This is a genomic window from Pseudoalteromonas sp. J010 (genome assembly GCF_003934235.1).
GTDB classification, from domain to species: Bacteria; Pseudomonadota; Gammaproteobacteria; order Enterobacterales; family Alteromonadaceae; genus Pseudoalteromonas; species Pseudoalteromonas peptidolytica.
Genome location: NZ_RDBW01000005.1, coordinates 57,672 through 115,342 on the forward strand (window position 1 = coordinate 57,672; position 57,671 = coordinate 115,342).

Annotated in this window: 61 protein-coding genes (2 of these 61 cut by a window edge); 23 read left to right on the forward strand and 38 right to left on the reverse strand. The window is 42.9% G+C overall.

What is annotated here, in order from left to right:
• The 11 genes from EAG18_RS04170 to EAG18_RS22310 form a co-directional block, all read right to left on the reverse strand.
• A protein-coding gene (locus EAG18_RS04170; RefSeq protein WP_125251144.1) for an ABC transporter permease crosses the window boundary here: on the reverse strand, positions 1-226 show its start. It extends 1,064 nt beyond the left edge of the window; only the first 226 of its 1,290 coding nucleotides appear in the window; its start codon is at positions 224-226; its stop codon lies off the left edge, out of view.
• A complete protein-coding gene (locus tag EAG18_RS04175) occupies positions 217-921 on the reverse strand; it encodes an ABC transporter ATP-binding protein (protein ID WP_125251145.1) in 705 nt (234 codons plus the stop codon). Before EAG18_RS04175 ends, EAG18_RS04170 begins: the two co-directional genes overlap by 10 nt.
• A gap of 17 nt (positions 922-938) precedes the next feature.
• The gene (locus EAG18_RS04180; protein WP_125251146.1) at positions 939-1,721 is read right to left on the reverse strand and encodes an ABC-2 family transporter protein; all 783 of its coding nucleotides are present in this window, start codon (positions 1,719-1,721) and stop codon (positions 939-941) included.
• A gap of 1 nt (position 1,722) precedes the next feature.
• Positions 1,723-2,511, reverse strand: coding sequence for an ABC-2 family transporter protein (locus tag EAG18_RS04185; protein ID WP_125251147.1), 789 nt, complete (start codon positions 2,509-2,511; stop codon positions 1,723-1,725).
• Entirely contained in the window at positions 2,508-3,494 is a 987-nt protein-coding gene (locus EAG18_RS04190; protein WP_125251148.1) for an ATP-binding cassette domain-containing protein, read from the reverse strand. The genes EAG18_RS04185 and EAG18_RS04190 overlap by 4 nt, the downstream gene beginning before the upstream one ends.
• Before the next feature lie 10 nt (positions 3,495-3,504).
• Entirely contained in the window at positions 3,505-4,896 is a 1,392-nt protein-coding gene (locus EAG18_RS04195; RefSeq protein WP_125251149.1) for a radical SAM protein, read from the reverse strand.
• Positions 4,886-6,298 (reverse strand): radical SAM protein, encoded by a 1,413-nt coding sequence (locus tag EAG18_RS04200; protein WP_185745551.1) that lies wholly within the window; start codon positions 6,296-6,298, stop codon positions 4,886-4,888. Before EAG18_RS04200 ends, EAG18_RS04195 begins: the two co-directional genes overlap by 11 nt.
• Positions 6,299-6,309: 11 nt before the next feature.
• On the reverse strand, positions 6,310-7,710 hold the full coding sequence (locus EAG18_RS04205; protein WP_125251151.1) for a radical SAM protein: 1,401 nt from the start codon (positions 7,708-7,710) through the stop codon (positions 6,310-6,312).
• A gap of 200 nt (positions 7,711-7,910) precedes the next feature.
• A complete protein-coding gene (locus EAG18_RS22120; RefSeq protein WP_167508218.1) occupies positions 7,911-8,051 on the reverse strand; it encodes a hypothetical protein in 141 nt (46 codons plus the stop codon).
• 133 nt (positions 8,052-8,184) lie between these two features.
• A complete protein-coding gene (locus EAG18_RS22125) occupies positions 8,185-8,334 on the reverse strand; it encodes a hypothetical protein (protein WP_167508219.1) in 150 nt (49 codons plus the stop codon).
• An 86-nt stretch (positions 8,335-8,420) separates the two neighbouring features.
• Positions 8,421-8,585 (reverse strand): hypothetical protein, encoded by a 165-nt coding sequence (locus EAG18_RS22310; RefSeq protein ID WP_275557227.1) that lies wholly within the window; start codon positions 8,583-8,585, stop codon positions 8,421-8,423.
• Between the two features lie 171 nt (positions 8,586-8,756).
• Between EAG18_RS22310 and EAG18_RS04210 the strand changes: the two genes are divergently transcribed.
• Complete coding sequence (locus EAG18_RS04210) at positions 8,757-10,817, forward strand: winged helix-turn-helix domain-containing protein (protein ID WP_185745552.1); 2,061 nt, start codon at positions 8,757-8,759, stop codon at positions 10,815-10,817.
• A 34-nt stretch (positions 10,818-10,851) separates the two neighbouring features.
• Complete coding sequence (locus EAG18_RS22130; RefSeq protein ID WP_167508221.1) at positions 10,852-11,025, forward strand: hypothetical protein; 174 nt, start codon at positions 10,852-10,854, stop codon at positions 11,023-11,025.
• 121 nt (positions 11,026-11,146) lie between these two features.
• On the opposite strand, the gene rsmI is transcribed toward EAG18_RS22130, so the two are convergent.
• A complete protein-coding gene (rsmI, locus tag EAG18_RS04215; protein ID WP_125251153.1) occupies positions 11,147-12,004 on the reverse strand; it encodes a 16S rRNA (cytidine(1402)-2'-O)-methyltransferase in 858 nt (285 codons plus the stop codon).
• 60 nt (positions 12,005-12,064) lie between these two features.
• Here rsmI and EAG18_RS04220 point away from each other — a divergent pair, with 60 nt between their 5' ends.
• Genes EAG18_RS04220 through dolP form a run of 4 tightly spaced genes read left to right on the forward strand, consistent with a single transcriptional unit; the run spans position 12,065 to position 15,477 of the window.
• Positions 12,065-13,951 carry a penicillin-binding protein activator gene (locus EAG18_RS04220; RefSeq protein ID WP_125251154.1) on the forward strand — a complete coding sequence of 629 codons (1,887 nt, stop codon included), beginning with the start codon at positions 12,065-12,067 and terminating at the stop codon, positions 13,949-13,951.
• A gap of 8 nt (positions 13,952-13,959) precedes the next feature.
• The gene (locus EAG18_RS04225) at positions 13,960-14,325 is read left to right on the forward strand and encodes a YraN family protein (protein WP_125251155.1); all 366 of its coding nucleotides are present in this window, start codon (positions 13,960-13,962) and stop codon (positions 14,323-14,325) included.
• A gap of 1 nt (position 14,326) precedes the next feature.
• On the forward strand, positions 14,327-14,914 hold the full coding sequence (locus EAG18_RS04230; protein ID WP_125251156.1) for an SIS domain-containing protein: 588 nt from the start codon (positions 14,327-14,329) through the stop codon (positions 14,912-14,914).
• The gene (dolP, locus tag EAG18_RS04235; RefSeq protein WP_125251157.1) at positions 14,911-15,477 is read left to right on the forward strand and encodes a division/outer membrane stress-associated lipid-binding lipoprotein; all 567 of its coding nucleotides are present in this window, start codon (positions 14,911-14,913) and stop codon (positions 15,475-15,477) included. The genes EAG18_RS04230 and dolP overlap by 4 nt, the downstream gene beginning before the upstream one ends.
• A 313-nt stretch (positions 15,478-15,790) precedes the next feature.
• Here dolP and EAG18_RS04240 read toward each other — a convergent pair whose 3' ends face one another.
• The 8 genes from EAG18_RS04240 to zapE form a co-directional block, all read right to left on the reverse strand.
• Positions 15,791-16,216: a ClpXP protease specificity-enhancing factor gene (locus tag EAG18_RS04240; protein ID WP_125251158.1), complete on the reverse strand. Its 426-nt coding sequence runs from the start codon at positions 16,214-16,216 to the stop codon at positions 15,791-15,793.
• On the reverse strand, positions 16,216-16,842 hold the full coding sequence (gene sspA / locus EAG18_RS04245; protein ID WP_125251159.1) for a stringent starvation protein SspA: 627 nt from the start codon (positions 16,840-16,842) through the stop codon (positions 16,216-16,218). Before sspA ends, EAG18_RS04240 begins: the two co-directional genes overlap by 1 nt.
• Positions 16,843-16,938: 96 nt before the next feature.
• Positions 16,939-17,676, reverse strand: a complete 738-nt coding sequence (locus tag EAG18_RS04250; RefSeq protein WP_125251160.1) for a cytochrome c1 — start codon at positions 17,674-17,676, stop codon at positions 16,939-16,941.
• Positions 17,673-18,974, reverse strand: a complete 1,302-nt coding sequence (locus tag EAG18_RS04255) for a cytochrome bc complex cytochrome b subunit (RefSeq protein WP_125251161.1) — start codon at positions 18,972-18,974, stop codon at positions 17,673-17,675. The genes EAG18_RS04250 and EAG18_RS04255 overlap by 4 nt, the downstream gene beginning before the upstream one ends.
• Positions 18,974-19,564 carry a ubiquinol-cytochrome c reductase iron-sulfur subunit gene (petA, locus tag EAG18_RS04260; RefSeq protein ID WP_125251162.1) on the reverse strand — a complete coding sequence of 197 codons (591 nt, stop codon included), beginning with the start codon at positions 19,562-19,564 and terminating at the stop codon, positions 18,974-18,976. Before petA ends, EAG18_RS04255 begins: the two co-directional genes overlap by 1 nt.
• A 502-nt stretch (positions 19,565-20,066) precedes the next feature.
• Positions 20,067-20,459 carry a 30S ribosomal protein S9 gene (gene rpsI, locus EAG18_RS04265; protein ID WP_161568695.1) on the reverse strand — a complete coding sequence of 131 codons (393 nt, stop codon included), beginning with the start codon at positions 20,457-20,459 and terminating at the stop codon, positions 20,067-20,069.
• An 8-nt stretch (positions 20,460-20,467) separates the two neighbouring features.
• On the reverse strand, positions 20,468-20,896 hold the full coding sequence (gene rplM / locus EAG18_RS04270) for a 50S ribosomal protein L13 (protein WP_010376694.1): 429 nt from the start codon (positions 20,894-20,896) through the stop codon (positions 20,468-20,470).
• A 350-nt stretch (positions 20,897-21,246) separates the two neighbouring features.
• Entirely contained in the window at positions 21,247-22,335 is a 1,089-nt protein-coding gene (gene zapE, locus EAG18_RS04275) for a cell division protein ZapE (RefSeq protein ID WP_125251163.1), read from the reverse strand.
• Between the two features lie 122 nt (positions 22,336-22,457).
• On the opposite strand from zapE, the gene EAG18_RS04280 reads away from it, so the two are divergent.
• From EAG18_RS04280 to EAG18_RS04290, 3 genes are all read left to right on the forward strand, one after another.
• On the forward strand, positions 22,458-22,913 hold the full coding sequence (locus EAG18_RS04280; protein WP_125251164.1) for a YhcB family protein: 456 nt from the start codon (positions 22,458-22,460) through the stop codon (positions 22,911-22,913).
• A gap of 110 nt (positions 22,914-23,023) precedes the next feature.
• Positions 23,024-24,376: a DegQ family serine endoprotease gene (locus tag EAG18_RS04285; RefSeq protein ID WP_125251165.1), complete on the forward strand. Its 1,353-nt coding sequence runs from the start codon at positions 23,024-23,026 to the stop codon at positions 24,374-24,376.
• 103 nt (positions 24,377-24,479) lie between these two features.
• Entirely contained in the window at positions 24,480-25,559 is a 1,080-nt protein-coding gene (locus tag EAG18_RS04290) for a trypsin-like peptidase domain-containing protein (RefSeq protein ID WP_125251166.1), read from the forward strand.
• 64 nt (positions 25,560-25,623) lie between these two features.
• On the opposite strand, the gene murA is transcribed toward EAG18_RS04290, so the two are convergent.
• The 7 genes from murA to EAG18_RS04325 are packed head-to-tail and all read right to left on the reverse strand — an operon-like array spanning position 25,624 to position 30,281.
• On the reverse strand, positions 25,624-26,883 hold the full coding sequence (gene murA / locus EAG18_RS04295; protein ID WP_125251167.1) for a UDP-N-acetylglucosamine 1-carboxyvinyltransferase: 1,260 nt from the start codon (positions 26,881-26,883) through the stop codon (positions 25,624-25,626).
• Positions 26,884-26,895: 12 nt separating this feature from the next.
• A complete protein-coding gene (locus EAG18_RS04300; protein ID WP_099643171.1) occupies positions 26,896-27,153 on the reverse strand; it encodes a BolA family protein in 258 nt (85 codons plus the stop codon).
• Positions 27,154-27,158: 5 nt separating this feature from the next.
• Complete coding sequence (locus EAG18_RS04305; RefSeq protein WP_125251212.1) at positions 27,159-27,464, reverse strand: STAS domain-containing protein; 306 nt, start codon at positions 27,462-27,464, stop codon at positions 27,159-27,161.
• Positions 27,451-28,137: an ABC transporter substrate-binding protein gene (locus EAG18_RS04310; protein ID WP_125251168.1), complete on the reverse strand. Its 687-nt coding sequence runs from the start codon at positions 28,135-28,137 to the stop codon at positions 27,451-27,453. The genes EAG18_RS04305 and EAG18_RS04310 overlap by 14 nt, the downstream gene beginning before the upstream one ends.
• 2 nt (positions 28,138-28,139) lie before the next feature.
• Positions 28,140-28,685 carry an outer membrane lipid asymmetry maintenance protein MlaD gene (gene mlaD, locus EAG18_RS04315; RefSeq protein WP_125251169.1) on the reverse strand — a complete coding sequence of 182 codons (546 nt, stop codon included), beginning with the start codon at positions 28,683-28,685 and terminating at the stop codon, positions 28,140-28,142.
• A 13-nt stretch (positions 28,686-28,698) separates the two neighbouring features.
• Positions 28,699-29,478 carry a lipid asymmetry maintenance ABC transporter permease subunit MlaE gene (gene mlaE / locus EAG18_RS04320; RefSeq protein WP_125251170.1) on the reverse strand — a complete coding sequence of 260 codons (780 nt, stop codon included), beginning with the start codon at positions 29,476-29,478 and terminating at the stop codon, positions 28,699-28,701.
• A gap of 2 nt (positions 29,479-29,480) precedes the next feature.
• Complete coding sequence (locus EAG18_RS04325; RefSeq protein ID WP_176033140.1) at positions 29,481-30,281, reverse strand: ATP-binding cassette domain-containing protein; 801 nt, start codon at positions 30,279-30,281, stop codon at positions 29,481-29,483.
• A gap of 174 nt (positions 30,282-30,455) precedes the next feature.
• Here EAG18_RS04325 and EAG18_RS04330 point away from each other — a divergent pair, with 174 nt between their 5' ends.
• From EAG18_RS04330 to mgtE, 12 genes are all read left to right on the forward strand, one after another.
• Entirely contained in the window at positions 30,456-31,415 is a 960-nt protein-coding gene (locus tag EAG18_RS04330) for a calcium/sodium antiporter (RefSeq protein ID WP_125251172.1), read from the forward strand.
• 9 nt (positions 31,416-31,424) lie between these two features.
• Entirely contained in the window at positions 31,425-32,396 is a 972-nt protein-coding gene (locus tag EAG18_RS04335) for a KpsF/GutQ family sugar-phosphate isomerase (RefSeq protein WP_125251173.1), read from the forward strand.
• On the forward strand, positions 32,396-32,947 hold the full coding sequence (gene kdsC, locus EAG18_RS04340; protein ID WP_125251213.1) for a 3-deoxy-manno-octulosonate-8-phosphatase KdsC: 552 nt from the start codon (positions 32,396-32,398) through the stop codon (positions 32,945-32,947). The genes EAG18_RS04335 and kdsC overlap by 1 nt, the downstream gene beginning before the upstream one ends.
• Positions 32,944-33,498 (forward strand): LPS export ABC transporter periplasmic protein LptC, encoded by a 555-nt coding sequence (lptC, locus tag EAG18_RS04345; protein ID WP_125251174.1) that lies wholly within the window; start codon positions 32,944-32,946, stop codon positions 33,496-33,498. The genes kdsC and lptC overlap by 4 nt, the downstream gene beginning before the upstream one ends.
• Positions 33,488-34,042: a lipopolysaccharide transport periplasmic protein LptA gene (lptA, locus tag EAG18_RS04350; RefSeq protein ID WP_125251175.1), complete on the forward strand. Its 555-nt coding sequence runs from the start codon at positions 33,488-33,490 to the stop codon at positions 34,040-34,042. Before lptC ends, lptA begins: the two co-directional genes overlap by 11 nt.
• A complete protein-coding gene (gene lptB, locus EAG18_RS04355) occupies positions 34,039-34,764 on the forward strand; it encodes an LPS export ABC transporter ATP-binding protein (protein ID WP_125251176.1) in 726 nt (241 codons plus the stop codon). The genes lptA and lptB overlap by 4 nt, the downstream gene beginning before the upstream one ends.
• Positions 34,765-34,810: 46 nt before the next feature.
• A complete protein-coding gene (locus EAG18_RS04360; RefSeq protein WP_125251177.1) occupies positions 34,811-36,310 on the forward strand; it encodes an RNA polymerase factor sigma-54 in 1,500 nt (499 codons plus the stop codon).
• 29 nt (positions 36,311-36,339) lie between these two features.
• A complete protein-coding gene (gene hpf, locus EAG18_RS04365; RefSeq protein WP_010376661.1) occupies positions 36,340-36,627 on the forward strand; it encodes a ribosome hibernation promoting factor in 288 nt (95 codons plus the stop codon).
• Between the two features lies 1 nt (position 36,628).
• Entirely contained in the window at positions 36,629-37,087 is a 459-nt protein-coding gene (locus EAG18_RS04370; protein WP_125251178.1) for a PTS sugar transporter subunit IIA, read from the forward strand.
• Positions 37,080-37,952 (forward strand): RNase adapter RapZ, encoded by an 873-nt coding sequence (rapZ, locus tag EAG18_RS04375; RefSeq protein ID WP_125251179.1) that lies wholly within the window; start codon positions 37,080-37,082, stop codon positions 37,950-37,952. Before EAG18_RS04370 ends, rapZ begins: the two co-directional genes overlap by 8 nt.
• Positions 37,942-38,214 (forward strand): HPr family phosphocarrier protein, encoded by a 273-nt coding sequence (locus EAG18_RS04380; protein WP_167508234.1) that lies wholly within the window; start codon positions 37,942-37,944, stop codon positions 38,212-38,214. The genes rapZ and EAG18_RS04380 overlap by 11 nt, the downstream gene beginning before the upstream one ends.
• A 515-nt stretch (positions 38,215-38,729) precedes the next feature.
• Positions 38,730-40,088 (forward strand): magnesium transporter, encoded by a 1,359-nt coding sequence (gene mgtE / locus EAG18_RS04385; protein ID WP_125251181.1) that lies wholly within the window; start codon positions 38,730-38,732, stop codon positions 40,086-40,088.
• Between the two features lie 53 nt (positions 40,089-40,141).
• On the opposite strand, the gene pmbA is transcribed toward mgtE, so the two are convergent.
• Positions 40,142-41,491 carry a metalloprotease PmbA gene (gene pmbA, locus EAG18_RS04390; RefSeq protein ID WP_125251182.1) on the reverse strand — a complete coding sequence of 450 codons (1,350 nt, stop codon included), beginning with the start codon at positions 41,489-41,491 and terminating at the stop codon, positions 40,142-40,144.
• A gap of 137 nt (positions 41,492-41,628) precedes the next feature.
• Between pmbA and yjgA the strand changes: the two genes are divergently transcribed.
• A complete protein-coding gene (gene yjgA / locus EAG18_RS04395) occupies positions 41,629-42,147 on the forward strand; it encodes a ribosome biogenesis factor YjgA (protein WP_125251183.1) in 519 nt (172 codons plus the stop codon).
• Between the two features lie 67 nt (positions 42,148-42,214).
• On the opposite strand, the gene tldD is transcribed toward yjgA, so the two are convergent.
• From tldD to EAG18_RS04440, 9 genes are all read right to left on the reverse strand, one after another.
• Positions 42,215-43,654, reverse strand: a complete 1,440-nt coding sequence (tldD, locus tag EAG18_RS04400) for a metalloprotease TldD (RefSeq protein ID WP_125251184.1) — start codon at positions 43,652-43,654, stop codon at positions 42,215-42,217.
• Positions 43,651-44,466 (reverse strand): carbon-nitrogen hydrolase family protein, encoded by an 816-nt coding sequence (locus EAG18_RS04405; RefSeq protein WP_125251185.1) that lies wholly within the window; start codon positions 44,464-44,466, stop codon positions 43,651-43,653. Before EAG18_RS04405 ends, tldD begins: the two co-directional genes overlap by 4 nt.
• Positions 44,459-48,385, reverse strand: coding sequence for a YhdP family protein (locus EAG18_RS04410; protein ID WP_125251186.1), 3,927 nt, complete (start codon positions 48,383-48,385; stop codon positions 44,459-44,461). The genes EAG18_RS04405 and EAG18_RS04410 overlap by 8 nt, the downstream gene beginning before the upstream one ends.
• Positions 48,386-48,398: 13 nt before the next feature.
• Positions 48,399-49,871, reverse strand: coding sequence for a ribonuclease G (gene rng, locus EAG18_RS04415; protein WP_125251187.1), 1,473 nt, complete (start codon positions 49,869-49,871; stop codon positions 48,399-48,401).
• The gene (locus EAG18_RS04420; protein WP_125251188.1) at positions 49,864-50,439 is read right to left on the reverse strand and encodes a nucleoside triphosphate pyrophosphatase; all 576 of its coding nucleotides are present in this window, start codon (positions 50,437-50,439) and stop codon (positions 49,864-49,866) included. Before EAG18_RS04420 ends, rng begins: the two co-directional genes overlap by 8 nt.
• Positions 50,439-50,918 (reverse strand): rod shape-determining protein MreD, encoded by a 480-nt coding sequence (mreD, locus tag EAG18_RS04425; protein WP_125251189.1) that lies wholly within the window; start codon positions 50,916-50,918, stop codon positions 50,439-50,441. Before mreD ends, EAG18_RS04420 begins: the two co-directional genes overlap by 1 nt.
• Positions 50,911-51,753: a rod shape-determining protein MreC gene (gene mreC, locus EAG18_RS04430; RefSeq protein WP_125251190.1), complete on the reverse strand. Its 843-nt coding sequence runs from the start codon at positions 51,751-51,753 to the stop codon at positions 50,911-50,913. Before mreC ends, mreD begins: the two co-directional genes overlap by 8 nt.
• On the reverse strand, positions 51,753-52,796 hold the full coding sequence (locus tag EAG18_RS04435) for a rod shape-determining protein (protein ID WP_010376642.1): 1,044 nt from the start codon (positions 52,794-52,796) through the stop codon (positions 51,753-51,755). The genes mreC and EAG18_RS04435 overlap by 1 nt, the downstream gene beginning before the upstream one ends.
• Positions 52,797-52,863: 67 nt before the next feature.
• Complete coding sequence (locus EAG18_RS04440; protein WP_125251191.1) at positions 52,864-54,876, reverse strand: formylglycine-generating enzyme family protein; 2,013 nt, start codon at positions 54,874-54,876, stop codon at positions 52,864-52,866.
• 299 nt (positions 54,877-55,175) lie between these two features.
• On the opposite strand from EAG18_RS04440, the gene EAG18_RS04445 reads away from it, so the two are divergent.
• On the forward strand, positions 55,176-56,081 hold the full coding sequence (locus EAG18_RS04445; RefSeq protein WP_125251192.1) for a pyridoxal-phosphate dependent enzyme: 906 nt from the start codon (positions 55,176-55,178) through the stop codon (positions 56,079-56,081).
• A gap of 282 nt (positions 56,082-56,363) precedes the next feature.
• Here the strand turns inward: EAG18_RS04445 and EAG18_RS04450 are convergent, their stop codons facing one another.
• On the reverse strand, positions 56,364-57,671 hold the 3' portion of the coding sequence (locus tag EAG18_RS04450; RefSeq protein ID WP_275557228.1) for an EAL domain-containing protein. 165 nt of this gene lie beyond the right edge of the window; only the last 1,308 of its 1,473 coding nucleotides appear in the window; the start codon falls outside the window, past its right edge — the gene reads right to left on this strand; it ends in the stop codon at positions 56,364-56,366.

The window sequence follows — 57,671 nt, forward strand, 5'->3', positions numbered from 1 at the left end:
AGCTCAGAAGCGGCGGAGAAAAGTCAAACTCTTTGTCTGGACTCCAATCATCTAACAACACATATCTTGTAGTGTGCTCAGCATATGACATTGGATTACTAGACATGACGTGATACACAGAATAGGTAGTGCCAAATGCCCCAAGGCCGGTGGCGATAAGTAATATAACTAATGCACTAATCAAACTCTGTGACTTAAGGTTATTAACTAACGAGCCTAACCGCATGAAGCTAACTCCTGCTGCTGAGACTCTATGATATTACCGTCCGACAACATAATTTGCCTCGTTGCCAACTGTGATAAATGCTCATCATGCGTCACCATCAAAATGGTGGTGCCCTCTGCATTAATTTCTTTCAACAGTTTCATAATTTCCATTGCCATTTGCGAATTCAAATTCCCTGTTGGTTCATCGGCGAGGATAACTTTAGGCTCTGAAATCAATGCACGCGCAATCGCAACCCGTTGTTGCTGACCTCCAGAGAGCAAGAAATGCTTATGATCCATTCGCCCTTTTAGTCCCATCCTTTCCAGCTGATATACCGCTTTTTCTTTTGCTATGGCAGAGGAGACACCCGCTATTTCTAGCGGCAACATCACGTTATCTAGCACCGTCATCTCAGGTAATAAATTAAAATTTTGGAAAATAAACCCAATATATTGATTTCTCAGCTGCGAAAGCTGTTGGTCTTTCATTGTTGCAACGTCTGCTCCCGCTACTTGTAAGCGCCCTGACTGAAACTTCTCCAACAACCCGATTGTATTTAGTAACGTTGTTTTTCCTGCACCGGATGGCCCAACGATAGAAACAAACTCTCCTTCCTCAACTGCAAATGACAGCGAGTTAAAAACCTGCGTCTTAATATTACCGACTTGATAATACTTTCCGAGTTCACTGGCTTTGATAATGGCTTTTGACATCTTACTTCCTCTTATTATTAACCACCCAAAGACTGATATTTAGGTCTTCCTACCGTCCATAGCAGTTTACTGAATAAAATAAATACCAAGAGCCATAGTAGTTGTAACTCAATTGCACTGAGCCCTGTGACACTTTGGCTTGGTAAAACTTGTGAAATTGGTGCGTGAAAAAGTGCAGCAAATGGAGAATAAAGGGCTATTTCTCCTAGCCATTGAGGCAAAATACTCAAAGGTAATAACTGACCTGAGAGCAGCATCATAAAGCTAAATAAAATATCTCTTAGCCCAAATACCTTTTCCAACCACAATGATAGTAGACCAATAACCTTTTGAATTTCAATTAATAGTAATAAAGACAACCATGCTGAAAACGTGAACATCACCCAACTAAAGACGCTACTTTGCTGAGGGGCGAGCCACACTGCAATGACCAGTACAGGCAAGGCGAACAGGGCATCAATCCCAGGTCTGGACAGGTTTTTTATTGAGATTAGCGTTAAATAATTGAAAGGCCGACAAAGGAATTTATCCAGTCCTCCTTCATTAATATCACTCCATACTTGATAGTTCACAGTATATGCTGATGATAAAAATGAATTGATAAAATGCACTAAAAAATAATACATGACGATATGTTGCAAGCTGTAACCCGCAACTGAGTCAGTAAAGTGAAATATCCCTTGCCATAACATGTAAATAATCAACAACTGCAATGGATGCGATAACACCCAAGCGTACAAGTTTGTTCGAAAGTGGGTTGCTTCTTTTAACTCTAACCGGAGTAATTGTAATACGCTCATCTTACCCCCCTAACGAGTCGTAACGGCGCAAAGCGCAGCGCCAAAGCCAGACAAAGCCACATAGCCAGAAGAGTAAAATAACTCCCTGAATAATCAGCATCGAGGCTGGCTCGTCATACATTCCAACAAGAAACATGACCGGTATAGATGACACTAAACCAATGGGCAAAACATAAATAAGAAAGTGCTGTAATAATTTAGGAAATAAAGTGATGGGATAGCGCTGAAAATCGCCAAAACTATTGATTAAATAAAATAACCTGTCCACATTACCAAACCAAAATGCACTCAGTGCAATACAACCCTCCATCAGTACCAGCGTTAAACTGCCCACCAAAATAGAGATTGAAAAGTACACAAAAGATAGCGTAGTAAACTGGTAGTCATACACTTGGTCCATAAAGAAGAACAAAATGCTACAAGTTAATAATGAATGGCCCGCAGCCCAAATCTTGGTATCTTCAGCTAGTAACGCTAACAAAGGGGAAACTGGACGACAAAGGTATTTATCAAGTTCACCGTTGATCACCTTGCTACTCATGGTAGTGAATCCGAAAAATAGCATTCTGATTGAAGAAAATATTAAGCCAACCAAAATAAGTAGTGCCAAGCTCCCTTTGTCCCACTCACCCAGTGGTGAGTCCAGTTGTCGTAGTAACGCATCCCAAAATAAAATAAAGATCCCCTGATAGATAAGGATGTGTATGATACTAATAATAAAATCACTACGAAATACCGATAAATCTTTGAGTGACAACTGCAAGAAGCGAATAAAAACCATGCTATTCATAACGTATTTCTCGCTGCAGTCATAAAGTGATGAATGGCATGATCTAAGCTCGGTGGAGAGAGGTTGACGTCTTTCACGCTAGGGTGAAAAGCCAGCCGTGACAGCGCTTCTTTCGCAAGTTCAGTTGAGGTCTTTATACGATAGTGATTATCTTCTATTAATTCGTATTCGAACTCAGACAACAACTGGCTATCAAGCGCTGAGCAGGTTTTAATTTCTAATACCTTAACGTGCTCCAATGACAAGATATCCGAGGTTTTACCATCAAATAGCACTGCGCCTTGCTCCATTATCACACTGCGCTGACAATAGTGATGAACATCTGCCATATTATGAGATGTCAGCACGATACTCGTGCCTTCATCTCGATTAAGTTGCAACAAGAAGTTCATCAAATTGAGCCGCGAAACCGGATCCATGGCAATGGTTGGCTCATCCAGAAAAATAAGCTGTGGCTGATGTAACAACGAAGCGACAACTTCAGCTTTCATGCGCTGACCCAAAGAAAGTTTTTTCGGTGGCGACGACAACAAATCTCTGAGTCCAAGCAACTCGCTGAGTTGCTCAATGCGACGCTCACTATCTTGGCGGCTGAGTTTGTAGATAGAGGCATAAAGCCGAAACGACTCAATGATAGCCACATTCCACCACAGTAAGCTCTTTTGCCCAAACACGGCACCAATTTTCTTGGTGTACGCTTTGCGCTCTTTAGATGGGTGATGCCCAAGTACCGTAAGCGAACCAGCATCAGGCTGCAAAATCCCTGTGAGTAATTTCAACAATGTTGACTTGCCTGAACCATTCGCCCCCAACAGCCCCACAAACTCACCTTGCTGAACGGATAGGGAGACGTTATCAATAACATTGATATTCTCTTTTGGTGGTGCAACAAATTGTTTTATCGCCGCAATAACCCCAGTTTGGGTCGACGCCAAAGGTCTTGAAAACGTCTTACTCACGGCATTTGCTTTTATCACTTCCATATTTTACACCTCAAAACATTTCCACTGGAGGTTCAGGTAACTTTGCACATAAATAGTCAGGCGCATAAAGTCGGCCATTAATCAATTGAGCGCGGTAATAGCAACGTTGACGCACATTGCATTGCTGAAAATGATCACAGTCAAAACATGGCGTCCCCTCATACTCTTCTCGTGGCGGATCTAGCAAGTATTCCAATGCTTCACCATTCCAGATATCGCGAATAGAAGATTCTTTCACGTTGCCAATTCGAGCCTGTTGATAAGGCATAGTGCGATCGCATGTCGCACACTCTCCATCAGAGCCGATTACCAGTGCCGTCTTACCACCCGCGCAAGAACCAAAGCCAGGGATCGATACAGACACTTCTCTTTCACTCTTCACGGAGATGTTGCCTATTTCAATATCAGGGTATTGTGCTGATATTTCGTTAACAGCATTAACTAGCCACTCTCGTTGCTGCTGATTAATTAGCAGATCATCATCATGTTTATGTTCAGAACGTAAATAGCTCGACATGCCAACATCTGTAATACCCTTTTCTTCAATGAGGTATCTCAGTAAGTCTGGGATCCCATCAATATTCATGGCCGTCACAACAATATTAGCGCGAACATTCAAATCATATTTCTGACATAGCTCAATAGTTTGGTTAATTTTTGGCAGCCAGTTTTTTACTTTCACAATGGCATCAGCAATTTTTGGGATTTTGCTATCTATACTGACCTGAAGCGTATCTAACCCCGCCTTTGCTAGGCGCTCGATTAAACTCTCCCGTAGTGGCATTTTGGTTGACACATCTACGAATACATCATGCTCAAGCAGGTACTCAATGATCTCTATCATGTCTTTACGTAAGAAAGGATCGCCACCATGCAAATTGACATACTTCACCCCAAGTGCAACACACTCAGACAAAAACTTAAATGCCTGCTCTGTTGTGAGTTCATTTGGCGCAATTTCATTGGCTTTTAATGTCGGGATAACACAATAAACACAATCAGCAGGACAACGATTTGTTGTCATCCACACCACAGTATTGGGCACCTCTAGTTTATTTTGCCAGGGTGTTGGCTCGGCTTGATATATAAAGTCCTCGGCATCATAACGTGCATTAAGCTCAGTAAAAGCATGGTCTTGCACGTCGATAAAGTCAGCCGTTTGAACAAGCAAATCGCTGATGAGCTGCTGCGCTTCACCTTGCTCAAAGTCAAAAATTTCCATCAATCCATCTCGGATATCCGTGGTACTGTTTTCACCAGTACTCAGTGCAAGCACCAACGCGTGCACCACAGATAAAGAGGCAAACTTCTCTCCCTTATCGACAGTAAATAAGATGACGCGATTGGACTCTTTGACTAGTCGTGATTTATCTTTTAGCTTTAAGAATTGATTAACAAACACTTTTCACCCCCACCATATATTTGCATGCCCCTTCCTGTGGGCCATATAATGTTCCCGTTGACATGTAAGCACCGTAGTAGCAACGTCCGCGAATATTACAGGTGTCAAAACTGTCACAGGTATAGCAGGGAGTGCCTTTATACTTATCTCTTGGTGGGTCTAACGATTCTAATAAGGCCGTGCTATTCCATGCTTCAAAAACACTTTGATTCAACACGCTGCCAACTATCATGTCTCCGCCAGGTAGCTTCTTATCGCACTTGGAAATGTCCCCATTGGGGTAAAACAATAATTGTGTACGGCCGTTATGGCAGACAAAGCCGTCAATATCATAATCGATGTCTTTTTCTATCTGTTCAGAGCGATAATACACTTTCAACTTTGGCTGGGTGGCTAAAAAAGTGTCAACCGCATCGCGGACTTCGTGCATTTGTGCCACTGAGGCGTGTAAATCATCATCATGACGCTGGAGGTTATCAGAGTAGGTATCAATCGTGATGGAGTGAGCGCCAAGTCGCTCTAGAGTTTCTAACGTTTCAGTATAGGCATGAGCATTAAGCGAAGTTAACAGTGACTTCGCGTGCACACGTATTCCTTCTGCGACCATATTCTCAACGGTTTGGCCGATTTTCTTGGCAAACCCACCAATTCCAGTGAGTGACTTCGCGGCCTCTTTTTCTAGGCTATCAATGCTGAAAAACGCATCTTTCAACCCAGCAGCTGCAAGCTTTTTAGCATTCTCTACACTCACAAATTGTTTACTGATGAAGTCAGGAGTTAAACCGTGTTGTAACGCATATACCATGACTTCATAAATATCTTCACGTAGTAACGGCTCACCGCCTGTCAGTAGTACTTCTTTGCCACCAAGCTGCGCGGTTTCTCTAATCAATCTTTTTATGACATCAATATCAACAGAGGAATCTTCCGTTTTACTACTTAGCGGTGCACCTTGATAACAATACACGCATTTACGGTTACAAAAGTCAGTAACAAGCCACTGTAAAGTCATCGGAAATGGCGAGCGATTACCTTTAAATACGGTTGTTCTAGTCGTCAGTGGTGTATGTTGACTTAGCGCTCGTACTTGTGTTCGGACAGCCTCTTCATCAATAGTAATACCTGAAGGCTCATGCTGCTGTGAAGTAAAGTGACGTTCAAAAACCACATCAACATCATCTGTAATTTCTTGTGCATGTTCTGGCGCAATATCAAAATGACGCGGTAAATCTTCCACTATTTTTTCAACTGTCCACTGCTTATCTAACAAAGACAGGATATAGACAACCAAAGGGTGTAACTCAATACTAGGCGCTTCTTGCTGTCCCGCGATGGGAAAGTAATCAAGCGAGTAGCTATCTGCGTGTTGGTGAATGACACCAAGTTTTCCAAATCTTCTCATCGCCATCACTCCTACGCATTAATTACGTGTACATCGATCTCATTACTTTTATGAAATTCACCGATGGGACAATAAAGATCTGGCGCATGAATAGTGCCGAACTTCCCTTTAGCTGTAACGGTGCAACGACCACGGACGTAGTTGCAGTTTCGAAACAGATCGCATTTATAACACGATGTGCCTTTGAAAAATTTACGACTTGGAATGACTATCTCTTTCATTTTTTCAGAGATCCAAATATCCAGCAAACCACTTTCGTTTAAATCACCAAAGGTATTATGAGGTCCAGGTGGTATATGTTCACACTTAACACACAGTCCATTTGGCTGAACGGTGATCCCTTTTAAGCCTTCCATGCACCCTTTGGTTTCGGTCGCTTCTCGTAAATCGAAGTTAAATCCGAATTTTGCCTGCGTATACCTCTCTTTTAGGCTTTTTACTGTGACTTTTAGTTGTGCTTCTTGTTCGTCACTCAGCATAAAACTAGGCTCATGGCGACCACAGGTTTTCCCATATACATCAATCACAAACTCTCTCACTCCCATGGCATAGGTCTGAGAAATCAGCTGCTCAAGATTGTCTACATTAATCGCCGTCATGACTGGCCTTAGTACGACTTTAATACCATTTTCACAGCAAGCGTTGATGGTCACTAGCATGTCATCTAAAGCACCTTCAACACCAACTAGCTTCTCGACCTCCGCTTCGACTACTGAATCTAGACTGACATGAAGCTCTTCTAGGCCGGCTTTTACTAACCGTGCCATCATGTCACCTTCTACTCGCATTTTTGTAATGACTATTGGAATAATATTTTGATCTATCGTATGCCCTATGACTTCTGGCAAGTCTTGGCGCAGTAAGGGCTCTCCTCCGGTGAAGATCAAGCGATTGACACCTATCATTGCGGCTTCGTCAATTACTTGAGTAACGCGCTCGAAAGGAAAAGCAATATCACGAGCAAATCCATCCGCTACAAACTTGGCATCTTTATAGCAGTACTTACACTTACGGTTACAATCTTCCGTGACAACCCATACGATAGCTCCCGGTGCATCCTCGCGACGGTTAACGATGAGTGTATCGTCTCCTTCGAACAAAAAATCCTCAGGGTTATGAGAAAGTAATGAAGTGTCGGATAAAGGCGTGTCGGTAAAAAACAACGAAAATCGATTAAGAAGTGTTTCGACAATATCAACCGCTGCTTGCGGTTCAATACTCATGACCTCTGCTATTACTTGTGCAACTTTGCTTTTGTCGTTCTGTCCATCAAATAACACCATAATGAACGCTTGAATTGGATGTATTCTAATTTCGGCTTTTGACCCATTTGGTAACTCACGACAAAGAACAACTAACCCCTCTTCTTCGCGTGGCACAAATTGAATATCCTTTTTGAGCAATGGAACCATTGCAAACCCCTTATTATTGTTTTACACGGCGCGGTATTTTCCCTAACAATCACCAAGTGACGGTTGATAATCATTAAGATAACGGTGAACAACAGCACCAATCTATTGATAAAACTGATGCTGTATTGGGAGCGGATTGATGACATCAGTCGTCTAAGCACTCTCCCTGAAATAACTCAGTGCGGTCTTAACCCACTTTGTTACTTCATTTCTTGCGAGTTACCACCGCCACTGAAACTACAGCAGCTTGAGCAACCTTGTGTACGCATAATGCTTAAAGCATCTTTGCTTACTTGAACTTGTTTTAGTTTTGATAATTTCTTTAGTTTTTGAATACTCATTATTCTTCTCCGAATAGTATTTATCTCAATGCTAAGTACAGTCCCTATCCACCATTGAATTAACATGCCGACCAACATAGTGTGTGACGGCTTGTCGACACAAAGAGAGTAGCGGCGACTGGCTTAAGGATGCTTACTGAATATTTCTCGCTTCTTGTGAGTTACCACCTTCACTAAAGCTACAGCAGCTTGAACAGCCTTGAGTACGCATGATCTGCAGTACTTCTTTAGAAGCATTGATTTTTTGTTTTTGTGCAATTTCTTTAAGTTTGTTGATAGACATTTTTGTATTCCTTTAAATCTCACCCATCTTGTTTAAAACAATGCACGCTGGGTGATAAAACATGCACTGCTATTTGGAAAATCGATTTAGCTGTTAGGCGCCTCGGGCGAAGGCTCTGATGATTTACACTGACCAGACTCGGGACATTCACTACAGCCATTTTTAAACCACTTAATCTCATTCATTTTTTGCTGTTGAAGTATTTTGGGTTGAGATAGCGCTATTGATTTTAGTTTCTCGAATCGCTTCATATTCACACCCCAATAACAAGCGTTAATCTTTGTGATAATTTATGTTTCACAAACAAACTTATATCCCTTAGAATCATTAATGGAATAACTAAATCCTAATTTTTCAAAAACCGAAACGTACGACATTGTTTTATATGGTTTTATTTTTTAACTCTTACAAGAATGACAATTATGAAAAGAATAATCTTGTTAAAGGACGAGCATAAATTATGTATAGAGGAAGAATTAATAGAGCTAGAGCCGAAGGTTTTTGAAGTTTTAGAGTACTTATATAACAATCAAGATCGATACATTAGTATCAATGAGCTACATGATGAAGTATGGGCCGGGGTGCTTGTCAGTGACGCTGCTGTAAGGCGTTGCATTAGTAAACTTCGTCAAGCATTTAAGGACGACCCTAAACAACCACACTTTATCCAGCATGTATCAAAAAGAGGATATAAGCTGGTGTGTAATGCCAACACCTGTAAAACAACACAGTGCCCTTCACAAGGGCATGGCAATCACCAATGTTCACAGTGGCAAGCAAAAAAGTCGTCTCATCTGTCCCCCTATTTACTGTTGCTTGCATTACCCCTATTGGCGTTATTTATTCCACTTTCGCAACAAACCTCTATTTCAACTCAACCACTAGTACAAACAACCGTAGGCGCAGATCAGCTGTCATTTGCTGAGTCAACTTCGGGGCTTTCTGCCTATGCAGCAAAGCTTAATGGAGAACAGGATTATTCCATCATACTGAGCAATCAAGGCACAGGTACAGAAAGTGTCATCATGGAGAACGTTAATTGGCCTGATGCAATGGCATTTTCTCACTCTGGTGAGCGTTTATTTATCTCTGATGTTGTGAAAGGCAACTCGACTATCATCGAGTATAATATTCAAACTGGTCAAACGCGGCATATTATTGACCCTCAATTTCTTATTGCTGATATTTTCCTTGGACCAACTGAAGACACCTTATACTTTCTCGGCGCTTCACACGCACAAAGTGCGTTTCATCTTTATCAGTACAGCCATAAAACAGGCACGATTGAGGCGGTAATTAAAAATGCTGAATCCTATATTAACTTTTTCGCAGGCGCAGTTTCGACACAGCAAGATAAAATCGCGCTGCTTGTTTTCGATAGCTTAGCTGAGCACTCTTATATAGAAATATATGACCTTCGCAGTTTACAACGTATCGGGTTAGTGCCACATTCAAGTAAACTGATAGACCTTGACTGGCGAGACAACAACACCCTCTTAATCGCAACAGAGCAAGGCCTCATAGAGCACAACTTAGAGCAACAAATGCAAACCCATCTTGCCGATGATTTTGTGTACATGTTGAGTTATCAGCCTCAGAGCCAGCAGCTTCATATGCTGTCAGAGCTAAAAAAAGGGGCGTTCTTTTTGGAGCTAACACTACCTCTTAATAGTACTCCAAAACGTAAGCTGTATCACTTTGATAGCGACATTCAATCACTTATCAACATAAGTGATGACGGTAGCTTTATTGCCAAAATTCAACATCAAGATAATACACAAATAGTCAAGTTTCAAAGCTCAATGCCAAATAAGAAAGGTGTTTTATTGCAAAGCACAGATAAATTAACCGACCTGAGCCACGCTCGTAAAGCTCAAGCATTTGCAGTCAAACAAGATAAAACCATTATAAAAGTTGACTACACTCACTCCTCCCCGATAACTGAGTCTATCCGCCATACTGCGACCCCTCACAGCGTAGTGATCGCCAGTGATGGGAAAGCCGTTTATTTTACCGCTAAGTCAGACTCCCAGTGGCTGGTATATCGCTGGGAGCATAACGAGTTGACGCATCTCTTCAGTGGTTTTAAGTTTGTGCGAGAATTTGAGGGAAACTTATTGCTGGCGAATATAGAAGGTGAGCTATTTATCAAACCAAAAGATGCAAGTATTCTTCCTCTACATACTAGAGCAGTATTAGAATCCAATTCAGAAATACAGCTATATGAAGATCTGGTCATCTGGACTGAACATGATTTATCACGTGTTAGCTATCATCAACTCGATATATCAAAAACCGAACCAGAGCACAAAAAGTTTGAGCTACCGTACGACTCAAGCGCTACTAATTTTTACATAAGTAACAGAAACAATGCGTTAATCATCAAAAAAGGCGCTCAGACCCAAAGTAGTCAACTGATGGCTCAGGTAAAAGTTACAAAAAAGTTCACTCTTAATTATTTATTGGAAGCGTTAGAAATGTAGAGATGTGGTGGTAGCAAAAAACAAGGAAAAACAAATGAAAAAGCTAACTGCCATTTACATCATATCTCTGTTCTTTACCTCAATGACCCAAGCTAGTTCTCTTGGTATGAAACAAAGCGAGCAAGTACTACCAACACATAAGTACAACAGCACTCTACAATCTGGTATGTGCCTTGTGACACCATGGAAATGCAGTAATGACAAGTGATCTGAGTTTGGAATAACAAGGTGTAGTTACGTTGTTGTTATTCCGTCTCTATAAAGTAGATAACTCAAGCTTTGAACAATAAAGTTTCTCTCAATCCAATATTGTTCAAAGCAACTGCTTATTACGCTCGAGTTTCCAGCCAAGCTTTATATAACGCATTCTTTTTCAGTCCTAGGTATTCAGCCGCAACCCCACATGCTTTTTTAAGTGGCATTTCGGACTCAAGTAACGCAATCAACTTACTTGCCTCTGGAGTCAGAGCTTGCTCATCGCGCTCCTCACCAGGTAGCATCAATACCAGCTCACCTTTTTGCTTTTCTGGTGTGTCATGCAAAAAAGTGATGAGCTCTGTTACCGTACCACTAAAAAAAGTTTCATACGTTTTTGTTAATTCTTTTGCAAATACTACCTTTTGTGTTTCGCCAAGGGCTGCTTTCATATCTTCGAGGCTGGCCATAATCCTATGGGTGCTTTCATACATGATGCTGGTGATCCCTGACGTCACAACCTCTTTAAAAAACTGCTGACGCGCTTGGCTCTTTGCTGGAGTAAAGCCGACGAATTGAAATTTATCGGTTGCGAGCCCAGAGCAACTCACCGCAGCAATAGCTGCACATGCCCCAGGAACAGGGGTGACATTTGCCCCCGCGTCACGACATAAATTAACCACCGCATAGCCAGGATCGCTGATAAGGGGTGTGCCTGCATCTGAAACCAGCGCAATATCCTTGCCTTCATTAAGCCAATCCAAAATTTGCTGCGCTTTTTGCTTTTCATTATGATCATGTAGGGCAAAAGTTTTTGCTTTAATACTAAAGTGGCTTAATAATTTACCCGTATGACGAGTATCTTCAGCAGCGATTAAATCAACTTGACTTAATACTTTCAGTGCACGTTCACTGATGTCCTCTAAATTACCTATTGGTGTTGCAACAATATAGAGGGTGCCGATTTTATTTTCGTTGTGAAGATTAGCCATTGAGCTCTCCAATGTCAGTCAGTAAGATGTCCACTTAGTCGTGAAATAGAAGGTTTGCCAGTGCAGTTTAAAAAGATAGCGCTTTTAGTTGCCATATTGTCGGGGTTATCCGCCTGCAGTACAAGCACAAATGTCACCAAATTGCCTCAACAAAGCGAAACAGCAACCACCATCAATCAGACAGATGATAGTGCTGCCTCACTCTTTGCCAAAGCAAAAAGTAAATCTGGCATCACAAAAATTCAGCTACTGTACGTAGCCAGAGACGCTGCGATTGAAGAAAAAAACTGGCTCATGCTAGAGCAGATAAGCTTGGCAATGGGAAGCAAGGCCAGTGTCGATCACGTACAAAATAAATTATATGTAGCCTATGCTCGTAAAGAGCTGAAGCAATATGAAAGCGCCTTGGCTATATTGCATACATTAGAAGGAAGGTTAAATACACCTGAACACCAAGCATGGTATGAATATCTACTCGGTAGCATTTATGCTTCACAACAACTTCCTAAAAAAGCGCTCGTTGAATTTTTCAAAGCGGCAGACATTGCTCAACAAAACAACCTTAATGTCGCTGGGCTAGACGATGAGATTTGGCGAGCCCTGCAACAGCTATCTAGTTATGCACTAGAGCGATTTGATTCTGGAAGCGTATTGCAACGTGGCTGGGTCACATTGGCTAAATATCAGCAAATTTATCTCGGCTCTAGCATTGAATTAGACCAGGCTATGAATAACTGGCGCCGTCGCTTTGCTAACCATCCAGCCGCAGCCTTGCTACCAAAAGATCTACAGGGTGCAGTTGCACTAGAGCCTTACGATGTAAGAAAGCTTGCGGTACTCATTCCACAATCAGGAGCAAGCGAGCGCCTTGGTACCGCGCTTAAAAATGGTTTTTTAGCAGCAACGGATAGTAGCACCATTGAAGAAGTTTTTTTTATTGATGAAATGTCGTCAGAGCAAGATATTCTGGCACAACTGGCCAAAGCGAATGCGGACTTCGTTATAGGTCCGTTGCTGAAATCTAACGTCGAAAAACTGGTTGATAATCCTGATTTCTCTCTCTACCCAACACTCTTTTTGAACGCTCGAGAGAGCGTTACCCCGCGCACTAATGAGCAGTACTTTTTTGCGCTAAACCCTGAGCATGAAGTCGAGCAAGCGATGAAGCACTTTTTAGCTAAGGCATACAAAAAGCCAATGCTACTGGCACCAGCTAGTGCATCGGGCAAGCGTTTAATTGAGCACTTTGTTGAGGGCTGGAAGCACTATTCTGAAACTGCACCTGAGATTGGCTATTACACGAACAGCGAAGACATGGCTGAGGTGATCACCGACCTACTTGAAGTCGATGCCTCAAAAGCCCGTACCAACGTAATCAAAAACCTCTTTCGTAAGGAAGTAAAAAGTGAAACTCGCTCACGACGCGATATAGATGTGGTTTATATCTTAGGCGATGCGATGGAAACGCGCCTACTTAAGCCTTATTTAGATGTGAATGTAAGTACTTTTGCCAATAAAATTCCTCTGTACGCAAGTTCACGTAGTTACAGTAAACAAATTGATGTAACTGATAAAGGGGATTTAGAAGGGCTTTATTTTACTGAACAGCCTTGGATGCTACCAGGAGCGATAGATAGAAACGCCATTAGGGAGACATACCAAGCGCTTTGGCCTGAGCAAGCTGACTTGGAGCAACGCCTATTTGCCATGGCATATGATGCGACTAACCTTATATCAGAGCTGCGCCAACTTGCTTGGTTATCGGGTAAAAGCTTTGAGGGCCTGACCGGGCAGCTCAGCATCCGTGATAATGCCGACATTGTACGCAGCCTCAGCTGGGCACAATATCGCAACAAGCAGATCCGTTTAGTTAGCTTGGATGAGCAACCCCCACTGCCATTGTTTATGCAAAAAGAGGAAGCACAGAGCACCTCACTAATAAGATAGGATTTTGTATGTTTAAGGGACTATTTAATAACACACGGAATAAAGGCGAACACTTTGAGTTAATTGCGGAACAATACTTGGTAAAGCAGGGACTAACACCTGTAACGAGAAACTTTCATTGCAAGTATGGTGAAATTGACCTCATTATGAGAGAAGCGCAAGTGTTGGTGTTCGTCGAAGTTAAATACCGTGACAGTAAAAATTTTGGTGGTGCAATTAATGCACTTTCCAAAACTAAGCTTCAAAGATTAAAGCGTAGTATTTATAATTACTTGGCACAACACAATTTGCATAACACACAGCTGAGAGTCGACTTTGTTGCAATTCAAGGGGTAGCTCCTTCTGAAATAAACTGGATTAAGAATATTTTTTAGCATGCAAGAATCTATTAAGTCTATATTTACAGAATCAATTCAAGCGCAGATTGCCGCTGGGGAAGTGCTACCTAAGGCCCTGGAGATGGCAGCAATGACAATGGCGCAAAGCCTTATTAATGGCAATAAGATAATCTGCTGCGGCGCGCCAAGCAATCATATGCTAGCGCATCATTTGGCAACAATACTTAGTAACTTTTATGAAACAGAGCGCCCTTGCCTACCAGCACTCGCACTGACCAATGAACAGTATAACTTAGCAACACCCGAAAATGGCAAAGCGCGAGAGCGCTTTGCCAAACAAGTACGTGCTTTTGCACAACCAGGTGACTTACTTGTCGCATATGCCATTAATGGACAAGAAAAAGCAGTAATTGGCGCGGTTGAAGCCGCATTAACTCGAGATATGAAAGTGATAGCATTAGTCGGGGATGACGGCGGAGAATTAACAGGCCTACTTGGCCCTCAGGATGTAGAAATCCGGATACCCAGTAAGCGACCTAGCCGGATCGTTGAGTCACAACTATTTAATACTCACTGTCTCAGTGAATTAATTGATGCCATTTTATTCCCTCAGGATGAAGTATGATGATGAGAATAGCTTCCTTACTTGCCGCGGTATTACTCTTGCAGGGCTGTGCCGCTGCTGTGGTAGCAGGTACTGCTGGCGCAGTATCCGCTGCCAATGACAGACGCACGATTGGTGCGCAAATTGACGACAATAATATCGAGATTAAAGGCACATTGGCGATTAAAGAGGTTAAACGTCTTGCCGATCATGCCAATATCACACTCGTTAGTGTCAATGGTGTTGTACTGATGATTGGTCAAGTAGCCAATCAAGAAATGAAAACTGAAGCCGAACGTGCATTACACAATATCGCGGGGGTCAAGCAAGTCCATAACCAGCTTAGAATAAGCACCAATATAGGCATCACCACAAAAACCCATGACACTTGGTTAACTTCTAAGGTAAAAACCAAACTATTGGCGGCTGATGAGGTCAATGGTGCAAATATTAAGGTGGTTACTGAAAACTCAGAAGTATTTTTGATGGGTTTAGTATCAAAGCAAGAAGCCAACTCAGCTGTTGAGATAGCTCGTCACATTAATGGCGTCAAACGGGTGGTTAAGGCCTTTGAATATATTTAACCTGAGCTTCGGATAATTAATGCCTTTCTAGCAGTTAATTTTAGCGCTAACTGCGTTGAATTCACTTCCAATAGCTCGCTATTGGTACGTAAATTTGCCTTGTTATCCCCAAAACTCTCTGGCTAGAGAAGCGAATAGTTTAATGTGGTCTTAAAAGCAATGAGTTAGCTCATTCCTTATCTAAATCTCAGGTTATTTAACCTGAGATTTAGATATTAGTCTTAATACTTGCTCTACTTGAAAGAGTGACCAATAACCACATGGTAAAGAGCATAAAATGCTGACATAAAAAAACCTGCATTCGCAGGTTTTTTTATTTTATTACTCTAAGATGCGAGCCTTTCTTCTTTTCTGGCTCAGGTTTAGCGTCAAGCTCTGGTGAGACTTCAGTCTCTTCTACCAACTCTAACGCTTCATCTTCAAAGACTTCTTCTTCAGGCGTGAATACGGTGCCTTCACCATTTTCCCGTGCATAGATAGCCAATACAGCACCATTAGGCACATACACCTGCATAGGCTGTCCGCTAAAGCGCGCATTAAAGCTGATTGCATGGTTATCCATGGAAAAGTTCGTTACCGCCGACGGATTCACATTCAACACAATTTGCCCCTCTTGAACAAATTGTGCAGGAACCTGTACCGAGGGATAGTCTGCATTGACCACTAAATGTGGCGTACATTCGTTATCTACTATCCACTCGTAAAAAGCGCGGAGCAAGTAAGGACGATTAGACGTCATTACGATCTTATCTCACGCTCAGCATCCGTTAGTGATGCTTGGAATGAATCACGCTCGAATAAACGTAACATGTACTCTTTAAGCTCTTTGCTTCCAGCGCCATTTAGTTCAATACCAAGTTGTGGTAAACGCCATAACAGTGGTGCTAAGTAGCAATCTACAAGACTAAATTCTTCACTCATAAAGTAAGGCGCTTCAGTGAAGATAGCCGCAACAGCGAGTAAAGCTTCAGTTAACTCTTTGCGAGCTTGAGCAGCATCGTCACCACCGTCACTAATCTTTTCAGCTAGTGAGTACCAATCAGTTTCAATACGATGCATCATTAGACGACTACGACCACGCATTACCGGATATACAGGCATCAGCGGAGGGTGCGGGAAGCGCTCATCTAGATATTCCATAATGATATTTGCTTGATACAAACCAAGCTCACGATCGATTAGCGTAGGTACAGTACCATACGGATTAATCTCATGTAACGCTTCCGGTAAGTTGTCCTTTTCAGCCTGATGAATATCAACACTTACACCTTTCTCAGCAAGTACGATACGTACTTGGTGACTGTACATACAGTTTGACCCAGAAAAAAGTGTCATTACAGGGCGCTTATTGGCAGCAACGGCCATGCCTACCTCCATTAAAAAACTAAAAGTAATTAAATCACTTTAAACAGCAAAAGGGGCGAACGCCCCTATTGCAAAAACTACCTTTGAATATTCAAATTAATGAACATCTCTCCAGTATTCTTTCTTCAAGAAGAATGCCAAAATGAAGAAGATAACCAAGAAGCCAATTACTTTGATACCTAGCGCTTCTGACTGTAGGCGAGATGGCTCACCAACATACGCTAAGAAGTTTGTAATATCTCGAGCTGCTTGATCGTATTCATCAACACTCATCTCACCAGTACCATCAGTCTCTACGCCAACCACTTTAGTTACTGTCTGACCATTTTCTTCCACTTCTTCAGTGATAGGTGTTGGTAAACCCTGTAACTCTTGTAATACGTGAGGCATCCCCACCAGTGGGAAAACAACATTGTTTACACCAAATGGGCGAGAATCATCTTTGTAGAATGACTTCAAGTAAGTATAGATATAGTCCGGTGACTTAACGCGAGAGATAAGCGTTAAGTCTGGAGGAGGAGCACCAAACCACTTAGCGGCGTCATCCTGATCCATTGCGTTCAATATGTGGCTACCCACTTTTGAACCATCAAAGATAAGGGTTTCTTTACCAATTTCGGTTGGAATACCAATATCTCTGAAAGTACGCTCATAACGCTGATACTGCATTTGGTGACAGCCTAAGCAGTAGTTCATAAATAGCTTAGCGCCACGCTGCAAAGATGCGTTATCAGTTAAATCATTATTTGCTTCCATCAGCGGTACTGACGGGCCAGCTGCCATCGATAGTGTTGGCAACAATGCGAATAAACCGATTACTAGCTTTTTCATCATTTCGTCAACCTCGTTGGTAGTGGCTTCGTTGTTTCATTCTTCGAGTACACGAATAGTAAAACGAAGAACATGAAATACGTCACAGTACAGATCTGCGACAAAATTGTCGAGAACGTTGTCTGCGGTGTTGCACCTGCCCAACCTAGGATTAAGAAGGTAACAACAAACTGTGCGATGTTCACTTTATGGAAACCACAGCGGTAGCGAATTGAGCGAACTGAACCACGGTCAATCCACGGTAGCAACGCTAACACTACGATCGATGCACCCATCGCCGCTACTCCTAATAATTTATCAGGAATTGCACGTAGAATCGCATAGAATGGTGTGAAGTACCATACTGGGAAAATATGCTCAGGTGTCTTAAGCGGGTTCGCAGCTTCAAAGTTTGGCGCTTCAAGGAAGAAACCTTTCATCTCTGGAGCAAAGAATACAACAGCACAGAACAAAATTAAGAAACCAGCAACACCCAGCACATCTTTTACTGTGTAGTAAGGGTGGAACGGAATTGCATCCACAATATCTTTCTTACTTGTGTAGTACTCGTGGAACTTGAACTTAGGCTTGTCTTCTTCAGCTACTGAACCTTTCTTGCGCTTGATCTCAACGCCATCAGGGTTGTTAGAGCCAACTTCATGCAATGCTACAATATGCAAAAATACTAAGATAACCAATACCAGAGGAAGTGCGATTACATGTAATGCAAAGAAACGGTTTAGTGTCGCACCTGAAATTACGTAGTCACCACGGATCCACTGTGTTAAATCTTCACCAATTACTGGGATAGCACCGAATAGTGAAATAATTACCTGAGCCCCCCAGAATGACATCTGACCCCATGGTAATAAGTAACCCATGAAAGCTTCAGCCATTAGTGCAAGGAAAATAAACATACCAAACAACCACAGTAGTTCACGTGGCTTTTGGTAGGAACCGTAAATCATGCCTCGGAACATGTGGAGATAAACCACCACAAAGAAAGCGGATGCACCGGTAGAATGTAAGTAACGCAATAACCAACCGTATTCAACATCGCGCATGATGTATTCAACAGACGCGAACGCACCTTCGGCTGAAGGTACGTAGCTCATGGTTAGCCAGATACCAGTAACAATCTGGTTTACTAGTACTAGAATGGCAAGCGAGCCAAATAAGTACCAAAAGTTAAAGTTTTTTGGTGCTGGGTACTGTGCGATGTGCATATTCCAGACGCGAGTCATAGGAATACGATCGTCAATCCAATCAACAACTTTACCAACAACACCCGTATTTGCAGCTTTATCTACTTGACCAGACATTATGCAACCCCTTCTTCTTCACCTACCAAAATGGTAGTGTCGTCAATAAAGGTATACGGAGGGATTTCTAAGTTTAGAGGTGCAGGTACGTTTTGGAATACGCGCCCTGCCATATCAAATCTTGAACCATGACATGGACAGAAGAAGCCACTATCAGTACCTTCAACTAACTCACCAAAACTACCATTTAAGAAGGTTGGTGAACATCCCAAGTGAGTACAAATCCCAACCGCAACGAAGATTTCAGGTCGCTTAGAACGATACCCGTTCTGAGCTGATGCCAACTGTTGTGGCTCTTCTGAGTTAGGATCACGAAGATTACCTTCGTGTTGCTTCATTTGTTCTAGCATTTTTGGTGTACGATTAACAATCCAAACTGGTTTGCCTCGCCACTCAACACGAATAAGTTGTCCAGACTCAAGCTTGCTGATATCTACTTCTACAGGCGCACCTGCAGATTTAGCTCGCTCACTTGGATTCCAGGACGCAATAAAAGGAACAGCAGCTCCAACCGCACCAACGCCACCTACAACAGAGGTAGCGATAGTTAAAAAGCGACGTCGGCTGTTGTCTACAGGCGCATTGCTCATCCACTTATCTCCACTTGATTCCCAACACTTGCTATATTGAGAACATCAGTTACAGCAGGTTAATTTAAGAAATTACAAAATAGACGCGATCATAAATAAATACCTTGATTAAAACAAGGTTATTCCAGATCCATGCCCGAATAAACCGGAAGAAAGTCATCTATGATTACTTCGAGCATGGAACCGCGTATTTATAATATCGCATCTGACACAACAATATACTGACTAAGATCAACCCCCGACTAAGGATACGCACCAAATCGCATGACTGGATCTCAGGTCTTTCTACTTGCTCCGCCAATTGTAGCAAAAAAAACCGTCAAGTTACCGTTCGATTTGCACTAATTATTATATTTATTGAACTTTTTTAATCTGACACGATATTTTTAGGCAAAATTAAGCGGAATTTTGTAACAGTGCTCACTTTGATGTGAGTATTGAGAGCATAGAAAACAAAAAACCCAGCATAAGCTGGGTTTTTGAATTCTTGAAACGTAATAAATTAACGCTTTGAGAACTGTGTCTTCTTACGTGCTTTCTTAAGACCAACTTTCTTACGCTCAACTTTACGAGCATCACGAGTAACAAAGCCAGCTTTACGTAGAGTTGGACGTAGAGACTCGTCAAACTCCATTAGTGCACGTGTGATACCGTGACGGATAGCACCCGCTTGACCAGTTGTACCACCACCTGCAACAGTGATGTATAAGTCAAACTTTTCTGTCATTTCAACTAACTCTAGAGGCTGACGAACAACCATGCGAGAAGTTTCACGACCGAAGAACTCTTCTAAAGAGCGCTTATTGATTACGATGTTGCCAGTGCCTGGGCGTAGGAATACGCGAGCACTTGAACTTTTACGACGACCTGTACCGTAGTATTGATTTGCCATGATAGTGCTCCTTAAATGTCTAGAACCTGAGGCTGCTGTGCAGCGTGGTTGTGCTCGTTACCAGCGTAAACTTTAAGTTTACGGAACATTTCACGACCTAGAGGACCGCGAGGTAACATGCCTTTAACCGCTTTCTCGATGATCATTTCAGGCTTTTTAGCTTGAAGTTTCTCAAAGTTGATAGACTTAAGGCCACCTGGGTAACCAGAGTGAGCATAGTACATTTTGTCCTGAGTTTTGTTACCAGTTACAGTAACTTTCTCAGCGTTGATTACGATGATGTAGTCACCAGTATCAACATGTGGAGTGTACTCAGCTTTATGCTTACCGCGAAGGCGACGAGCGATTTCAGTAGCGATGCGACCTAAAGTTTTACCTTCAGCGTCAACTACGTACCAGTCACGTTTTACAGTTTCTGGTTTAGCAACAAACGTTTTCATTATAAAAATCCAAAGTTTTCAATTTTAAAACCACAGGCAGTCCTTGGACTACCGCTCTACTTGTATTTGCTTTAACCCCTTCGAGTTGAAGACTTTTTTGCCGCTCAAGTCAGTGGCTAAGCCGACGAGGGCAATAGAACGCAACGTGGCAGGCCGCGGATTATAGCAAGCCTTCTGGGTGAAAACCAGCGCTTGATGTTTTTTTCTACAAGAAAATCTCAAGAATTTTGAAAAAAATCAAAAAGACGAAAAATCCGTCAGTGCGACGTTGCGGGTATGCTGCAAGCTGCGTTTACAGTGCCTTTCAACTGACACCCCACACAGCGCTGCAACATAAAAAAATGCACACCTTAAGCTAAGTGTTCTCTCGCAAGGTACTCATGCGACTGCATCTCTTGCAATCGACTAACACAGCGTTTGAATTCAAATGTGAGTGTACCCTCGCTGTATAACTCTGTGATCGGTGCAGCAGCAGAGATGATAAGCGTCACATTGCGCTCATAAAACTCATCGACTAAAGCAATAAAACGCCGCGCTGCATCATCGTTTTGCTGCCCCATTTGCTTCACATTAGACAAAATCACTGTGTTGTATAAGCGGCTGATTTCCATATAGTCAACTTGGGAGCGCGCCGTTTCGCAGAGTGCCGAAAAGTCAAACATCACGATACAATCTGAGACCATACGAGTTTGGATCATTCRCCCTTCAATTTCTATCGCTTGGTTTTCTTGGCCCGGTTCAGGTGATAATTTACTGAAATACTCGAATAAATTTTTATCTGCTTGCGCATCTAACGGGCTGTGGAATATTTCAGCTTGCTCCAAAGTACGCAATCGATAATCAATACCAGAATCTACGTTAACGACTTCAGTGTTTGCCTTTACCAAAGCAATTGCAGGTAAGAATCGTGCTCGTTGCAGTCCATTTCGATATAACTCATCAGGAATGATATTCGAAGTCGCAACCAATACAATGCCTCGCTCGAACAAGGCTTCCATCAAACCACCTAACAACATAGCGTCTGTTATATCTTGAACAAAAAACTCATCGAAACAGATTATGTCAGTTTCTGCTTTAAAAGTATCAGCGATACTTTCAAGTGGGTTTTTAACATCTTTGAGCTTTTTTAACTCGTTGTGTACACGATGCATAAAACGGTGGAAATGCACGCGCATTTTACGCTCTGTTGGCAATGCGTCATAAAAAGTATCGACAAGGTATGTTTTGCCTCGCCCAACGCCTCCCCAAAAATACAAGCCCTTCACTTTTGGTTGCTCAGCTTTGCCAAACAGGCGCGAGAAGAAACTCTGCTTGACCACTGGCTGATTGATAAGATCATCGTATAAGCGCTGTAAATGCCTTACCGCATTTTCCTGTGCACTGTCATATTGAAAATCATCACGTTGTAGATCTTGCTGATATTTTTCCCAAGGCGTCATCGACTTAAATATTTTTTACGATTTGTTTGTGGGTTATATTAACACGACTGCATTCACAGCGTATATTTAACTCTATCAGAGTTTTTATTTTTATTTGCCTTAGGGCATACAGGGAGAAACCTATGACTACCGTTACTTGGCTTGGATTACTGATCATTGTTGCCGTGGCTGCATTTTTTCTTGGTGGTTTTGTCACTAAGAAACAGTTCAAGCATGACGAGTTAGAAGTGCAAGCACAGCAAGCAAAACATGACTTGGAGCAATATCGACAGGATGTTTCTGACCACTTAGCTAGCACTAAAAAGCTAGTGAACAGAATGCAAGACAGTTACCAACAACTGCTAACTCATGTTGAAGAGACCAATCAGCTACTAACGCAAGAACGCCCTTCTCATCCTGCTGATCCATTTTTCTCAAAGGAAACTACTGAGCAATTACAAGCTTCTCTTCAAGCTCGTCCAGAAAGACGACGTAAGCAAGATCCGAGCTTTGAAGTACCTCCTAGTGACTACGCAGAGGGCGAAACTGGGTTATTTTCTGGTCAAAAAAAAGAAAGTGAGCAAATTAAAGCCTCTTGATGAAACTTTTTGTAGACCCCATAGTCTTTAAAAGAAGTTATTGATTCTAGGGGCTAGTTAGCAGCCCCTTACGAACTATATAAACGCTAATAGCGGAGTACTTCACGACTATGAAATTTAATTTATCTTTGTTATCGGCCGCTTTACTTTCTTCAAGCCTGTTGTTATTACCACAACAGAGCGTGGCCAAACTTCCTGTTGCCGTTGATGGTCAACAATTACCGACACTTGCACCTATGTTGGAAAAGGTCGCGCCGGGTGTTGTTAGTATTCAAGTAAAAGGTGCAAAAGAGGTGCGCCGCCGTGTTGACCCATTTGACTTTTTCTTCGGTCAACCCCAACCTCGCAGCCAAAAGCGACCTTTCAGTGGATTAGGTTCGGGTGTCATCATTGACGCAAATAAAGGATACGTGGTTACTAATAACCATGTAATTGATGATGCCGACGAAATGCTGGTAACTTTAAAAGATGGCAGAGAATTTGAAGCAAAGCTCATTGGTAGCGATGCAGAATCTGATATCGCGTTGTTGCAGATCGATGGTGAAGACCTTACAGAAGTTAAGTTGGCGGACTCAGACAGATTAAGAGTGGGCGACTTTTCGGTAGCAATAGGTAATCCATTTGGCTTAAGCCACACAGTAACCTCAGGTATCATCAGCGCACTTGGCCGAAGTGGCTTGAATATAGAAGGCTATGAAGACTTTATTCAAACCGACGCTGCTATCAACCAAGGTAACTCTGGGGGAGCGCTTGTTAACCTCAATGGCGAGCTAATTGGTATTAATACCGCTATTCTTGGCGCATCCGGTGGGAACGTAGGTATTGGCTTTGCTATCCCATCAAATATGATGAAAAGCCTAGTCGATCAAATCATTGAATACGGCGAAGTGCGTCGCGGCTCTTTAGGGATCCATGGTCGTACTCTTGATGCAGGTCTTGCTAAAGCACAAGGTTTTGATGTTAAGCGCGGTGCTTACGTAATGCGCGTTGTTGAAGATTCAGCTGCAGATAAAGCAGGACTAAAAGCCAATGATGTAATTGTCAGCCTCAATGGTGATGAAGTCGAAAGCATGGCAGAGCTTGCTAGCAAGGTTGCCACTTTAGGTGAAGGCCGAGAAGTCAGGCTGGGCGTTTATCGAGATGGCAGAACCAAATTTATTGACGTAGAACTTGGCGGCAAACAAGAAGAGCAAGCCAATGCTGAAGATGTGCATCCAAACCTTCGTGGTGCCGTGCTTGAAAGTGGCGAGCGTGATGGTAATGCAGGAGTCGTAATTACTTCAGTTGAACCTCGCTCTCCTGCGGCTCGCGTCGGTCTCGAGGAAGGTGATGTGATCATGCAAGTGAACCGCAAGCGTGTCACCAGTGTCAAAGAGATGTCCAAACTAATTGATGGGATCAGAGGCAATATTGTACTTGGGATCAAACGCGGCCGTGAAACCGTATTCTACCTAATTCAGTAACACGTTGACCCAATATTAAAAAATGAAACACAGCGAAGCTTGTCGCTGTGTTTTTTTTTGTGTCATTATTAGTAGTATTAGATAACGATAAATATAAACACGCGTGTTCAAATTAATTAAATTCATTTTTCCACCTCTACTAGCTGGACTTGGGATAGCGTTCATCATCATTTGGTTTAACCCTGAACTCAGGGCAAATCTACCAACACTCGAAGCGCCCCGTATTAAATCTCAGCATATGAGCTTTGCCGATGCTGTTGAAAAAACAGCTCCTGCTGTGGTAACGATTTTTTCTGAGGGGTTTAGTACGCAGCCAAGGTATCAACGCCAAAGCACGGTTCGAGAGCTCGGCTCAGGTGTTATCATGAGTCGTGACGGCTATATTCTCACTAACTACCACGTAGTGAATAATGCCGATCAGATAATTGTATTGCTTCCAGATGGCCGCCAATACAGTGATACTCAACTTATTGGTTTTGACACCATTACGGATTTAGCGCTACTAAAAATTCCTGGTGAAAACCTTCCCGTTATTCCAATCGACCCGAGCTATCAACCGCGGGTCGGGGATGTCGTGCTTGCCATTGGTAACCCGCTCAATATAGGACAAACGATTACACAAGGGATTATTAGTGCGACCGGCAAACAAACGCTGACAGAGAGCCAGTTTAATAGTTTGCTGCAAATGGATGCTGCCATCAATGTTGGTAATTCAGGAGGAGCGGTTGTCAACTCAAACGGCGCACTTGTTGGGATCACCTCAGCGCAGTTTCGTACCCGCCTCAATATTGATATTCAAGGCATATCTTTTGCGATCCCTTATGATCTCGCCATGGATGTAATGCATAAACTCATCATGGACGGTAGAGTTATCCGGGGTTATCTAGGGTTTAGAGGTACACCTGTTGATAGCACAGGAAAAAGCGTCACCGACCTTTACACACCAATCATCGGCCTAGCCGTCAGTGAATTAGATCCATTGGGACCTGCGTGGCAAGCTGGTATGAAAGAGCATGATATTGTGGTGAAAGTCGGTGGGGAGTCTGTCACTAACCCACAAAGAACGTTGAAGCGAATAGGTAACACAGCCCCAGGCACAGAGCTCGAGTTTGAAGTGTTAAGAGCAGGTCAGCGCCTTACTATTACAGTTGAAGTCGCAGAGCTAGAAACGGGACTATATTGACCTGAACTCAGGTTATATTAAGCAAAAAGCGTCCAAATGGACGCTTTTACTCAGACTATTAAGTTCAAGTTTTACGGCGCTTTATATTAGCCCCTAACCGACTCAATTTATCTTCTATCTTTTGATACCCTCTATCAACATGATAGATACGGTCAACAATGGTCTCACCTGTAGCGACGATCCCTGTGAGGATCAAACTTGCTGATGCACGTAAGTCCGTTGCCATTACTTGTGCACCAGACAAAGAGGCAGTATCGCCACAAATCGCTGTATTCCCTTCTAAGCGAATATTCGCTCCCATGCGCTGCAATTCTGGCACATGCATAAAGCGATTTTCAAAGATGGTTTCTGTAATTGTTGCGCTCCCTTCTGCTACTACGTTTAGTGCAGTAAACTGAGCTTGCATGTCTGTTGGAAACCCTGGATGTGGCATAGTTTTAATATTTACCGCTTTCAACGCGCGCTGACGCATGTCCACATAGATACTGTCGTCATTTACTTCAACGATAGCATTGGCGGCTCGAAGCTTTTCAAGAACGGGTTCAAGACTATGATAGTCCGTGTTTTTACAAAGCACCTCACCCTTTGCCATTGCCGCTGCAACGAGGAAAGTCCCCGTTTCAATGCGATCAGGAAGGATCTTATGCTCACACCCGCTGAGATGTTCCACACCTTCGACTTCAATTCGGCTAGAACCTGCACCACTTATCTTTGCTCCCATAGCAACCAAGCACTGGGCTAAGTTGATGATTTCAGGTTCTCTGGCAGCATTTTCTAATACGGTTTTACCATCAGCAAGTGTGGCAGCCATCAGCAAGTTTTCGGTCGCACCAACACTGACCGTTTCCATGAAGATCTCTGCACCACGCAATCGCCCTTCTGTCGTTGCATGAATATAACCATTCTCAACTTTGATGGTTGCACCCATTTTCTCTAGGCCTGAAATATGTAGATCAACAGGACGAGCACCAATAGCACAACCACCGGGTAACGATACCTGTGCATTACCAAATCTAGCCACCAAAGGACCGAGCGCCAATACCGATGCGCGCATCTGCTTCACCAGATCATAAGGAGCAAGCACATTGTTTACCGTCGCGCCGTTGATTTCAAGCGTGTCGCCATCCCACTCCACTTCGGCACCTAGAGTCTTTAGTAATGCTTCTGTCGTACCGATATCACGTAAGTGCGGTACATTAGAAAAACGGCTTTTACCTTCGCCTAATAGCGCAGCAAATAGGATAGGAAGGGCTGCATTTTTAGCCCCAGAAATAGTGACTTCACCGGCAAGAGTGGTGCCACCTTGGATAACAAACTGATCCATTGCGGCACCCCGTTATTGTGGAAGAATAAATTTACGCTCTTTTTGCCACTCATCAGGCGTGAATGCGCGAATGCTCACCGCATGGATAGTCCCATCTTTGATGGTATCCATTAGTGGTCCATAAATTAACTGTTCCCTTTTTAGCCTTCTTAATCCGTCAAAACACGTTCCAACAGCAATGACTTCGTAGTGACTACCGTTTGCTTTTACGATAATTTCGTCAAGCGATAGCGCATCTTTTAATAAAGTTTCGACTTGATTTGTTTCCATTAGACTCACTCAAATAGGGTTGTCACCTGCCCCAACTCCATTAAATTTTGTAGTTGCTCAGGTGTATTTCTCAGCTCGAGACGAATGTCGCGCTGCTTTAATTGACCTAAAGAGTGAATTAACCAAGCTAAGCCCGCGGTGTCAACCCTTGAGACCTTAGAAAGGTCAAAATAGACGGTTGATTGTGCATTTTTCAGCAATTGAACGATAGCCGACTGTTTCAGTGCGCTTGGTAAACTCGCTCTTGTTAGTTCACCAGTTAACACGATTTCACCTTTACTTTCGGTGAATGAAATTTTAGGCGTCACCATCATCCCCTCTAAATTGCACAGGAAGCTTGCTCTTTTTGTCCAACAACTGGATCACATGTTCAATACCTTGTTGGCGCAAGATACCATGTAACTCACTTTGTTTGGCATCTAATAGGCTGATCCCTTCTGCCATCATATCAAAGGCACGCCAATCATTGTCTTTACCGCGCCTAACTTTAAAATCAATTTTAATATCCGGTTTACCAGCCTCAACTATTTTTGTTTTTACAATAGCAATATCTTCTTTATCAAATGGCCGGTGTTCACCGAATTCTACTTTTTGATCTTTATACTGAGTAAACACACCTGCATACGTTGCTACTAGATAGCTTTTAAACACCTCAATAAAAGTTTTAATATGCTCAACTGCAGCTGCTTTTTCCTGTTTATCTTCAATGTTACGTACTGTTTGAATGTAGGATCCCAAAACGCGATATGCGGCATATTTGTAATCGATGTAAGGCAAAAGCTCTTCTTCGACGATAACACGTAGGTGCTCTTTATCCTTTTCGATAATGCTCTGCTCTTTTGTTACACGCTGAAAAGTTTGTGCTGCAACTTGCTCAACCATTTTATATGGATCGCTTGAGTCCACTTCTTTTGCCTGCAATGACATCGTAACCATAATGGCAACCAGCCAAATCAGGCATTTGGTATAAAGATTCATTAACATATTTACTCGCTCCCTTGATTAAATAGGAACTGACCAATCAACTCTTCTAATACAAGCGCAGACTTTGTGTCTGTGATCATATCGCCGTCTTTAAGCGCTTTTGTTTCCACCCCAAAGAGAGACTCAAGATCAACACTATCTTCGCTCGTCACTTCTTGACCTAAACACTTTTGCTTAGCTGACTCAGCGGCAATTACTGGAGAAATACCAAGATATTGCTCACCTAAAATGCCCGACGTTAATATAGAAACTGATGAAGTATCAGAAAACTGACATTCATAGTTTTTGTCGATACTCATCGAAACCACAGGTACAAATTCCTGCGGGTGTATCTGAATGCCATCAACACGGCCAATAACAACTCCGCCCACTTTGATTGGTGCACGTGTTTTCAGTGAACCGATATTCTCAAACTTAGCTTGCAGCATGTAGGTTTCACCATTACCACTCAAGCCTGAGTTTGCCACTTTGAGCGCTAACATGATAAATGCAGCGACACCCAACGCTACAAATAGCCCAACTAAAATTTCAATTTTCCGTGTATTCATTTTTTAAAACCTTTTAACTTGAGAACATAACCGCTGTTAATACAAAGTCGAAGCCAAGTACAGCCAGTGAAGAGTGTACTACTGTCTCTGTCGTCGCCTTACTTATCCCTTCAGATGTAGGGACACAGTCATAGCCTTTGTACAACGCGATCCAAGTCACCAATAGTGCAAATACGAAGCTCTTAATAAGACCGTTTAAAATATCTTTTTGGAACGATACCTGTGATTGCATGATAGACCAGAAGCTACCAGAATCGACTCCTAACCAATCCACCCCAACCAAATGTGCACCTAAGATAGCGATTGCTGAAAATATCAACGCAAGCAGTGGCATACTGATAAAGCCTGCCCAAAATCGTGGTGCAATAACGCGCTTTAATGGGTCAATAGCCATCATCTCTAAGCTAGATAATTGCTCAGTTGCTTTCATTAAACCAATTTCAGCAGTCAGTGCACTACCCGCACGCCCAGCAAATAAGAGCGCCGTAACAACGGGACCTAACTCTCTTAGTAGACTCAACGCCACCAACGGCCCAAGGCTATCCTCAGCGCCATATCCTACTAATACGGTATAGCCTTGTAGCGCTAAAACCATACCAATAAATAACCCCGAGACCATAATAATCAACAGTGACTGATGACCTACCATGTAGAGTTGTTTGATTAATAGCGGCGTACCTTTGCGAAAGTTAGGTAAACTAAATAACGCCCCAAATAGCATATTGGTTGCACGACCAAGAGCAGCAAAGCGACTTAGTGTTTTATGACCTATTCTTTGTAGAAAATCGACCAACTCTACTCTCCTTGCAACAGTGCTTGTTGATAATCAGGGGCATTGAAGTGAAATGGTACGGGGCCATCGGCAAGCCCTTGTAAAAACTGCTGCACTAGCGCTGAGTCATGTTTTAGCATTTGCTCAGGCGTCCCTTCACCTATCACGCCTTGCTCAGCGATAATGACAACATGATCTGCAATACTCAGCACTTCTGTCACATCATGAGTCACGATTAAGGATGATAGACCTAACACTTCATTTAGTGACTTAATTAGACGTACCAACACCCCCATCGAAATCGGGTCTTGCCCAGCGAATGGCTCATCATACATGATAAGTTCGGGGTCAAGCGCTATTGCGCGCGCTAGAGCGGCACGCCTTGCCATGCCGCCAGAAAGCTCTGCTGGCATTAAATCCTTTGCACCACGCAGACCTACTGCTTGCAGCTTCATCAATACCACTAACTGAATGAGCTCTTCTGACAATTCCGTGTGTTCGCGCAAAGGAAAAGCGACATTGTCAAAGACACTCATGTCGGTGAACAAGGCGCCGCTTTGAAACAACATGCTCATGCGAGTTCTTGCTTGATATAATTCACTACGGGACATGCTTGGGATACTGTTTCCAGCAAAAAGAATATCACCACTATTAGGTTTTAACTGGCCACCGATCAATCGCAGCATAGTCGTTTTACCTATGCCACTTGGCCCCATTATTGCGGTGATTTTGCCTTCTGGTACGGAAAAGCTCATGTTTTTGTAGATGATCCTTTCACCCCTGGAAAAGGTTACATCCTTGATTTCTACAATTGATTGCGACAAGTCGCTCTCCAGATCGAGACTATATTCATCGGAGTATGATACTTTTTTTTCAAACAAGATGGAAAATCGTTTTGGTAAAATTTTGTAAGTCGTTAAATGTGACGGTTTGCTTATACTTTCCAAGGCGCATTTGGTAGTATCTAACGAAATTTTAATCCTATTGGCTAGAGGTTCATGGTTTTATCGTTTGTTATTCTCATTCTTGGCTTTATTGCACTGGTTTGGAGTGCCGACCGCTTCGTTTTTGGCGCAGCAGCTTTAGCTCGAAACTTTGGTGTACCAACATTAATTGTTGGCTTAACCATTGTCGCCATGGGCTCTTCAGCCCCCGAAATGATGGTTGCTGCACAGGCCGCTCTTGCAGATAAAACAGACACAGCCGTTGGTAACGCCGTAGGTTCTAACATTGCCAATATACTATTAGTCCTTGGGATCACCGCCTTACTCCGACCGCTTTCGGTTGGCTCAGGAATTTTACGTCGAGAAATGCCACTTCTTATCATTGTTTCCTTGGGAGCTTGGTATATTGTCAGTGACAATAACTTTAGTTTTGTTGAAGGTATATTACTGCTTATTGGCTTCGCAGCATTTCTCCTTACCTTAATTATCATTACCAAACGCAGCGGCAACAGCAATGACGATCCTTTCGTTAGTGAAGCGTGTGAAGAGGTGCCGGATAATGTCCCCACACAAAAAGCTATTTTTTGGCTTGTTGTTGGTATGATTTTGCTCCCCGTTAGCGCCGATTATCTGGTGGGTGCAGCTGTTGATATTGCAAAGTACTTTGGGATGAGCGACTTATTGATTGGGTTAACTATCATCGCGGTAGGAACCAGTTTACCTGAACTCGCAGCCTGTGTAGCTGGCGTATTAAAAAATGAAGACGATTTAGCGCTAGGTAATATCATTGGTTCGAATATTTTTAATATCCTTGCGGTACTGTCTATTGCGGGGATCATCAATCCCTCTGTATTAGATACCAATATCGCGGCTCGTGATATATTTATTATGCTTGGTGCAACACTATTGCTACTTATTATGAGCTTAAGCATTACTGGTAAACGTCGTATCAACCGCTTTGAAGGTGGTTTGTTACTCGCCTGCTTTATCGGATATATTTACTACATCATTTAAGGAATACACGTGACAACGACCCCATTTATTGAATCTGCTAATCAAGTGTTTGCTACTGAGCTTGCAGCAATAGAGGAAGTGCAGCAGTTTGTCGATCAACAGTTTGAGCAAGCTTGTAAAATAATGTTTAATTGCCAAGGTCGAATTATTGTTATTGGTATGGGTAAGTCAGGTCATATTGGAAATAAAATTGCCGCTACACTCGCCAGCACAGGAAGCCCTGCTTTTTTCGTGCACCCAGGTGAGGCTAGCCATGGCGATTTAGGTATGATCACCAAAGATGATGTGGTTTTGATGATATCAAATTCAGGTGAAACCCAAGAAGTTATCTCAATCTTACCGATAATTAAACGTTTAGGTGCACCTGTGATCTCTATGACAGGCAACCCAAGCTCAACCATGGCTCGCAACGCCAGTGTTCACCTTTGCGTTAAAGTGTCAAAAGAGGCGTGCCCACTAGGATTAGCGCCCACAGCAAGTACCACAGCAACGCTGGTTATGGGAGACGCATTAGCTGTTGCTCTACTTGAAGCCAGAGGATTTACTGCCGATGATTTCGCGCTTTCTCACCCGGGAGGAAGTTTAGGCAAACGACTATTACTCACAGTCGCTGACATCATGCACAAAGACAGTGCTATTCCTATGGTCAGAAGCAACTGTACCGTCAAAGAAGCCCTTTTCGAAATGTCTGCAAAAAGTCTTGGAATGACAGCGATTGTCGACGAGCAGACACAATTGCAAGGTATTTTTACAGACGGTGACTTGCGCCGTATCATAGAACAAAAAGTAGACATTCACACAACGCCAATCACACAAGTTATGACCGCAAAAAGTACCACCGCACGTGCCGATATGCTCGCTGCTGAGGTGCTAAATATTATGGAAAATAAACGCATCAATGGACTAATTGTGGTTGACGAGAATAATGTCCCTGTAGGTGCATTGAATACCCAAGATTTACTTAGAGCGGGAGTGCTATGATGCAGTTTAGCGACCTTTATCAAGATATCTCAACAGATGCTTGGCAAAAAGCAACTCAAATTAAACTCTTAATTTGTGATATTGACGGTGTATTCTCTGACGGACGCATTTATCTAGGTAATAACGGTGAAGAATTAAAGGCATTCAATACCAAAGACGGCTTCGGTATCAAAGCGCTAGTAAACTGCGGTATTGAGGTTGCGGTCATCACAGGTAGACATTCACAAATAGTTCAGCAACGCATGACTAGTTTAAATGTAACGCATATTTACCAAGGTCAAGAAAACAAGCTAGTGGCATATGAAGCACTAAAAACGCAGCTTAACCTGAAGGATGCAGACATTGCCTATATTGGCGATGATGGCCCTGATCTGCCAGTGATGGAGCAAGTTGGCTTTGCTGTCGCCGTGAATGATGCACATCCGCTGATAAAACGCATTGCCCACTATACCACTTTGATGCCGGGAGGCTTTGGCGCCGTCAGAGAGTTAACAGATCTGCTCATGCTCAGCCAAAACCACCCTCTTACCACTACAGGGTCAAGTACATGACTGTGCTTCGTGTCATTCTGCTCATTACTTTTAGTGCGCTGATGATTTGGCTGTGGTCGCCGATGTTTAACGCATCAGAAACCAACAAGAAAAGTGACGATGAACCACTTGCTAAGCCCGATTATGTGGCGACCGCATTAGAGCAGACTACCTACAGTGAAAATGGCTTACTAAACTACCATGTGACTGCTGATAAAATGGAACTTTATCAAGATCTTGGTTTTAGCCACTTTGCAAAACCCATTTTTACATTATATAACGGTGAGCAAAATTGGCAGATAAGCGCATTGGAAGCCACATTATACGAGAACAACACCCTGATTTTAGAAGGGGATGTTTTAGCAAAAAACCTCACACCAGACGCAATGATCAGTACTATCAATGCCGACAATGTCAGGGTTGAAATTAAACAAAAGTTGATGAAATCAGAACACCCCGTCATTATCACAGGCCCTAGCCTTAAAATTACCGGTAAAGGCCTACATGCAGACTTGCAAAAACAGCTGATTGAGCTCATCAACCATACAAAGACAATTTATTATGACCAGTAAAATAATTAACAAATTAGTTTTCGTCGGCTTGCTCGCAAGTTCCACTTTCGCAGCTGCTGCAGAGCAAAATGAAGTCATTATCGACGCTGGCCGTCAGCAAGCTCAACTGCAAAGTAACATAGGCATTTTCGAGCAAAACGTTGTCATTATTCATGGCACAAGAAAAATCAATGCTGATCGTTTGGAAGTGCACCGCCGCGCTGAGCTTGGTTCAAATAAGCAGCTACTAATTGCTACTGGCAACCCTGCGGTTTTTGAAGAAGCTCAGGCAGATGGTACAACCTTACGCGCAGCGGCTAATGAAATTCGCTATGATGTTGCCGAATTAAAATTAGTACTTACTGGCAATGCTGAAATATCGCAAGCGGGTCAAAAAAGTAGTGCACAAGTCATTACTTATCATATCGAAAAGCAACTCATTAGTGCCGAACGCTCTGAACAGGGCGACTCTCGGGTCAGAACAATTTTGGTTCCTGTTGAAAAGAAATCTGACACCAACGTGGAAAAAAGTGAAGATCCACAGGAAAAAGGTAACAATTCATGAGCGAGCTCAAAGCAACAGGCTTGGCAAAAAGCTATAAAGGTCGCCAAGTTGTCAAAAATGTAGGACTGAGTGTCGAAGCAGGTAGCATCGTTGGTTTACTTGGCCCTAATGGTGCGGGGAAAACCACTACCTTTTATATGATTGTGGGCTTAGTACCAAGTGACAAAGGCTTTATACAAATCGATGATGAGGATATCACCCTACTCCCGATGCACAGTCGCGCACGCCTAGGGATTGGATATTTACCTCAAGAATCATCCATATTTAGGAAGCTAACGGTATATCAAAACCTCATGGCTATTTTGGAAACCCGCAAAGATTTGTCTAAAGTTGAAAGAGAAGCTCAGCTGAATGAGTTGTTGGATGAATTTAATATCCAACACATCCGTGATTCTCAAGGGATGGCATTATCTGGAGGAGAGAGAAGACGGGTAGAAATTGCTCGTGCTTTAGCCGCTAACCCTAAGTTTATCTTGTTAGATGAACCTTTTGCTGGCGTTGATCCAATTTCAGTGTTAGATATAAAGACAATCATTGAGCACCTTAAAAATCGTGGGATCGGTGTACTGATCACCGACCACAATGTAAGAGAAACGCTGGACGTATGTGAAAAAGCCTACATCGTTTCACACGGTGAATTAATCGCCGCTGGTACGCCAGAACATGTTTTAGCGGATCAAACCGTAAGAGATGTCTACCTAGGCGAACAATTCAAGCTATAGTTAAGACGTAGTATTAATAACTGTTAAAAGGGATTGTTAGAGATACATGAGGCAATCATTACAGCTGCGCATGGGGCAGCAACTTACAATGACTCCACAACTGCAACAAGCCATACGCCTGTTGCAGCTTAGTACGTTGGATCTACAGCAAGAAATACAAGAAGCGTTGGACAGCAACCCACTATTGGAAGTGGAAGAAGGCGATACCGCTGACGCAGAAAGTACTGAACAACACAGCCAAGATAAAAATAATACGGACGATAGTCAGCAAAGCTCAGATGAAGCGCCTGTCAGCGAGTATGAAATGGACTCAGATACCGCCATGAGCAAAGAAACGGTTAGTGATGATCTTGCCATGGATGTGACTTGGGATGAATATATGAGTGCTGCACCAGCATCAAGCGCAGCTCCTTTACCTGATGATGATAACGTCTACCAGGGAGAGACTTCCGAATCACTACACGACTACCTAATGTGGCAGCTAGAACTTACGCCATTTAGCCCAACAGATAGAGCCATTGCTATTGCCATCATCGAAGCGGTAGATCTGTCTGGCATTTTAACGCTTTCCTGTGAAGATATTTTAGAAAGTATCAATGATGAAAACAGTGAAGAGCCGGTAGAGTTGGATGAAGTCGAAGCCGTACTTAAACGTATCCAGTTGTTTGACCCTGTCGGTATTGCTGCACGAAGTTTGCAAGAATGTTTATGTATTCAGTTAAATCAATTTGCACCTGACACACCGTGGATCACCGAAACCAAGATGATCCTGACCGAGCACATTGATTTACTTGCTAGCCGTGATTACCGTACCTTAGCGAAAAAAACACGCTTAAAAGAAGCTGAGCTAAAAGAAGTTATGACGCTGATCCACAGTCTTAACCCTAAGCCAGCTGCGAGTATTATTCATGAAGAGCCCGAATACGTCATTCCAGATGTGTCGGTAAAAAAAGTGAAAGGCCGCTGGGTTGTAGAGCTAAACCCTGATGCGATGCCTAAGATTAGAGTAAATGACCACTACGCTGCGATGTCGAGAACTGCTAAATCGAGTACTGATAGCCAGTTTATTCGCTCACACCTTCAAGAAGCAAAGTGGTTTATTAAGAGCTTAGAAAGTCGCAATGACACTTTATTGAAAGTTACCAATTGCATTGTGCAACAACAACAGGCATTCTTTGAACATGGCCCCGAAGCGATGAGACCTATGGTGTTAAACGATGTCGCAGAGATGGTTGATATGCACGAATCTACTATTTCTCGTGTCACCACCCAAAAGTACATGCACACACCAAGGGGCATATTTGAGCTGAAGTATTTCTTCTCAAGCCATGTCAGTACCGAAAATGGAGGTGAGTGCTCCTCGACAGCAATACGAGCACTCATCAAGAAGCTAATAGCTGCGGAAAACACTGCTAAACCATTAAGTGATAGCAAGATTGCAGATATTTTAGCTGAACAAGGAATTAAGGTAGCGAGACGCACGATTGCAAAATATCGTGAATCCCTAGCCATTCCACCGTCAAATCAGCGTAAAAGCTTGATATAAGACGTTAAACACAAGAAGGAAAAATGCTTATGCAACTAAATTTAACTGGTCGCCATGTAGAAATCACTGACTCTTTAAGAGATTATGTCACCAATAAGTTTGCGAAGCTTGAGAGGCACTTTGATCATATCAATAACGTTCATGTGATCCTTGATGTCGAAAAACTAGTTCAAAAAGCAGAAGCAACATTGCACGTAAATGGCGGCGAGCTATTTGCATCAACAGAGCATCAAGACATGTATGCAGCAATTGATGGCCTGATTGACAAACTAGACCGTCAAGTAATTAAACACAAAGAGAAGCTCACTCGACACTAAAATGAAATTAAGTGAATTAGTGAATAAGGACTGTAGCAAAGCTGCGGTCCTTTTTAGTAGCAAAAAACGTATTCTCGAATACATTAGCGAATTAGCGCATAGCCAAATCCCTGATACCAGCCAGCACACTATCTTAGATGCCCTTATGGCACGAGAAAAGCTGGGAAGTACAGGTATAGGTAAAGGGATCGCAATTCCTCATGGGCGACTTGAAGGTATTGATAAAATACTGGCGATGGTCTTGGTAAGCGAACAAGGGATCCCGTTYGAGGCGATCGACAAACAGCCTGTCGATATTTTTGTCGCATTCATCGTACCTGAAGGAGATAATCAACAACACTTAAAGACCTTAGCTGCGATTGCTGATACACTCAAAAATAAGTCATTTTGCAAAATGCTCAGGCAAGCAAAAAATGACGATGAGTTATATGCAGTGATCCAAGGTGAATTTGATGAGTGATGAAGAAAAAGGACTCGAGCTTATCATTATCAGTGGCCGTTCTGGTTCTGGTAAGTCTGTAGCACTTCGAGTATTAGAAGATTTAGGCTACTATTGTGTCGACAATATTCCGGTTAATTTACTCCCCTCTTTAGTTCGTAGTGTTTCTGACAACTACAACAAAGTTGCTGTTAGTATCGATGTCCGCAACCTCCCCAAAGAACAAGATGAGTTCAACGATATACTCGAGTACTTACCAGGTTTTGCTAAACCAATCCTGTTTTATCTAGACAGCGATGATCAGACGCTCATTAAACGTTTTTCAGAAACGCGCCGTTTGCATCCATTATCAATACACAACCTGCCTTTAGACGTTGCAATTAAAAAAGAGCGTGAGCTGTTAGATGTATTGACGACTAGAGCTGACTTCTTAATTGATACTACCGGCCTCAGCGTGCACCAACTGGCAGAAGATATTCGTGAAAAGATTTTAGGTCAGAAAAATAAACAACTTATCATTACCTTTGAATCTTTTGGCTTCAAGCACGGTATTCCAAAACAAGCAGATTACGTATTTGATGCGCGTTTTTTACCAAACCCGCACTGGGAACCAGAGCTAAAGCCATTAACAGGGCTAGATCAGCCGGTAAAAGACTATCTCTCAAGTCATAGCATAGTGCAGAAATTTACTTGGCAAATTCAAACGTTTGTCCAAACTTGGTTGCCACACCTTGAACGAAACAACCGTAGCTACTTAACCATAGCTATAGGCTGTACTGGTGGCCAGCACCKCTCTGTTTATTTAGCACAAACGATTGGTGAGCGCTTTGCAAAAACACACTCTAACGTAAAAATCCGCCATCGTGAGCAAGAGAATAATGTGTGAAGATACATTTTTAATCCAAAATAAGCTTGGATTACATGCTCGAGCAGCGACTGAACTGGCTCAGCTTGCCGTTCAGTTTGATGCAGAGGTGACTTTATATCAGGGCGATAAAAGCGCGTCAGCGGATAGCGTTCTGGCACTGCTACTTCTGGAGAGCAGCCAAGGTAAAGAAGTTAAAGTTGTGTGTAGCGGCCCTGATGCGCAGCCCGCACTGGATGCTATCGGTATGCTGATCCATAATAAGTTCAATGAATCAGAATAACTCCACACAACCGTAACAGGTATTGTGTCAGCACCAATTCATATAACATGTGCTACACTTCGATACTCAAGTTCAATTAAATAAGTCTCGCCTACTCGCCTGTAAACCTTGGTAGAACAAAGAAAACTGCGTTACACTGTAGTGGCTGTTAGCGCTAAAACTGGCTGCTAGAAGGGCGTGATACCAACTGTCTTAATACTTGCTCAATTTGAAGGGGTAAGCCTGACGCTAGTAACTGCGTTAAAAAACTCTTATTTAGAATAAATTAATGCTCCTAAGCTGAGGTTGATTATTTCGATACATGAGGCTAAACGAAGCTAGTATGGTATATCCCAGTTTTGAGTCGGTTGAGGTGGTAATTCATTTATAATAAATAAAGCTAGAATAAACCGGCAGCCCCCCACGGAAATATATTGTGTCACATTTTTACAAGACATGGTTTCTGAATACATTACAGCATGTTGGGGCGAGCAAACCACTATCATTTACTGTCAACATTATCAAAAAGGACGCGTATGCCTGAAGTATTTGAACAAGACTATACACTGGAGCAACTTCAAAAGGTTACCAAAGCCTTAAACAGTGGTCAGTTTGTTCAAGTAAGGCGTATGCTAGCAGAAACCGCTCCTTGTGATACCGCACTCCTATTAGAGTCATCACCTCATAAAGTTCGCTCTATGCTCTGGCAACTTGTTGACCCAGATATTCAAGGGGATGTGCTCGAGGAGCTGTCTGAGGATGTAAGGCTGGGGATCATCGCTCAGATGGAACCCGAGCTTATCGCAGCTGCAACCGAAGACATGGATGATGATGACTTAGGTGATGTCCTTCGTAGCCTTCCTGATACCGTTTATCAGGATGTTATCGGTGCGATGGATACACAGGATAGGGAGCGTGCTACACAGGCATTATCCTACAAGGAGAACTCCGCTGGCGCTCTGATGAGCACAGATACGGTCACTATACGGCCAGATGTCACTTTGGAAGTGGTATTTAGGTACCTTCGCCTCAAAGGTGAGCTACCTGATGGTACTGATGAGCTGTATGTCGTGGATAAAGATAACTGCTTTTTAGGCACGCTACCTGTCAATATTTTACTCACTAATTCACCAGATAGTATTGTTCGCGAGTTGATGGATGAAGATAAGGAAACCATTCCTATCTCCATGGATGAATCTGAGGTTGCACAACTGTTTGAGCGTCATAACTGGATTTCAGCTCCTGTCGTTGACGATAATGCCCACCTTCTCGGCCGTGTTACCATTGATGATGTGGTCGATGTTATTCGTGAAGATGCCGAGCACAGTCTATTAAGTATGGCCGGTCTTGAGGACGAGGAAGACACCTTTGCTCCTGTTCTTAAAAGTAGCAAGCGCCGTTCAATTTGGCTGGGCATAAACTTGCTTACAGCGTTAATGGCAGCATTCGTCGCCAGCTTTTTCGAAGGTACTTTAGATATTTTGCCAATCCTTGCAGTACTAAATGGCATCGTACCAAGTATGGGTGGGGTTGCAGGTAGTCAAACGTTAACACTGGTTATTCGTGGTATAGCCCTTGGTCATATCAATCAAACCAACCAGAAGTTTTTAATGGGTAAAGAGCTGGCCATTGGTGCGTTAAATGGGTTGCTATGGTCGTTGTTAATCGCGGGTGTCATTGCAGTGTGGCAGTGGGATTTCACACTCGGTGCAGTCATCGCCTTCGCTATGTTTATGAATTTAGTCGCAGCGGGTATTGCTGGTGCTAGTATCCCAATTATGCTGAAAAAAATGAACATCGACCCTGCTCTAGCAGGAAGTGTGGTGCTAACAACAGTCACTGATATTGTCGGAATTTTTGCATTCCTTGGCACTGCAACTTGGCTGCTCGTTTAACAATGGCAGATAATGCTGGCAATACCGCCAGCATTACTTAATAGGGTGCAGTGTTATTCTCCTGCAATCTGCATGCTATTAAGTAGCACTGAACCAGTTTGCACTGCGCCTCGACATTCGATATCACCACCTACCCCTTCAATGTTGGCAAACATGTCTTTTAGATTACCTGCAATCGTGATTTCACTGACAGGATACTGTATCACACCATTTTCTACCCAAAACCCTGCTGCACCTCTTGAGTAGTCACCAGTTACCGTATTGACCCCTTGCCCCATCAACTCGGTTACCAGTAAACCTGTGCCCATAGTCGCCAGTAAAGCGTTCAAGTCATCATGGGTAGGTTTTACTAGCCAATTATGTATACCACCAGCATGCCCTGTAGCTTGCATATTCATCCTGCGCGCCGCATAACTTGCCAATAAGTAAGTATTCAGTACACCGTCTGTGATAATTTCACGATCTATTGTTTTCACTCCTTCACTATCAAATGGGCTTGATGCTAACCCTTGCAGCAAATGAGGCTTCTCTTCGATATTGACACAAGTATTAAAAATTTGGGTATCTAAAGAGTCCATTAAGAAACTTGATTTTCGATACAAAGCGCCACCACCAATGGCTGACACTAAGTGTCCAAATAAGCTATTGGCAATATCAGCGCGGAAAATCACAGGCACTTTGCGTGTAGATAGCTTTTGACTACCTAGCTTCGCTAACGTCGACTGAGCCGCTTCAAGTCCAACAGCATTAGCAGATTTAAGCTCAGTATGTACGCGGGAAAGCGTAAACGCAGAGTCTCTTTGCATTTGCTCTGCTTCTTTCCCTATTACCATAGTACTTAAACTGTGTCTTGTTCGTGGAAAGCCCGCGATCAGTCCATGACTATTACCATACACTCGGATCCCTTGGTGACTGGATAAACTTGCACCATCCGAGTTAACTATTCTGGGGTCGTAGTCAAGCGCCGCTTTTTCCGCCGCGATACACTGCTCTATGGCTTCATCAGGAGAAACTTCCCACGGGTGAAATAGATCTAGTTCAGGAGGAGACATTTCCAATAGCGCCTCATCTGCGACCCCATTACAAGGATCATCCGATGTAAACTTGGCGATATCGATTGCCTTTTCTACAACCGAGCGCAATGCCTTTGGGCTAAGATCTGCTGTCGATGCAGAACCTTTGTGGTTGCCAACATATACACTTATCCCCAGCCCACCATCTTGGTTAAATTCAATGGTTTCAACCTCTCCCATACGCGTACTTACAGATAACCCTGAGGTACTTGACATTGCAGCCTCAGCGGAGGTTGCTCCTAGTTTTTTTGCCTGTGCAAGTACTTCAGCAACAGCATTTTTTACATCATCAATTTGGCTAAATATTGGGTGTTGTTGAGGTTGAGTCATAGATACCTTGTCCGCTTGCTCATCTGACTAAAGCTGATTAAGTTAATATGCTAACACAGCTACTCACTATTGTAGTGATCAATTGTGGTATACTCTAGGGTTAGAGACCTTAATTATTCAAAGTATAGACAAGAGCAATGGCTAAACACGAGCAACCGACTGAAGAAGAGATTATTTACGTTTCCAAAAGTGAGCTAAAACGTGAGGCGCAGGAATTACACGAGCTTGGCTGTGAGATTGCAGGGCTGGGTAAAAAGCAGCGTGAGAAGCTCCCTTTAACCGATGAGCTCAAAGAAGCAATGGCCGTTGCTGATAAGATCCGAGCCAAAACAGATGCTTATCGCCGTCACATGAATTATATCTCGAAAACGTTACGTACCACTGCAAACATTGATGATATTCAAGCGGCAATGGATTTACTCCTTAATAAGAACAACCAAGCAGACGTTTTGCTCAATAAAATTGAGCATATTCGAGATGATGTTATTGCCAAGGGTGACAGTAAAATTAACGAATTATTGCTAGAGTACCCTGAACTTGAGCGCCAAAAAATGCGCCAAATGGCACGCCAAGCAAGCAAAGAGTTAAAGGCAGAGAAACCTGGTAAAGCGTACAGAGAGCTATTTCAATATTTAAAAGAAGTGATTATGCCATAGCTCACCCGGGCCAATGAATAAGGACAAAAAGGCGCATCAGCGCCTTTTTATTGTCTACAAAATAGTATTAAGCGGTGCCACCCACTGTTAGCTCATCAATTTTCAAGCTTGGCTGACCAACACCAACAGGAACGCTTTGGCCATCTTTACCACACACACCAACGCCTCTATCTAACGATAAATCATTACCAACCATAGAAACTTTTTTCATCACTTCAGGGCCATTGCCAATCAAAGTGGCTCCTTTAATCGGTTGGGTGATCTTGCCATTTTCGATTAGGTAGGCTTCTGAAGCTGAAAATACAAACTTACCAGACGTAATATCGACCTGACCGCCACCAAAATTATTAGCAAATATGCCTTTATCAACGCTGCGGATGATTTCCTCTTGCGTATGCTCTCCCGCTAACATGTAGGTATTTGTCATTCTCGGCATAGGTAGATGCGCATATGACTCGCGACGAGCATTACCTGTTGGCGCAACTCCCATCAAGCTCGCATTTTGCTTGTCCTGCATGTAGCCTTTTAAAATACCGTTTTCAATCAGCACATTGTAAGCTGCTGGAGTCCCTTCATCATCTATATTTAAAGAGCCTCTGCGATTAGCAAGCGTACCATCGTCAACCACAGTACATAAGCTAGAAGCAACTTGTTCACCAATACGGCCGCTAAATGCTGATGCACCTTTACGGTTAAAGTCACCTTCTAAGCCGTGTCCAACAGCCTCATGCAACAAAACTCCAGGCCAACCAGAACCGAGGACGACAGGCATAGTGCCTGCCGGAGCATCAATGGCTTCAAGATTAATTTGAGCTTGCCTTACCGCTTCTTTTGCAAACTGCATCCATCTAGGTTCACCATCTACCAATTCCTTAAAGTAGCCATAATCTAAACGCGCACCACCTCCAGCACTGCCGCGTTCACGGCGACCATTTTTCTCTAATAGTACTGAGCAATTTAAGCGAATTAATGGACGAATATCGGTCGCAAATGTACCGTCACTCGCAGCAATTAACACCTCTTCATATACCGCGGATAATGAGCTAACGACTTGTTGTGCTTCTGGTGCTAAGTCACGGATACATTGCTCCATTTCTCTTAACAGAGACACCTTATCAGCATCAGCCATGCTAGTAATAGGTTGTGCTGGTTGGAATTGGATTGGTGCTGATACATCGCTAAATACTTGCACTTTATGACTTTCACCAGCTTGTGCAATACTACGCGCAGCCTCAGCCGCTTTATTTAATGCTTCAATATTGATGGCATCTGAATAACTAAACCCCGTTTTTTCACCACTGACGGCACGCACACCAACGCCACGCTCAATATTGTAGCTACCATCTTTGACTATACCGTCTTCAAGTACCCAGGTTTCGTGGTGACTCGATTGAAAGTATAAATCGGCATAATTTACTTTGTGCTGGTGAATATAATCAAGCGTTTGTGTAAGTTGCTCTCTCGTCAGCTGGCTATTGGTCAGTAAATTTTGCTCTACATTACTCATAAAAACTCACTTTTAAATCGGTTGTGATCCATTACCGGCATGTTTCTTCGGATAGAATCAAGAAGTGCTCTATCAATCTTTTGGGAGATGGGCTCCAAACTCGTCTTTGTGTCTGCCAAAATCTCACCCCAAGGTGATACGATTAAGCTATGACCGTATGTTTCTCTACCATTTTCATGGTTACCAGACTGTGCAGCCGCTACCACATAGCACTGATTTTCAATTGCTCTTGCTTGTAACAAGGGCTGCCAATGCGCAGCCCCTGTTGCACAAGTAAACGCACTAGGAACTAAAAATAGCTCAGCGCCTAATGCTCTCATCGCTTGATATAAGCTTGCAAAGCGTAAGTCATAACATACACTGAAGCCAATTTTACCGAATGGACTGTCAGCAACCACTATCTCCTGTCCAGGAAGGGTTCGCTCAGACTCTCGGTATTGTTTAGTCTTGTCACTTATATTGGCATCAAATAGGTGGATCTTATTGTAGCGTGCTACTATCTCTCCACACGAGTTAAATAAATAGCTGGCTGCCAAATACTTTTCATCAACACCCAGTGTTGCAATAGTGCCAGCAGCAAGCCAAATGCCATATTGACGACAAAGAGCTGATAGCTCTATAAGGTACTGCTCACTGTGATGTGCACCTTCCCAAGCTTGCTGCGCATTCTCACAAAATGCCAGCCAGCTTTCAGGCAAGCAAACTAAAGTTTCTTCCTCAATGACCAACAAAGCTAACTGACGGCGCAGATAAGCTAGGTTTACCTCTGCGGTCTGTGCCGAGCACATCGGTAATGCGATGACTTTAGCCATTGCCACCTTCCTTATTTTGCGGCTCTATGGACTGCTTTTCTTGTTTAAGTGTAGCATCCCCACTTTGAACTGGGGGCTCAGTTGCTTCGTTCTGATTGTCACTTTTTATTGTTTCGTCGTCTGGTAATTGCTCACTTACCGGAATAATAGGCGTCGGTAACTCGACCTCTTTACTCTTACGATCAACCTCTGTCACTATGGGTTCTTGCATCGTGCCGGTGATCTTAAAGTTTATTTCAGAGATAACCCGTGCAGAGTGGATCACTTTGTCTAGTGCCAATGCCGCCAGCCCAGTAACGGGATTCACCGCCCACGCCATTATCACAGGTAAACTAGAGGTGACTTGGGGTGCTACAGCCAAATCATAATTAATTTCGTACGTATTGAGATCAGCATAACCCCGTATAGCTAAATCTGCTGGTACGCCATCTAATTTAGTGTCTTCAGTGACTGCTACACCATTATTTAAGTGTACTGAGCCACTCATACCATTGTAAAAAAAACCTTTGGAGAACACGTCTCTGAAGTCAAGGCGCAGTTTTCTAATCAACGAATCTAAACTCAATAATGAAAATACCCGCGCCCCTTTATCGCTTATCTCTGCCAAATGCCCTTCACCTAAGCGCCATGTTACGGTTCCAGCAAGACTTGGCATGTCCAAATCATAGGGTGCACCTTGCCAGTCCATAGCAAACTCTATATTGGCGCGAGAGTCTTTGATAGTAGATGTAATATCAAATTCATCCATTAATTCCCCAAAATCATCACTGGCAAGTACGCCCGTTAGGCTCGTTTTCCCTTGTTCAAACCGGCCACTGGCATTTAATTTATGTTCTTTTTTATCAATAACTAACTCGGAAATGATCAGCTTGTTACCGTCACCAAATAAAGAAAGGTTCACCTTGTCTAATTGATAGTCATCAACCTTACAGTCGGCACATACAAATTCAGTGGCAGGCAATTCGAGTAACCAGTCAAGAGAATCAATCTCTGCGGGTAAACCTTGCTGTGATGACGCCTCTTTGGGCAAATTAAGTCGTAAATAGTCACTATTAATGTGTATCGGTCGGCTAGAACTAGACCTTGGTATTGCTACCTGAGTGCGCATTTCTTTACTATTGATTTTAAGCTGCATAGCGCCATTTAAAGGTGTCATTGCAAAATCAACATCGTAAAATGGAATATCCGAAAAAGTTACTTTTGAAAACGCCCCACTAACCTGATTCAATGCAGGCAAAAATGCGCTGTCGGTATCACTACTTGGTACCGAAACAATACGGTCAATCAAAGGTAACCAAGGAAGCAGTTCGATCTCTTGTTGTTTTATCGTAATATCAAACCCTTCGCTATTTAAGCCTTCGTCTTTACTTCCAATTATCAGATGCGCATTGCGCATGGTCCCCGTGCTGTTATCTATGATGCCATTAAAATACAATTGACTGTCTAGTCTTGCCGTGATCAGGTTAGAAATATCATCACCTAGCACCATACCACTTAGTAGTTTGGTTTGATTTGCTGGTTTAGCAAACTGATCAGGTAAATAACTAGTTATACCACGTAGATCACTATCAAACGTTGCTTTGTAGTTGAAGCCAGAGTCAGCAAAGTTGAGTGTTAACTCAGTATTGAGCATGCTAATCCCCTCAAAGTAGCCATCAATAATGCCATTTGCATAGGGTGTTAGTTGGGTGATTCCAGCTTGTAAGCCAATCTTGCTACTCACTTGATAACTTTGCTTGTTACCTGAGCCGGATAAATTCATAGACAGTGGCATATCAAGCCAAGTCGCGGTTAACTCATTCACCTGAATATTGTCATCATCGAATGCAATGATGCCATTTACCTTCTCCAACTGCATACCTGGTTTTGCTAAAAAAACCGAATTATCTTTAAGATAAACATCGCCTTGAGCACGCACAGCGCCATCATGTAAATCCACAGTGAGAAGCACTTCTCCTGTCGCGTTCCCTTTTGCCTGAACAATTTCTAATATATTTTCGAGCGGATCTGCAATTGGCGTTGCACTGAAGAAAGGTTGTAATGTACTGGCTTCAGTGTTGTGAAGAATATCTACAGTGAGTACATCTGCTTGATTGAGATCTTCAATACTAACCACCACTCCTTGATCAACTGTCTGATTAACCAGTTCACCACGATGTACATAAATATCCATTCTTTCATTTGCAAAGTGTAAAGTAACATCGCCAGACGTTACGCTTGGCCAACCGGGTGCAAAGTTAAATTTAACTTCATTCAAACGTGATTTAACTTCAAACTGGCCTTGCTTATCAGCAAACGGGAAATGCGAGAGAGGACCATTAAGTAACACTTGGGTTTGTAAATGCTGACCGCCCTGTATACCTGATTCTAGATAGTCGACTAGGCTTTTACGCATGATACTTACCGGATAATATCGAGACGCTATCTCACCTCGTCCACCCGATAACTCTGCATATAAGTCTAAAGTAGGATCATCATTTAATTGTAATGAAAACTCCGCAGCTAACGCCACGTCTTGATTACTTATCCAAAAATTAGGGCTAGAAACTTGCCACCCTCTTAGCTGTTGCTCTCGGATGAAAATATCACCACTTAACTGTTGAATTTCAATATTATTCTTAAAGGTTTCCTTTGATAAAAGCTCACTTTGATCAACACTAACATTTAACCTAACTTGATTATCCAACGCCACAACTTCTAATCGTGCGCCATAAATACCTGGGATCCCTTGATACGGTTCCACTGCAATATTTTCAACGACCCCCCATGCTGACCATGAAGCGTCATCGCTAATACTGAACTTAGCCGCACTCAGTTGGCCATTAGGATTCATACCATAAAGTAAGTCCCGCCCAGGAAACTGCGCCAGTTGGGCCAACTCCGCCAGTAAACTAGCGTTGATATTTTCGAGCCAAAACGTTTTATTGTGCTTAAACCATTTTGCTTCAAGCTGGATTGGTTCGAGTGCTTTTTGGTTATGCGTAAACTGAATACCACTACTTTGGATCCACAGGCCTTCAGAATCGGGGGTGAGTAGAAATTGTGCGTCATCTAATACCAGTGTGCGCTCACGCTCATCCTCAACCCATGTCAACGCACTTGGTTTAATGTCTACCGTGATGTCTTGCAGTGCACCCTGTTCAAACCCAAGCCATAGTTGCGCATTAATGTCTGCACTGAGGTTGGGATAGGTTAACGTCACAAGTTCTTCTAACCAGTCAACAGGATCTACTTTGTCAGCAGACACATAAATATCGCCCGCCAGTTCACTTAGCTTTCTTCCAGATAAAGATATGCGAGCATTGAACTGTCCCTGCGAAAAACCCGGTAATGCAATTTCCCCTATCCCTTCATGCAACGCGCTAGAGTTTTGCCATACCAAGTCTTTAAGCAGTAAGCGATGTGTTTTACCACTGGCAAAGGTAATGTTAAGGCGACTGCTTTGCACAGCAAAGTGCCCCACATCTCCCAAAAACAGACTTTCAAGCAGTGCTTGCTGCTCAAATTCATTTTGCTCTTGGGTATTACTGAGCTTGCGAAGGTCAATATCAGCTTCAAAACCTTCCAACACAAAGTAATTAGATGCGATTTGCATCTGCCGCACAGACTCAAACACATTCAGCTGTAATGAAGTTTTCGCAATATTAATTGAAATAGGCGAATTCTGGTTATCTTTAAAAGAGAGTGACTCCAGCACTAAAGCTGGGCCATTGCCCTCCCAGCTTGCACTGATTTGACCTATACTGATGTCAACATTGAGCTGCTTTTGGATAAGCGCTTCGATGTTACTTTTATAATCATTTGCATAGGGCAAGGCATACTTTAGCGCAGACACCAGCACCGCAAGTGTCACTAAAGTGATCGCAAAAATTTGCCATGCTTTGCGCAGGCAGAAAAAACAAACGGCCTTAGCCTGCATGTACCACTACCTTTTACATCATTACTACATCAAACTGTTCTTGGCTGTATAAGCTCTCAGTTTGAATACTGACCTGTTTACCTATAAATAGTTCAAGCTCAGCCAAGTTATGGTACTCATCATTAATCAAAGCCTCACTCACCGCAGGAGAGGCATACACCATGAACTTATCAGCGTCATACGCTCGATTAACACGGACTATTTCACGTAAAATTTCATAGCATACGGTTTCAACTGTCTTTAACGATCCTCGCCCAGAGCAAGATGGACATACATCACAAAGAATGTGCTCCAAGCTTTCACGCGTGCGTTTTCGCGTCATCTCAACAAGCCCTAGCGCAGAAAGTCCATTAATATTGGCTTTTGCTCGGTCTTTGGACAACGCAGTTTCTAAAGAGTGCAATACGCGGCGTTTATGCTCATCCGATACCATGTCGATGAAGTCGATAATGATGATACCACCAAGGTTTCTGAGCCTGAGTTGCCTTGCAATAGCAGAAGTCGCTTCAACATTGGTATTAAAAATGGTTTCTTCTAAGTTACGGTGGCCAACAAACGCTCCAGTGTTGACATCAACCGTTGTCATCGCCTCAGTTTGATCTATGATCAAGTAGCCGCCTGACTTTAATTCTACCTTGCGATGTAGTGCTTTTTGTATTTCAGATTCGACATCAAATAAGTCAAAAATGGGGCGCTCACCAGGATAGTATTCCAGTGCGCTTGCCAGCTGTGGAACAAACTCTTCGGTAAATAATTTTAACTCTTGATAGGTCAACTTTGAGTCAACACGGATGCGTTCCATGTCCTCACCGACATAATCACGCAATGTTCTAAATGCCAAAGTCAGATCTTCGTGCAAGATCCTTGCTTTACTGGTTTTGCGGCGGCGCGTCACTATCTTCTGCCATAACTTTTTCAGAAATTCCGCATCGTGTTTTAGTTCTGCTTCTGAAGCACCTTCGGCAGCGGTGCGAACAATAAAACCGCCATTTTCATCATTATATTGAGCAACGATTTCTTTTAATCTATCTCGTTCTTGCTCTGTTTCAATACGCTGGCTCACACCGACATGTGTCGCATCTGGCATAAATACTAAATAACGAGACGGAATGGTGATATCTGTGGTTAGCCTAGCGCCTTTAGTACCCAGCGGATCTTTCACCACTTGCACCATGATAAATTGCCCTTGCTTTACCAGTTCGCGAATATCTTGTACTTTTTTAACTGGTGAGTCTGCAACTCCTTCTTCGATAGAAGCACTGTTGACAATATCAGAAGCATGTAAAAACGCAGCTTTCTCCAAACCAATATCAACAAACGCAGCTTGCATACCGGGCAACACTCGGCTCACTTTTCCAAGATAGATATTGCCAACTATTCCCAAGTTGCCGATGCGCTCAACCTGTACCTCTTGCAGCACGCCATTTTCTATTAAGGCTACACGACTTTCACTGGGGGTGACGTTAATTAGTAGTTCGCTACTCATAATTATTTAAAAACCGTTGTATTAATTCATCCGTCTCATATAAAGGTAAGCCCACAACTGCAAAATAGCTACCTTGGATCTCAGTAACAAAGCGCCCGCCGAGCCCCTGGATCCCATAACCACCCGCTTTATCTTGCGGCTCTTTGGTCTGCCAATATGCTTCAATTTCAGTGTCATCTAATTCCTTAAAGGTCACATCCGTTGTCACTACCTGACTCAATACTTTATTAGGATCAGCAAGTGCGATTGCGGTCATTACCTGATGAGTATTGCCTGATAGGCGTCGCATCATGCTGATAAAATCAGCTTTATCACGAGGTTTTCCAAGTGCCTCGCCATCAATCACCACAACAGTATCACTGCCCAATACAGGTCTGTCGGTATAACCTTTTGCGACGCCCGACTGCGCTTTTAAACGCGCGAGCCGCTCAACCATTTGTATTGCGGTTTCACCAGCCAATGGGCTTTCGTCAGCATCAATACTAAACTGCTCAAAGGCATAACCTAGTTGCGATAACAATTCACTGCGTCTTGGAGAAGCCGAAGCGAGATATAAATTGGTTGGCATTATCGGATCCTAAACTGTCTACGGTATTTTCTCAGTAGCGGGAATATCCACAACCAGCACACCATGCCTGTAACTGCAGGCCACAAATAATGCGGGTTAAAGTAGATATCAAGCAAGAAATGATTAAGCCAGAATTGTAACAAATGATAGAGAGCCAAAAACAATCCAATTAATACTGCCTGCTGCCAAATAGAGAAGTTACGAATTTTTTGGAAATTACTGGCTGTGATGTAAATGCAAATTGAGTAAGTTAGTGAGTTTACTCCAAGTGGTGCCCCCATAGCCAAATCAATGATTAATCCGGTTACCCAAGCCCAACCAATATTAACACGGTGAGGTACAGCCAAAGACCAATACATTAGCACTAGTAAAACCCAATCAGGGCGAAATGGCTCTAGGGAAAAAGGTAGTGGCATCAAGGCCATGATCAGAGCTACAAATACGCTGAGTGCAATTAATAAACCACTATTTTTACTCATTATTAATTGCCTCTTGCCTGCGCTTACCTAGCACCACTAACAATCGGATCCGATCAAGTTGCGCCACAGGCTCAGCCTGCACTTGTGCAAATGGCAGCCCTTCATCACGGTCAATTTCAGTCACAACTGCAACAGGGTAACCCTCTGGAAATGTCCCACCTAAGCCTGATGTTACTAATATATCCCCAATTCGAATATCCATACTATGGGGGACATGCGCGAGGCGTACACTGTTTATTTTACCGGTTCCCTCTACTACTGTTCTTACGTCATTTCTTAAGATCCTAACCGGTGTTGCATGGGTAGTATCTGTCATCAGCAAGACACGCGATGTTGTAGTACCAACTTGGGTAAGTTGCCCGACTATACCCATTTCATCGATCACAGCCTGGCCTTCACTAATGCCATCAATAGTGCCGCGATTGATTACGACCTGGTGACTGTATGGATTTGAATGTACAGACAACACCTGAGAAATAAGCCTTTGGTTGCCTTCTCTAGCAGAAGCTCGCAGTAAGGCACGTAGTTCCTGGTTTTCCTTTTGCAGAAACKGTAATTGTTGCAGTTGCTCACTTTGTAACAGTTGTTTTTCTCTAAGTAACTGATTTTCTTGTTGTAATTTATCTCGCGTATTTAGGCTCTTTAACCCAAAACTAAATGCTTCATATGGAATATTGGCAACGTACAATAAAGGACTCACGAGCGTATTCAAACTCGTTCTTACCATCGTGCCGCCAGCCGTGTAGCGATCGCCAATGATCAGAATAATACTAAGCACAACTGCGACAGTAAGTCGCAGTTGTAATGGGATGGTTCGGCCAAAGAGTAAATTCATCAGTCGTAGCTAAAAACATCACCACCGTGCATATCAATCATTTCTAGCGCTTTGCCTCCCCCTCTGGCGACACAAGTCAATGGATCATCAGCAACGACAACTGGTATCCCGGTCTCTTCCATTAGCAAGCGATCGAGATCTTTTAGCAAGGCACCACCGCCTGTGAGCACCATACCATGAGCAGAAATATCAGATGCCAACTCTGGTGGGGACTGCTCAAGAGCAACCATAACCGCACTGACAATCCCCATTAATGGCTCTTGTAACGCTTCTAGGATCTCATGCGAGTTTAGGGTAAAGGAACGCGGCACACCTTCAGCAAGGTTACGGCCACGAACCTCGATTTCAATCGGCGTTTCACTCTTAAAGGCAGAGCCAATTTCATGTTTAATATGCTCGGCCGTTGCTTCACCAATTAAACTTCCGAAGTTGCGACGCACATAGTTGATAATAGCTTCATCAAACTTATCACCACCGATACGTACTGATGAAGAATAAACGACACCATTTAGCGAGATAATCGCCACTTCTGTAGTACCACCACCAATGTCGACAACCATTGAACCTGTGGCTTCAGATACCGGTAAACCAGCACCAATTGCCGCGGCCATCGGCTCCTCAATCAAGTATACTTCGCGCGCGCCTGCTCCCATTGCTGACTCACGGATAGCACGCTTTTCAACCTGAGTTGCACCACACGGTACACAAATAAGTACGCGTGGGCTAGGACGCATAAAGTTATTATTATGTACTTGCTTAATAAAATGCTGCAGCATCTTTTCTGTCACATAAAAGTCAGCGATTACACCATCTTTCATTGGACGAATGGCTTTTATATTACCCGGTGTTCGACCCAGCATTTGCTTTGCAGCAGTACCAACAGATGCGACACTTTTTGGTCCACCGGCACGCTCCTGTCGAATAGCAACGACTGACGGTTCATTCAGTACTATGCCTTCTTCTTTTACATAGATAAGTGTATTAGCTGTCCCTAAGTCGATAGAGAGATCGTTAGAAAATAATCCGCGTAATTTTTTAAACATGAGGCTGGGTGACCTTTCAGAATTCTGTCAAACAAAGCAGCGCTAATCGCTGCTCTTAATTTACTACTTAACGCTCTCGAACAAGTCGAAAGCCTATATAATTCGCTCTAAAATCTGGTGCTAAAGCTAAGCGAGTTGATACTCTTGCCAAGCTCGGAGCAAAATTCCACGCACCACCACGTACAGTAACATCCTGTTGAGATGCACGCTTCTGCGTCCACTCCCATACATTTCCAACTGTGTCATACAGACCGTAACTATTTGGTGAAAACTGACTGACTGGAGCTGGGCTTTTATTTGACCACTCACTTCCGCACCAGCCACAATTTGCTAAATTTCTACCAATTTCATTTCCCCAAGGGTACTCTGAAGTTGTACCTGCGCGAGCAGCATATTCCCACTCGACTTCATTGGGTAATCGATATTGTTGTCCCTTTTCACCAGATAACCAATTAGCGTACGCTTTAGCGTCATCGTAAGCAACGCAGACAACGGGAAAATTATCTGATTGCTCATAGCCTGGATTTTGCCAGTTAAATTCAAGTTCCCAAACAGGTTCACCGTTTTTATAAAATGCGCACCCTTTACCCTGCTCAGCTAACGTTTTATAACCCGTGCTTTGTGCAAAACGTCGAAAGGCGGCAACCGTGACTTCAGTACTTTGCATTGCATATGAGTGGCTTAGCACTTTTTCCACAATTGGACGCTCATTTGGCAAGCCATTACCCGTTAAGTCTCCCATCTTGAAAGTGCCAGCTGGAATAATCGCGAGTTCATTTTCAGTAGGTGACTGAGCAATAGACTGAACCGGTGAAGTGTTAGTTCCTGTTTTTTTACTGACTAACTGAGTAACTGACTGACGCTTTTTGACTAACTTTGCATTGATAGTTTGTGCTGCTTGTAGATGAATTCGCGCTTTGTAAGGTTCGTAACCGATTTTTCTGATTTCAACATCATAGAAGCCCGTTGGGATAGCAACCGTCGTTTTGGTCGCACCATAGCTCACTCCGTTGATGAATACTTCGTCATCGTAAACATTAGACCGTAATGTCAGCTCGACTGTTTTATCAGCCGTTTGTGACTTTTTTACAAGGGGGGTCTCCACGATGGGTTGTTTAGCAATAGTAGCCACATCCACCGGCGTACTTTGTTTATCTGTAAAAGTCAGTTGGTCGTCGCTGTATATTGCCGTGTAATTTGATTGGTAATTGACGGCCAGTGGAGTGCCATATTCAACACAATAACGGTTATCTAAGCTTAACAAGTTACATAAACGACTGCTGTTTACATCGCCACGCATCGTCACACTTAAATTCACGCTGTAATTGCCTTGACCACTAAATCCACTATTTACAACATGACTACTAACTACGTGTACCTGCGCTCCGGCCATATTGCGTTTTGGCTCAACCACTCTGCTTTCTGTCAAGTTAGCAAAGATTTGGTCAATAAAGCGTTTCGTTGCTTTTTGCAAACCCATCTGTTGACCACGCTGTTCACAAGCAGCCAAGGTTTCTGTGCGTTTACAATTAATCGTATGCTCTATCTCTAATGTGCCTTCGCGAGTAAATTCGTTGCGAAGCCTTTCAACTCGTGCAGTACCGAGTTGATCCTTGAGGTTTTCAAGTGTATTCACCAAAGTATGTTTGGTGATGCGAACCTGCTCAATATCTTTTCGTTGAGATGCAATTGCCGCTATTTGCATCGCAATATCTTCTTTGTTTTGCTTGTGATCTGCTACCGCTTGTTGATAACGAGACTGCGCTGCGGAAATATCAATAGAGGGATCGTCAATCAACCTTCTATACAGCTCATTCATCGCATCCAATGCTTGATTTTTCTCTTTGTCTAACTCTCCAGACCGTTTGCGCAGTAATTCAAGCTGAGATTGTAGACGCGTTTCTTCTGCTAAGTGCTTTTCCAACACAACCGAGTATTTATCTAATTCAGTTTGCTTAGTAGACAGCTCAGATTCAATGGCTGTGACCGTCGCAGTGTCTTGCGCCATAGCGCTTGAAGCAACAGTACTCATGGCCAGAATAGAGGCCGAGACAATAAAAGTTAAAGGAGCAATTCGCATATGTTCCATTCCCAACAGCGGCAGTTGTTTGGTCTTGTTATTTCTTATAGTTAGGGCTCTATGCTATGTACTTACAAAGTAAAACACAAGCTTTGCACAATTAATATCTGAGTTTACAACTATTAACCAGCGTCTTGCCAGTTTTTAGATGAGATTTTGTCGATTTTTCTCTCTCATTACGCTGCGTTACACATTTAACATGACAATCTTCGCATCACTTAAAAAAGTAGTAACAAACACTGGAGTGAAATGTTGATGCTGTTTACCATAACGCAGTGTCTGTTCATACCAATCTCATCATGTTAGCAATCAAAGATATTAAAGAATCGCCAATTCAAATCATCAATCATCCGATACTGGAAAAATATGGTCTTACATTGCAAGTGAAACGTGATGACCTGATCCATCCAGTAATTCAAGGAAACAAATGGCGGAAGTTGAAATATAACTTACTTCATCTACAAAAATCCGGACTTGAAGAGCTGGTCACCTTTGGCGGTGCTTTTTCCAATCATTTATACGCTACGAGTATGGCATGTAAACTATTTGGAATAGCAGGCCACCTGATTGTCAGAGGTCCAGAACTGGACTATCACAACCCTACACTAAAAATGGCGAGCGCATGTGGGCTAACCCTACACCCCGTCAGTCGCATAGAGTATAGACAAAGGTCGAGTCCTGATTATTTACTGCGGTTGCAAGCCAAGTTTGAAAATGCCTTTATTATACCTGAAGGAGGAAGCAACCACTTTGCTTTACAAGGTATTCAAGAGCTTGCCACTTCACTACCACAGAGTGACTATATAATGACAGCTGTCGGTAGCGGAGGCACACTCGCAGGCCTGATAGCTGCATCGAAAAGTTCCCAAGTACTTGGTGTTACCGTGTTAAAAGGCGCGCAATACTTAGAGCAAGAAATAAAAGCGCTACTACCCAACGATTGCTTTAATACTTGGGGACTTCTACATGACTTTCATCATGGCGGATATGCCAAAACCACACCGGAATTACTCTCATTTTGCGCTCACATGAAGGAAAAGTACGCACTCCCCTTGGAACCTATTTATACAGGCAAACTATTTTTCGCTATATTCTCTTTGGCACAGCAGGGTTATTTTGATAGCGGCAGTGTGATCACCGCTATCCACACAGGTGGATTACAAGGACTGGATGGGATGCGTTACATGCAGCAAGGCCACCGTTAATCCTTGCGACACGGTGGTGTAAGTACATAATCAACATGTTGTGAGGATATTTATACCAATTTGACTTAATACTTACTCAATTTGAAGGAGTAAATCTGATGCTAACCGCGATAAAAATTTCTTATTTAGAACAACTAAATAGCAAAATTTTTGCCTTACCTACAGGACGTAGGTACCTCGGCGTGAGCAGGACGCGGAAGCGGTGTTATCGACAAGATTTTCTCGCCTCAAAATAGACCACTTAATTAAGAAAATTGGTATTATTGCTACCGCCACATCGGGTTAGTGAATATCCGCAAGCTGTTCCAGAGGCGCTGAAAAATAATGTCCTTGTGCGCCTTTAACGCCTAAGCTTTTAATACAACTTAACTCGCTTTGTGTTTCGATGCCCACAGCGTATACAGGGATCCCTAACCCTCTAGCTTGTGTAACAATTTGCCTTACGGTTCGTTTCCGATAAGCCGATTTCTCAATTTCATGCACCAATTCATAACTCAACTTAATCGCTTTGACCTGTTTGATAAGTGGGGTAGAAGCCAAAGATACCGTTTGTGTTACATTGTCCAAGTAAAGGTCACAACCTAAGCCTTTGAGCCGTCTAAACGCTTGAAGCAATCTTTCTCCATGTAAATGCACATCTTCAATACTAAGCTCAAAACCGATTGCGGAGCCACCATGGGCAGCGACTATTTGCTGCTCTAACCAATCAATAAAAGTTTGATCTAGCCAGCTATTGATATGCAAATTTATACTGACCTTACCAAAGCTCTTTTCTTGTTGATAAACCGAAAGTACTTGCTTAACAATAGCCCTATCAAGAAATTGAAACTGCTCTGGTGTGTATAGATGCTGCATCACTTGTTTTGCAGAAATACGTCCCATTTCCTTATGAGAGACCCTTAACAAGGCTTCGCTCACAATGACATCTTCCACCAAAAAATCGAACAGCGGCTGAAAAAACAATGAAAATTGCCCTGTTTTAAGATGAGTAAGCAGCATTTCACCATCTTCATTTAATCTTCTTGCGAGTAACTCTGTCAGGTGAACTAAGTGGGTATGTTGCCACACTTGATTTTGCGCAATCGCAAGTGCAGACTTTGCACTCTGATAAACTTGCGTTTGTTGCTTATTCTCTTGATAAAGACACGCACCAAGTTTTACTTTGCTACGCGATAGATCACCACGAAACGCTAACATGACTTTAAAAACGATTTCATGCATCTGCTTCGCCAAATCCATGCCTTTACTGGTATCAACCTGCTTTACGGTAACCGCTAATGCACCCGATGGTAAGTATTTTACCGCCACCGTACCAAACTCACTGAGCCCCTTAACCAATGCAAGCTGAAAGTGTAGCTGTAGATCAACCTCTTTTGGTGAATGACACTGCCAATGTACTAATGCAAAAAACGCATAACCTTCTTCAGATTTTATTGGTAACAATGTGCGCTCATCGTTATCTTCTTTGGGCTCAGGCTTACCGTATAAGAACCACCAGCGGTGAACGAAAAGAACAAGACCAAAAAAAAGCAAATTGAAAAAAATAAGTAAGTGACCATGACTGACCCAGACAGGTTCATGATAGAGCAC

Excerpts from the sequence above, each read along its gene's own strand:
- EAG18_RS04175 (WP_125251145.1), bottom strand. The coding sequence starts at position 921 with ATGTCAAAAGCCATTATCAAAGCCAGTGAACTCGGAAAGTATTATCAA.
- EAG18_RS04180 (WP_125251146.1), bottom strand. The coding sequence starts at position 1,721 with ATGAGCGTATTACAATTACTCCGGTTAGAGTTAAAAGAAGCAACCCAC.
- EAG18_RS04185 (WP_125251147.1), bottom strand. The coding sequence starts at position 2,511 with ATGAATAGCATGGTTTTTATTCGCTTCTTGCAGTTGTCACTCAAAGAT.
- EAG18_RS04190 (WP_125251148.1), bottom strand. The coding sequence starts at position 3,494 with ATGGAAGTGATAAAAGCAAATGCCGTGAGTAAGACGTTTTCAAGACCT.
- EAG18_RS04200 (WP_185745551.1), bottom strand. The coding sequence starts at position 6,298 with ATGAGAAGATTTGGAAAACTTGGTGTCATTCACCAACACGCAGATAGC.
- EAG18_RS04205 (WP_125251151.1), bottom strand. The coding sequence starts at position 7,710 with ATGGTTCCATTGCTCAAAAAGGATATTCAATTTGTGCCACGCGAAGAA.
- EAG18_RS22120 (WP_167508218.1), bottom strand. The coding sequence starts at position 8,051 with ATGAGTATTCAAAAACTAAAGAAATTATCAAAACTAAAACAAGTTCAA.
- EAG18_RS22125 (WP_167508219.1), bottom strand. The coding sequence starts at position 8,334 with ATGTCTATCAACAAACTTAAAGAAATTGCACAAAAACAAAAAATCAAT.
- EAG18_RS22310 (WP_275557227.1), bottom strand. The coding sequence starts at position 8,585 with ATGAAGCGATTCGAGAAACTAAAATCAATAGCGCTATCTCAACCCAAA.
- EAG18_RS04210 (WP_185745552.1), top strand. The coding sequence starts at position 8,757 with ATGAAAAGAATAATCTTGTTAAAGGACGAGCATAAATTATGTATAGAG.
- EAG18_RS22130 (WP_167508221.1), top strand. The coding sequence starts at position 10,852 with ATGAAAAAGCTAACTGCCATTTACATCATATCTCTGTTCTTTACCTCA.
- rsmI (WP_125251153.1), bottom strand. The coding sequence starts at position 12,004 with ATGGCTAATCTTCACAACGAAAATAAAATCGGCACCCTCTATATTGTT.
- EAG18_RS04225 (WP_125251155.1), top strand. The coding sequence starts at position 13,960 with ATGTTTAAGGGACTATTTAATAACACACGGAATAAAGGCGAACACTTT.
- EAG18_RS04230 (WP_125251156.1), top strand. The coding sequence starts at position 14,327 with ATGCAAGAATCTATTAAGTCTATATTTACAGAATCAATTCAAGCGCAG.
- dolP (WP_125251157.1), top strand. The coding sequence starts at position 14,911 with ATGATGATGAGAATAGCTTCCTTACTTGCCGCGGTATTACTCTTGCAG.
- EAG18_RS04240 (WP_125251158.1), bottom strand. The coding sequence starts at position 16,216 with ATGACGTCTAATCGTCCTTACTTGCTCCGCGCTTTTTACGAGTGGATA.
- sspA (WP_125251159.1), bottom strand. The coding sequence starts at position 16,842 with ATGGCCGTTGCTGCCAATAAGCGCCCTGTAATGACACTTTTTTCTGGG.
- EAG18_RS04250 (WP_125251160.1), bottom strand. The coding sequence starts at position 17,676 with ATGATGAAAAAGCTAGTAATCGGTTTATTCGCATTGTTGCCAACACTA.
- EAG18_RS04255 (WP_125251161.1), bottom strand. The coding sequence starts at position 18,974 with ATGTCTGGTCAAGTAGATAAAGCTGCAAATACGGGTGTTGTTGGTAAA.
- petA (WP_125251162.1), bottom strand. The coding sequence starts at position 19,564 with ATGAGCAATGCGCCTGTAGACAACAGCCGACGTCGCTTTTTAACTATC.
- rplM (WP_010376694.1), bottom strand. The coding sequence starts at position 20,896 with ATGAAAACGTTTGTTGCTAAACCAGAAACTGTAAAACGTGACTGGTAC.
- EAG18_RS04280 (WP_125251164.1), top strand. The coding sequence starts at position 22,458 with ATGACTACCGTTACTTGGCTTGGATTACTGATCATTGTTGCCGTGGCT.
- EAG18_RS04285 (WP_125251165.1), top strand. The coding sequence starts at position 23,024 with ATGAAATTTAATTTATCTTTGTTATCGGCCGCTTTACTTTCTTCAAGC.
- murA (WP_125251167.1), bottom strand. The coding sequence starts at position 26,883 with ATGGATCAGTTTGTTATCCAAGGTGGCACCACTCTTGCCGGTGAAGTC.
- EAG18_RS04300 (WP_099643171.1), bottom strand. The coding sequence starts at position 27,153 with ATGGAAACAAATCAAGTCGAAACTTTATTAAAAGATGCGCTATCGCTT.
- EAG18_RS04305 (WP_125251212.1), bottom strand. The coding sequence starts at position 27,464 with ATGGTGACGCCTAAAATTTCATTCACCGAAAGTAAAGGTGAAATCGTG.
- EAG18_RS04310 (WP_125251168.1), bottom strand. The coding sequence starts at position 28,137 with ATGTTAATGAATCTTTATACCAAATGCCTGATTTGGCTGGTTGCCATT.
- mlaD (WP_125251169.1), bottom strand. The coding sequence starts at position 28,685 with ATGAATACACGGAAAATTGAAATTTTAGTTGGGCTATTTGTAGCGTTG.
- EAG18_RS04330 (WP_125251172.1), top strand. The coding sequence starts at position 30,456 with ATGGTTTTATCGTTTGTTATTCTCATTCTTGGCTTTATTGCACTGGTT.
- kdsC (WP_125251213.1), top strand. The coding sequence starts at position 32,396 with ATGCAGTTTAGCGACCTTTATCAAGATATCTCAACAGATGCTTGGCAA.
- lptC (WP_125251174.1), top strand. The coding sequence starts at position 32,944 with ATGACTGTGCTTCGTGTCATTCTGCTCATTACTTTTAGTGCGCTGATG.
- lptA (WP_125251175.1), top strand. The coding sequence starts at position 33,488 with ATGACCAGTAAAATAATTAACAAATTAGTTTTCGTCGGCTTGCTCGCA.
- lptB (WP_125251176.1), top strand. The coding sequence starts at position 34,039 with ATGAGCGAGCTCAAAGCAACAGGCTTGGCAAAAAGCTATAAAGGTCGC.
- EAG18_RS04360 (WP_125251177.1), top strand. The coding sequence starts at position 34,811 with ATGAGGCAATCATTACAGCTGCGCATGGGGCAGCAACTTACAATGACT.
- hpf (WP_010376661.1), top strand. The coding sequence starts at position 36,340 with ATGCAACTAAATTTAACTGGTCGCCATGTAGAAATCACTGACTCTTTA.
- mgtE (WP_125251181.1), top strand. The coding sequence starts at position 38,730 with ATGCCTGAAGTATTTGAACAAGACTATACACTGGAGCAACTTCAAAAG.
- pmbA (WP_125251182.1), bottom strand. The coding sequence starts at position 41,491 with ATGACTCAACCTCAACAACACCCAATATTTAGCCAAATTGATGATGTA.
- yjgA (WP_125251183.1), top strand. The coding sequence starts at position 41,629 with ATGGCTAAACACGAGCAACCGACTGAAGAAGAGATTATTTACGTTTCC.
- tldD (WP_125251184.1), bottom strand. The coding sequence starts at position 43,654 with ATGAGTAATGTAGAGCAAAATTTACTGACCAATAGCCAGCTGACGAGA.
- EAG18_RS04405 (WP_125251185.1), bottom strand. The coding sequence starts at position 44,466 with ATGGCTAAAGTCATCGCATTACCGATGTGCTCGGCACAGACCGCAGAG.
- EAG18_RS04410 (WP_125251186.1), bottom strand. The coding sequence starts at position 48,385 with ATGCAGGCTAAGGCCGTTTGTTTTTTCTGCCTGCGCAAAGCATGGCAA.
- rng (WP_125251187.1), bottom strand. The coding sequence starts at position 49,871 with ATGAGTAGCGAACTACTAATTAACGTCACCCCCAGTGAAAGTCGTGTA.
- EAG18_RS04420 (WP_125251188.1), bottom strand. The coding sequence starts at position 50,439 with ATGCCAACCAATTTATATCTCGCTTCGGCTTCTCCAAGACGCAGTGAA.
- mreD (WP_125251189.1), bottom strand. The coding sequence starts at position 50,918 with ATGAGTAAAAATAGTGGTTTATTAATTGCACTCAGCGTATTTGTAGCT.
- EAG18_RS04435 (WP_010376642.1), bottom strand. The coding sequence starts at position 52,796 with ATGTTTAAAAAATTACGCGGATTATTTTCTAACGATCTCTCTATCGAC.
- EAG18_RS04440 (WP_125251191.1), bottom strand. The coding sequence starts at position 54,876 with ATGCGAATTGCTCCTTTAACTTTTATTGTCTCGGCCTCTATTCTGGCC.
- EAG18_RS04445 (WP_125251192.1), top strand. The coding sequence starts at position 55,176 with ATGTTAGCAATCAAAGATATTAAAGAATCGCCAATTCAAATCATCAAT.